The organism is Acinetobacter sp. SH024, assembly GCF_000163635.1.
GTDB lineage: Bacteria > Pseudomonadota > Gammaproteobacteria > Pseudomonadales > Moraxellaceae > Acinetobacter > Acinetobacter pittii.
On record NZ_GG753602.1, the window covers coordinates 199429 to 247212 of the forward strand.

The 47784-nt window shown below is 40.3% G+C and carries 43 protein-coding genes, 2 tRNA genes and 1 riboswitch; of the genes, 26 read left to right on the forward strand and 19 right to left on the reverse strand.

Translation table 11 applies throughout. The annotated features are described in order from the left end of the window. Window positions 1-52 precede the first annotated feature (52 nt). Complete coding sequence (locus HMPREF0013_RS17495; RefSeq protein ID WP_005804177.1) at window positions 53-1765, reverse strand: electron transfer flavoprotein-ubiquinone oxidoreductase; 1713 nt, start codon at window positions 1763-1765, stop codon at window positions 53-55. A 187-nt stretch (window positions 1766-1952) separates the two neighbouring features. Between HMPREF0013_RS17495 and HMPREF0013_RS17500 the strand changes: the two genes are divergently transcribed. The 5 genes from HMPREF0013_RS17500 (at window position 1953) to HMPREF0013_RS17520 (ending at window position 6356) form a co-directional block, all read left to right on the forward strand. Beyond that, window positions 1953-2564, forward strand: coding sequence for a DUF1285 domain-containing protein (locus HMPREF0013_RS17500; protein ID WP_002114653.1), 612 nt, complete (start codon window positions 1953-1955; stop codon window positions 2562-2564). A 46-nt stretch (window positions 2565-2610) separates the two neighbouring features. Further along, window positions 2611-3477 (forward strand): glutamate racemase, encoded by an 867-nt coding sequence (murI, locus tag HMPREF0013_RS17505; protein ID WP_005804179.1) that lies wholly within the window; start codon window positions 2611-2613, stop codon window positions 3475-3477. 116 nt (window positions 3478-3593) lie between these two features. Beyond that, entirely contained in the window at window positions 3594-4598 is a 1005-nt protein-coding gene (locus tag HMPREF0013_RS17510) for a DUF4062 domain-containing protein (protein ID WP_005804181.1), read from the forward strand. A 73-nt stretch (window positions 4599-4671) separates the two neighbouring features. Further along, a complete protein-coding gene (hemH, locus tag HMPREF0013_RS17515; protein WP_002114714.1) occupies window positions 4672-5688 on the forward strand; it encodes a ferrochelatase in 1017 nt (338 codons plus the stop codon). A 23-nt stretch (window positions 5689-5711) separates the two neighbouring features. Next, a complete protein-coding gene (locus tag HMPREF0013_RS17520; protein WP_005045031.1) occupies window positions 5712-6356 on the forward strand; it encodes an MBL fold metallo-hydrolase in 645 nt (214 codons plus the stop codon). Here HMPREF0013_RS17520 and HMPREF0013_RS17525 read toward each other — a convergent pair. Beyond that, a complete protein-coding gene (locus HMPREF0013_RS17525) occupies window positions 6353-6547 on the reverse strand; it encodes a DNA gyrase inhibitor YacG (protein ID WP_002114956.1) in 195 nt (64 codons plus the stop codon). The two genes, HMPREF0013_RS17520 and HMPREF0013_RS17525, sit on opposite strands and share 4 nt — an antisense overlap. A gap of 87 nt (window positions 6548-6634) precedes the next feature. Here HMPREF0013_RS17525 and HMPREF0013_RS17530 point away from each other — a divergent pair, with 87 nt between their 5' ends. The 4 genes from HMPREF0013_RS17530 (at window position 6635) to crcB (ending at window position 9573) form a co-directional block, all read left to right on the forward strand. Further along, window positions 6635-7273 carry an SAM-dependent methyltransferase gene (locus tag HMPREF0013_RS17530; protein WP_078224410.1) on the forward strand — a complete coding sequence of 213 codons (639 nt, stop codon included), beginning with the start codon at window positions 6635-6637 and terminating at the stop codon, window positions 7271-7273. Then, complete coding sequence (locus HMPREF0013_RS17535; RefSeq protein WP_002114725.1) at window positions 7263-8468, forward strand: TIGR03862 family flavoprotein; 1206 nt, start codon at window positions 7263-7265, stop codon at window positions 8466-8468. Before HMPREF0013_RS17530 ends, HMPREF0013_RS17535 begins: the two co-directional genes overlap by 11 nt. A 78-nt stretch (window positions 8469-8546) precedes the next feature. Further along, window positions 8547-8957, forward strand: coding sequence for a GFA family protein (locus tag HMPREF0013_RS17540; protein ID WP_002115014.1), 411 nt, complete (start codon window positions 8547-8549; stop codon window positions 8955-8957). Between the two features lie 44 nt (window positions 8958-9001). Beyond that, a riboswitch (Fluoride riboswitch) is annotated at window positions 9002-9068 on the forward strand. Window positions 9069-9192: 124 nt separating this feature from the next. Continuing rightward, window positions 9193-9573: a fluoride efflux transporter CrcB gene (crcB, locus tag HMPREF0013_RS17545; RefSeq protein WP_002115071.1), complete on the forward strand. Its 381-nt coding sequence runs from the start codon at window positions 9193-9195 to the stop codon at window positions 9571-9573. 502 nt (window positions 9574-10075) lie between these two features. Here crcB and HMPREF0013_RS17550 read toward each other — a convergent pair. The 3 genes from HMPREF0013_RS17550 to HMPREF0013_RS17560 all read right to left on the reverse strand — a co-directional run bounded on the left by HMPREF0013_RS17550 (window position 10076) and on the right by HMPREF0013_RS17560 (window position 12312). Next, a complete protein-coding gene (locus tag HMPREF0013_RS17550) occupies window positions 10076-10408 on the reverse strand; it encodes a HopJ type III effector protein (protein ID WP_002114866.1) in 333 nt (110 codons plus the stop codon). Window positions 10409-10657: 249 nt separating this feature from the next. Next, on the reverse strand, window positions 10658-10912 hold the full coding sequence (locus tag HMPREF0013_RS17555) for a type B 50S ribosomal protein L31 (RefSeq protein WP_002114896.1): 255 nt from the start codon (window positions 10910-10912) through the stop codon (window positions 10658-10660). Between the two features lie 101 nt (window positions 10913-11013). Next, complete coding sequence (locus tag HMPREF0013_RS17560; protein ID WP_002115159.1) at window positions 11014-12312, reverse strand: ABC1 kinase family protein; 1299 nt, start codon at window positions 12310-12312, stop codon at window positions 11014-11016. A 256-nt stretch (window positions 12313-12568) separates the two neighbouring features. On the opposite strand from HMPREF0013_RS17560, the gene HMPREF0013_RS17565 reads away from it, so the two are divergent. Both HMPREF0013_RS17565 and HMPREF0013_RS17570 read left to right on the forward strand, forming a co-directional pair. Continuing rightward, a complete protein-coding gene (locus tag HMPREF0013_RS17565) occupies window positions 12569-13816 on the forward strand; it encodes an SfnB family sulfur acquisition oxidoreductase (RefSeq protein ID WP_002114788.1) in 1248 nt (415 codons plus the stop codon). 32 nt (window positions 13817-13848) lie between these two features. After that, window positions 13849-15099, forward strand: a complete 1251-nt coding sequence (locus HMPREF0013_RS17570; protein WP_002115020.1) for an acyl-CoA dehydrogenase family protein — start codon at window positions 13849-13851, stop codon at window positions 15097-15099. Window positions 15100-15132: 33 nt separating this feature from the next. Here the strand turns inward: HMPREF0013_RS17570 and abeM are convergent, their stop codons facing one another. Together abeM and HMPREF0013_RS17580 are read right to left on the reverse strand one after the other, a co-directional pair. Beyond that, window positions 15133-16479 carry a multidrug efflux MATE transporter AbeM gene (abeM, locus tag HMPREF0013_RS17575; protein WP_005079254.1) on the reverse strand — a complete coding sequence of 449 codons (1347 nt, stop codon included), beginning with the start codon at window positions 16477-16479 and terminating at the stop codon, window positions 15133-15135. Between the two features lie 32 nt (window positions 16480-16511). Beyond that, entirely contained in the window at window positions 16512-16973 is a 462-nt protein-coding gene (locus HMPREF0013_RS17580; protein WP_005065993.1) for a DMT family transporter, read from the reverse strand. A gap of 116 nt (window positions 16974-17089) precedes the next feature. On the opposite strand from HMPREF0013_RS17580, the gene hemW reads away from it, so the two are divergent. After that, window positions 17090-18244, forward strand: a complete 1155-nt coding sequence (gene hemW, locus HMPREF0013_RS17585; protein WP_002114655.1) for a radical SAM family heme chaperone HemW — start codon at window positions 17090-17092, stop codon at window positions 18242-18244. Window positions 18245-18290: 46 nt separating this feature from the next. On the opposite strand, the gene HMPREF0013_RS17590 is transcribed toward hemW, so the two are convergent. Continuing rightward, a complete protein-coding gene (locus tag HMPREF0013_RS17590) occupies window positions 18291-19046 on the reverse strand; it encodes an SDR family oxidoreductase (RefSeq protein WP_002115153.1) in 756 nt (251 codons plus the stop codon). A 112-nt stretch (window positions 19047-19158) separates the two neighbouring features. Between HMPREF0013_RS17590 and HMPREF0013_RS17595 the strand changes: the two genes are divergently transcribed. Next, complete coding sequence (locus HMPREF0013_RS17595) at window positions 19159-20055, forward strand: LysR family transcriptional regulator (protein WP_005804188.1); 897 nt, start codon at window positions 19159-19161, stop codon at window positions 20053-20055. A gap of 63 nt (window positions 20056-20118) precedes the next feature. Here the strand turns inward: HMPREF0013_RS17595 and HMPREF0013_RS17600 are convergent. From HMPREF0013_RS17600 to HMPREF0013_RS17615, 4 genes are all read right to left on the reverse strand, one after another. Further along, a tRNA-Lys gene (locus HMPREF0013_RS17600) sits at window positions 20119-20194 on the reverse strand. A 22-nt stretch (window positions 20195-20216) separates the two neighbouring features. After that, window positions 20217-20292 (reverse strand) — tRNA-Lys (locus HMPREF0013_RS17605). A gap of 120 nt (window positions 20293-20412) precedes the next feature. Further along, complete coding sequence (locus tag HMPREF0013_RS17610; protein ID WP_002114967.1) at window positions 20413-22254, reverse strand: long-chain-acyl-CoA synthetase; 1842 nt, start codon at window positions 22252-22254, stop codon at window positions 20413-20415. A gap of 191 nt (window positions 22255-22445) precedes the next feature. Continuing rightward, complete coding sequence (locus HMPREF0013_RS17615) at window positions 22446-25769, reverse strand: Rne/Rng family ribonuclease (RefSeq protein ID WP_002114651.1); 3324 nt, start codon at window positions 25767-25769, stop codon at window positions 22446-22448. A gap of 721 nt (window positions 25770-26490) precedes the next feature. Here HMPREF0013_RS17615 and HMPREF0013_RS17620 point away from each other — a divergent pair. The 4 genes from HMPREF0013_RS17620 (at window position 26491) to HMPREF0013_RS17635 (ending at window position 29519) form a co-directional block, all read left to right on the forward strand. Beyond that, a complete protein-coding gene (locus HMPREF0013_RS17620; protein ID WP_002114926.1) occupies window positions 26491-27423 on the forward strand; it encodes an RluA family pseudouridine synthase in 933 nt (310 codons plus the stop codon). Next, window positions 27420-28094 carry an HAD-IA family hydrolase gene (locus HMPREF0013_RS17625; RefSeq protein ID WP_002115122.1) on the forward strand — a complete coding sequence of 225 codons (675 nt, stop codon included), beginning with the start codon at window positions 27420-27422 and terminating at the stop codon, window positions 28092-28094. Before HMPREF0013_RS17620 ends, HMPREF0013_RS17625 begins: the two co-directional genes overlap by 4 nt. Before the next feature lie 74 nt (window positions 28095-28168). Further along, window positions 28169-28864 carry a helix-turn-helix transcriptional regulator gene (locus HMPREF0013_RS17630; protein WP_002114898.1) on the forward strand — a complete coding sequence of 232 codons (696 nt, stop codon included), beginning with the start codon at window positions 28169-28171 and terminating at the stop codon, window positions 28862-28864. A gap of 49 nt (window positions 28865-28913) precedes the next feature. Beyond that, entirely contained in the window at window positions 28914-29519 is a 606-nt protein-coding gene (locus HMPREF0013_RS17635; protein WP_002114900.1) for a glutathione S-transferase family protein, read from the forward strand. A gap of 58 nt (window positions 29520-29577) precedes the next feature. On the opposite strand, the gene HMPREF0013_RS17640 is transcribed toward HMPREF0013_RS17635, so the two are convergent. Both HMPREF0013_RS17640 and hcaR read right to left on the reverse strand, forming a co-directional pair. Continuing rightward, window positions 29578-30255 (reverse strand): DUF1345 domain-containing protein, encoded by a 678-nt coding sequence (locus HMPREF0013_RS17640; RefSeq protein WP_002115060.1) that lies wholly within the window; start codon window positions 30253-30255, stop codon window positions 29578-29580. A gap of 266 nt (window positions 30256-30521) precedes the next feature. Next, window positions 30522-31427 carry a DNA-binding transcriptional regulator HcaR gene (gene hcaR / locus HMPREF0013_RS17645; protein WP_002115024.1) on the reverse strand — a complete coding sequence of 302 codons (906 nt, stop codon included), beginning with the start codon at window positions 31425-31427 and terminating at the stop codon, window positions 30522-30524. A gap of 653 nt (window positions 31428-32080) precedes the next feature. Here hcaR and HMPREF0013_RS17650 point away from each other — a divergent pair. Further along, the gene (locus HMPREF0013_RS17650; protein WP_002114734.1) at window positions 32081-33133 is read left to right on the forward strand and encodes an MBL fold metallo-hydrolase; all 1053 of its coding nucleotides are present in this window, start codon (window positions 32081-32083) and stop codon (window positions 33131-33133) included. Between the two features lie 66 nt (window positions 33134-33199). Here HMPREF0013_RS17650 and katG read toward each other — a convergent pair whose 3' ends face one another. From katG to HMPREF0013_RS17665, 3 genes are all read right to left on the reverse strand, one after another. Continuing rightward, window positions 33200-35356 (reverse strand): catalase/peroxidase HPI, encoded by a 2157-nt coding sequence (katG, locus tag HMPREF0013_RS17655; protein WP_002114790.1) that lies wholly within the window; start codon window positions 35354-35356, stop codon window positions 33200-33202. Window positions 35357-35880: 524 nt separating this feature from the next. Beyond that, window positions 35881-38175 (reverse strand): phosphoenolpyruvate--protein phosphotransferase, encoded by a 2295-nt coding sequence (gene ptsP / locus HMPREF0013_RS17660; protein ID WP_005066019.1) that lies wholly within the window; start codon window positions 38173-38175, stop codon window positions 35881-35883. Between the two features lie 85 nt (window positions 38176-38260). After that, window positions 38261-38746, reverse strand: coding sequence for an RNA pyrophosphohydrolase (locus HMPREF0013_RS17665; RefSeq protein WP_000567255.1), 486 nt, complete (start codon window positions 38744-38746; stop codon window positions 38261-38263). Window positions 38747-38928: 182 nt separating this feature from the next. On the opposite strand from HMPREF0013_RS17665, the gene HMPREF0013_RS17670 reads away from it, so the two are divergent. From HMPREF0013_RS17670 to HMPREF0013_RS17685, 4 genes are all read left to right on the forward strand, one after another. Beyond that, window positions 38929-39579, forward strand: a complete 651-nt coding sequence (locus tag HMPREF0013_RS17670; RefSeq protein ID WP_002115098.1) for an HAD family hydrolase — start codon at window positions 38929-38931, stop codon at window positions 39577-39579. A 189-nt stretch (window positions 39580-39768) separates the two neighbouring features. Next, window positions 39769-41208: a DUF2252 domain-containing protein gene (locus HMPREF0013_RS17675; RefSeq protein WP_002114793.1), complete on the forward strand. Its 1440-nt coding sequence runs from the start codon at window positions 39769-39771 to the stop codon at window positions 41206-41208. A gap of 54 nt (window positions 41209-41262) precedes the next feature. Continuing rightward, entirely contained in the window at window positions 41263-42009 is a 747-nt protein-coding gene (locus HMPREF0013_RS17680) for a sporulation protein (RefSeq protein WP_002115100.1), read from the forward strand. Window positions 42010-42129: 120 nt separating this feature from the next. Next, window positions 42130-42381: a hypothetical protein gene (locus HMPREF0013_RS17685; RefSeq protein ID WP_002115132.1), complete on the forward strand. Its 252-nt coding sequence runs from the start codon at window positions 42130-42132 to the stop codon at window positions 42379-42381. Between the two features lie 8 nt (window positions 42382-42389). On the opposite strand, the gene HMPREF0013_RS17690 is transcribed toward HMPREF0013_RS17685, so the two are convergent. Then, complete coding sequence (locus HMPREF0013_RS17690) at window positions 42390-43250, reverse strand: LysR family transcriptional regulator (RefSeq protein ID WP_016142306.1); 861 nt, start codon at window positions 43248-43250, stop codon at window positions 42390-42392. A gap of 115 nt (window positions 43251-43365) precedes the next feature. Next, entirely contained in the window at window positions 43366-43620 is a 255-nt protein-coding gene (locus tag HMPREF0013_RS17695; RefSeq protein ID WP_005804193.1) for a DUF2061 domain-containing protein, read from the reverse strand. Between the two features lie 237 nt (window positions 43621-43857). Here HMPREF0013_RS17695 and leuC point away from each other — a divergent pair, with 237 nt between their 5' ends. The 4 genes from leuC (at window position 43858) to leuB (ending at window position 47757) form a co-directional block, all read left to right on the forward strand. Continuing rightward, window positions 43858-45276, forward strand: a complete 1419-nt coding sequence (gene leuC, locus HMPREF0013_RS0105560; protein ID WP_002115007.1) for a 3-isopropylmalate dehydratase large subunit — start codon at window positions 43858-43860, stop codon at window positions 45274-45276. A gap of 18 nt (window positions 45277-45294) precedes the next feature. Next, window positions 45295-45942, forward strand: coding sequence for a 3-isopropylmalate dehydratase small subunit (gene leuD / locus HMPREF0013_RS0105565; RefSeq protein WP_002114814.1), 648 nt, complete (start codon window positions 45295-45297; stop codon window positions 45940-45942). A 112-nt stretch (window positions 45943-46054) separates the two neighbouring features. Then, entirely contained in the window at window positions 46055-46639 is a 585-nt protein-coding gene (locus HMPREF0013_RS17700; protein ID WP_005066026.1) for a hypothetical protein, read from the forward strand. 38 nt (window positions 46640-46677) lie between these two features. Beyond that, a complete protein-coding gene (leuB, locus tag HMPREF0013_RS17705) occupies window positions 46678-47757 on the forward strand; it encodes a 3-isopropylmalate dehydrogenase (protein ID WP_002114882.1) in 1080 nt (359 codons plus the stop codon). The last annotated feature ends 27 nt before the right edge of the window (window positions 47758-47784 follow it).

The window sequence follows — 47784 nt, forward strand, 5'->3', positions numbered from 1 at the left end:
GCTTTTTTATTACATATTAGGATATGAGCCGCGGCTAAAGCGGCGCAAGGAATTACATGTTAGGGTAATTCGGACCACCGCCGCCTTCAGGCGTTACCCATGTGATATTTTGAGATGGGTCTTTAATATCACAGGTCTTACAGTGAACACAGTTCGCTGCGTTAATCTGGAAGCGTTTAGAACCATCATCATTTTCCATGATTTCGTAAACACCAGCAGGGCAGTAGCGCTGAGCAGGCTCATCCCATTTTGGTAAGTTCACATTCACTGGAATTGAAGGATCAGTAAGCTTCAAGTGAGCTGGCTGGTTTTCTTCATGTACAGTGTTTGAAATAAATACTGAAGATAAACGGTCAAATGTAAGTTTGCCATCCGGTTTTGGATAGTTTGGCTTAAAGCTTGTTGCATCAACAGTTTTCAATGCAGCAAAGTCTTGCTTCAAGTCATGTAAAGTGAATGGCACTTTAAAGACATTCTGGTCGATAAAGTTAAATGCACCACCCATCCATTGACCAAATTTATGCATCGCTGGGCCAAAGTTACGAGAGTTATAAAGCTCTTCTTTTAACCAGCTGTTGTTAAATTTGTCAGTGTATGAAGTCAATTCTTTAACGAATAAATCTTCGCCTTCAGTAACACGTGCAATCGCAAGATCACCGCCTTTTTCTACACCCGCAGCAATTGCTTCAAATACAGCTTCACCACATAACATGCCTGATTTCATGGCAGTGTGTGAGCCTTTGATTTTTGCAAAGTTTAAGAAACCTGCATCATCACCAATCAAGCAACCGCCCGGGAAAGTTAATTTAGGAAGAGAGTTGAAACCGCCTTTCACTACCGCACGTGCGCCGTAAGAAATACGTTTACCACCTTCTAAATACTGTTTAATCAGTGGGTGAGTTTTCCAGCGCTGCATTTCCATAAATGGATACATGTGTGGATTTTCATAAGACAAGTCCACAATCATGCCCAAAGTAACTTGGTTGTTTTCAGCGTGGTATAACCACCAGCCACCTGAAGAAGCTGTTTCTGCTAAAGGCCAACCTGCACCGTGCATGACTAAGCCCGGTTTATGTTTTGCTGGGTCAATTTCCCAAAGCTCTTTAATCCCGATACCGTAGTGCTGAGGATCAGCATCTTTATCAAGGTTGTATTTCGCAATTAGGCGTTTTCCTAAGTGACCACGGCAACCTTCAGCGAAGAGGGTATATTTAGCGTGAAGCTCATAGCCTGGAGTAAAGTTATGCGTTGGTTCGCCATCTTTACCAATACCCATGTCGCCTGTTTGAATACCTTTTACAGTACCGTCTTCATGGTAAAGTACTTCAGATGCAGCAAAGCCAGGGAAGATAGAAACTTCTAGCTCTTCAGCTTTTTGCCCTAACCAGCGAACTACGTTACCTAAAGAGATCACATAGTTACCATCGTTATGCATGGTTTTAGGAACCATCCAGTGAGGTACTTCTTTAGAAGTGGTGTCTGAAAGTAAGAAGAAAGTTTTGTCTTCAGTTACAGGGACATTAAGAGGCGCGCCTTCATCTTTCCAGTTCGGGAAAAGTTCATTGATGGCACGTGGCTCAAGCACAGCACCAGACAAGATATGCGCACCTACTTCAGAGCCTTTTTCAACTACACAAACAGAAAGATCGGGTAAGTTTTTTTCAATCGCTAATTGACGGATCTTAATCGCAGCAGATAGACCTGCAGGTCCTGCACCTACGATGACAACGTCAAACTCCATCGATTCACGTTCGATGTGTTCCATGTAGGACTCCTCAATACTTAAAGGTGGCAACCGTCATATTCAGATAATTCGGTGCTGCCGTGAGTGTTTTAATCCATAGGCGCAAATATGCTATTGTGCCTTTTATCGTTTGGGCTAGTATAGTTTTAAACCATGATCTAGCCAATTGGCTGAGTCGTAACATTTTTTCGTCAGCAAGGCATAAACTATGGTAAATCAAAATAATTCACCATCGGATATGGGAAAAATACCGTTATCTGATGATAAAAACTTAATGAACATTGCACAATACTTAAAAGGTGTACAGCAAAGTCACAAAAGGTCAATTCCACCTTTAGAGCAGTGGCATCCAAAGCATTGCGGCAAAATGGATTTGACAGTGAAATCCAATGGAGAATGGTGGCACGAAGGTCAATTAATCAAGCGCCAAGCTCTATTAGATCTGTTTACCAAAGTCCTATGGAAAGAAGAAGGCAAATTCTACCTGAAAACCCCTGTAGAACAAATTGAAATCGAAGTTGAAGATGAACCTTTATTAGTCAATCAGGCAGATCAGGTCGAAATTTCAGGTGAGCAATTTTTACAACTGACCACCACTAACCAAGATGTAATTTTGGTTGATGCAGAACATCCTATTTTTATGCGTGAATATGCAGGAGAGTTGCGTCCTTATGTGCATGTCCGTTTTGGAATTAATGCGCTGATTCAACGTCAGGCTTTCTATCATTTGGTGAACTATGGAACACTAATTGAAAACGATAAAGGTGAAACCATTTTAGAGCTAAAAAGTGGTAATTTGCTCTTGCAATTAGGCACTTGAGGTTTAAGCTTTAGGGAGTGAAATTTTCTGACACTTCAGTACAGCTATGACCGCCATACAACCTTTATTTTCCGAGCTAGAACCTATGCCTAAAGCATCAGCAGATGCCCCAATTGGTATTTTTGATTCGGGAATTGGAGGAATGTCAGTTGCAGCAGAAATTGCCAAATATTTGCCCAATGAACGTATTGTGTATTATGCCGATACTGCCTACGTGCCTTATGGTCCACGTTCTGATGAAGAAATTAGAGAACTCACGGCTCGAGCAGTCGATTGGCTATATCGTCAAGGCTGTAAAATTGCAGTCGTAGCCTGCAATACGGCTTCCGCATTTAGCCTTGATCATTTGCGTGAGCATTATGGTGAACACTTTCCAATTGTTGGATTGGTTCCAGCATTAAAACCTGCTGTATTACAGACTCGTTCTAAAGTGGTTGCTGTATTGGCGACGCCTGCTACTTTTCGTGGCCAACTCATTAAAGATGTTGTCGAGAAGTTTGCTGTTCCGGCGGGTGTTAAAGTGATGACCTTAACCAGCCTTGAACTTGTTCCTTGTGTAGAGGCAGGTCAGCAAATGGGTGAGGCATGTTTAAAGGCATTAAAAGAAGTTTTACAGCCCGCCGCTGAGCAAGGTGCCGACTATTTAGTGCTCGGTTGCACGCATTATCCTTTCTTAAATCAAGCAATTCATCATCTTTTTGATAACCAATTCACACTGGTTGATTCTGGATTGGCAGTTGCCCGACAAACAGCCCGTATTTTAATAAAAAATGAGTTATTATGTGACCAAATAGGTCAGAATGTTGCACGTATTGAATGTTATGTCAGCGGTAATAATGCTGAGGCACTGCAACCTGTTTTACAACATATGATTCCACAAGAGTTAACTTGGACACTTCATAATCTAAACTGATCTTTTAGCATCATTTAGAAAGTAGTGTTTTTTAGATTTATTATTTTATTTGGGGCGGTTCATGATCTTGGCTGATATTAAGTCACGGACAGATCATGGGGCGAAAGGGTATTGTTATGCTCGATACACGCTATCAGATTTTTATTTCAACGTCTGGCCGCGATATGCAGCCAGAGCGAATGGTTTTGTCTCAAACCTTGGTAGGGATGGGTTTCTTTGCTTGGGGATTAGAACAACGAACACCCCTCACCACTACGCTTGCACGTCGACAAATTGATGAATGTGATTATGTAATCCTACTTTTAGGCAGCCAGTATGGAGAGCAGTCGATTTCTGGTGTGAGTTATTTATCTTTAGAGTATGAATATGCGTTAAGTCAGGCTAAACCCATTATTGTTTTCATGCATGAGCAGCCCGAAAGTCGTGAAATGCATTTACAAGAAACACATCCACAGCTTAAAGGTAAATTTCTCGTATTTAGAAAAAAACTATTACATGAAGCTTACCACGTATTTTACTTTAAAAGCCTCCGTGACTTAGAGCTAGCTGTCCGTTTAAATATGCCTTTAATCATGGAGCAGCATATCGGGCAAGGTTGGGTTCCTGCTCATCAGGCTCATCACTTAGAAGATGAAATTAAACTATTAAAAAGTAAAATTTTACAGTTAGAACAACAATTAGCAGAATCATCAGATCAAGTAAATGAAGTTGCTCCTCAAGATGTGTTTGCATTTGAATATCAAATTCAAGCATTTCAGGATGGCAATTTTAAAGAGCTGAAACGACAACGACAAATGACTTGGTCGCAGTTGTTAAGTATATTGGCAAAGCAGTTTGAAACAGCGACACCAGAAGAGAATTTTGGGACATGTTTAAATGAATATTTGAATCAGGCTGGCCTAGAAGATGCTCGTCAGGAGTTACCTCGTGCTCATGCTGTTGCCTGCGCTCAGATTAACCATAAGGCATTGTTTCGGATTAAAAAGCAAATGCAGTCACAGGGCTGGATTCTTCCAATTCAGACTGAACAATCCTATAGCTTATGGAAAGTCACAGCTAAAGCTCAAAAGTTATTACGTAGCTATAAATGGAATCATCGGGGCATTCGATTAAAAGCTTAGAGCGATTCAATTTATATATGACAATAAAAGCTGTTACATTAGTGACATAAGATGAATTGAAAGGCATTTACACATGTCGTTTGAACAAAAACCGAAAGTCACAGTCATTTTAGCGAATTTAGGTACACCGGATGAGGCCACTGTTCCTGCGGTTCGCCGTTTTCTAAAGCAGTTTTTATCTGATTCACGTGTAATTGAAATACCGAAATTCATTTGGTGGATTATTTTAAATCTGTTTGTTTTACCTTTTCGCCCAAAAAGGGTAGCACATGCCTATGCTTCGGTATGGTCAAAAGATTCGCCGATGCGTGAAATTGTGTTTGAGCAAACTCAACGTATTGAGGCTTATTTGCAGCGAGAAAATAATCAGTTTGATTTAACCGTGATACCGGCGATGACCTACGGTAATCCGGGTATTGACGTAGTTTTAGAAAAATTGGCGACTAACCCGCAAGAGCATGTCATTTTATTGCCTTTATTTCCTCAATATTCCGCAACGTCTACAGCGCCGTTATATGATGCATTTGCCAAGTGGATTCCAGCTCAGCGGAACTTGCCGGGTTTAACGATTATTAAAGATTATTATCAACATCCAATGTTTATTCAGGCATTGGCAGAAAGCGTTTTAGCCTACCAAGAGCAGTATGGTAAACCTGAAAAACTGTTGATGTCATTTCATGGTATTCCACAGCCTTATGCAGACAAAGGCGACCCTTATGCAGACCGCTGTCGCATTACTGCAAAGTTAGTCGCTGAAGCTTTGCATTTAAAAGAGGATGAATGGGCAATTAGCTTCCAATCACGTTTTGGAAAACAAGAATGGGTGAAACCTTATACTGACCAGCTTTTACAAGATTGGGCGAAGCAGGGCGTTAAGTCAGTTCAAGTTTTAAGTCCCGCTTTTTCTGCCGATTGTTTAGAAACACTTGAAGAGTTAGCCATCCAAAACGCTGAGTTGTTTCAAGAGTTGGGTGGCGGAAGCTATTCTTACATTCCTGCTTTAAATAGTGATCAGGCTCATATTGATTTGCTTGCAGGGTTAGTTCAGGCTAATCTTGATGCCCTTACTTATACCTTAGCCCACCGTTAATTGCGTTTTAGCCAGAGGTTCTTATGCTGCAAGTCAAAATTGTTCCAGTTACTGCATTTGCTCAAAACTGTTCCCTTGTTTGGGACAGTGAAACGAAAGAAGCAGTTTTGATTGATGCGGGTGGTGATGCTGCTGTTTTGAAAAAAGAAGTTGAAGCCTTAGGTCTAAAAGTGAAGGCTCTGTGGCTAACTCATGGGCATTTAGATCATGCAGGAGCAGTAGGCGAGCTTGCCAAAGAATGGAGCGTTCCTGTTATTGGTCCACACAAAGAAGATCAGTTCTGGCTAGACATGATTCAAGAAGTATCAGCACGTTATGGCTTTCCAATTCCACAACCTGTCAAAGTCGATCAATGGCTTGAAGGTGGTGAAGTACTAAAACTGGGCGAAGATGAATTTGAAGTACGCTTTGCACCGGGGCATACGCCAGGTCATGTGGTTTTCTATAATAAAAACCATGGCTTACTTTGGACAGGCGATGTTCTGTTTAAAGGTTCGATTGGGCGAACAGACTTCCCACGTGGAAACCATGATCAGTTGATTGAATCGATTAAACGAGAGTGTTTTAGTTTGCCAGATGATACTCAGTTTATTTCGGGACATGGTCCGATGAGTACCATTGGCTATGAAAAACAATTTAACCCGTTTGTCGCGGGTAAAGCAGGTTAATCCTCGTAATCATCTTCATTTTGACTACCCTTGTTATGCTGAGGCGCATCTTGGGTAGGCAGTCTATACTCATCATTTGCCCAAGCACCTAAATCAATTAATTTACAGCGTTCAGAGCAAAATGGACGAAATTCATTACCTTCCCAAACACTTGGTTCACCACAACGTGGGCAGGGGAATGTACGTGGCATAAAGCGATATCCTCAAAGTGAAGAGAAATAGATTAGGCAAAAGTCAGGTGACTTGTTAGACTTATGCCGATTTTTATTTAGTTTGATGTGATTATGCAGATTCGTCAATTTCAAGCACAACGTATGCAAGCGCCTCGCGATTTTACCCCAATTGAAAATACCCCGATTTGTGTAGAAATTGGAGCGGGCAAGGGTAAACATGCTTTGCTTTTTAGCGGGCAACAGCCGCAGCACACATTGTATGCAATTGAACGAACCCGAGAAAAATTCTTGGCAATGCAAAAACAGCATGGTCTGGAACCAAGAGATAATTTAATTCCTGTACATGCAGATGCTTTACCGTGGGTGGTACATGCACTACATCCTGCTCAAGTTGAACATTTCTTTATTCTCTATCCAAACCCAGAACCCCATAATCCAGCACAGCGCTGGTTGAATATGCCATTTTTTGAGTTCTTAATCTCTCGTCTGCAAACAGGTGGAACCATTACTTTGGCAAGTAATATTCCTGAATATATTGAAGAAGCTGAACAACAATTAATTAATGTCTGGAAGCTGCCTTACCAAAAAGAAAAAATTGCTCAAACATCTGCACGTACTCATTTTGAAATTAAGTATTTAGAACGTGGAGAACTTTGCCAACAGCTTGTGATCACTAAACCTGAAGGTTACAGCACACGTTTTGATGAGTTTGCCCCATTACAAGGTCAAGTGCATGGCGAATAAGCGGGTTGCCATTATTGGTGCAGGTCCGGCTGGTTTAATGGCAGCTGAGGTGTTGAGCCAATATGCTTATGATATTGATGTATACGAGCAGAAACCTTCAGCGGCGCGTAAGTTTCTCATGGCAGGTAAAACGGGGTTAAATATCTCGCATGCCGAACCTTTAGCGCAATTTATTGAGCGCTATGACCGTGTAGAATGGCTCAAACCGTGGGTGGAAAAATGGGATGCAATCTGGATTCAAAATTGGATAAAAAGTCTGGGAATTGAATCTTATGTGGGTACTTCAGGTCGTATTTTTCCTGTCGAAATGAAAGCGGCACCTTTACTGCGTGCTTGGCTAAAACGTTTGGCAGAACAGCAGGTTAAATTCTTTTATCGTCATCGTTGTATTAATTTGCAAGGCACAACGGTAACTTTAGAAAACCAAAATAATCAAAGCGCTGAAACCTTTACCCAGCAATACGATGCAGTAGTATTGGCTTGTGGTGCTGTGTCTTGGTCACAATTAGGTAGTGATGGTGCTTGGCAGCAATGGGTTGATCAATCCAATATTGAACCTTTTCAAGCGAGTAATGCAGGAGTATTGCACGCTTGGTCAGCTTTTATGGAAAGCTGTTTTGGTGAACCTTTAAAACGTATCAATGCGTGGGTTGAACCCAGCCAAGTTACTCATGGTGATATTGTGATTACTCACTATGGGTTAGAAAGTGGTGTTATTTATAAACTTGGACGTGCTTTACGAGAACAACAAAAACAAGGGCAAAGCTTAAATTTGTTTTTAGATTTATTGCCTGATGTAGAGTTGTCACAGTTAGTTAAAAAATTACAGGCTAGCAAAAAACAATCGCTCACCAATATCTGGCGTAAAGCAGGCTTGGACACGACCAAGATTAACTTAATTCGAGAAGTGGTTGATAAAGCACTATGGAACCAACCAGAGGCTATGGCCCAGCGAATCAAAGCGCTCCAAATTAAGTTAGAGGGCTTTAGACCCATTGAAGAAGCGATTAGCTGTGCTGGTGGTGTTAAGCAGAATGCACTAACTGAAAGCTTAGAGCTTAAACAAACTTCAGGGGTATTCTGTTGTGGTGAAATGCTGGATTGGGATGCTCCTACAGGTGGATATTTACTTACAGCATGCTTTGCTACAGGGCGAGCGGCTGGTGAAGGTGTGCATTCTTTTTTAGAAAAATAACAGGATAATTTGGTGCTATGTTTGATATGTGAAAAGTGTTATTTTTGAGCGATCAATAATAATAGGATTTACGAGAACATGTCTCAAGCATCACCAGTTTATCAAGGAAGTTGTTTATGTCAGGGTATTCGCTATGAAATTAAAGGCGATATCGGAGATATTATTCAATGTCACTGTCAACGCTGTCGAAAATCCAATGGAACAGCATTTGCCACCAATGCTCCTGTTAAAAGTACAGATTTTAAAATTACACAAGGTGAAAACCTTGTCAAAAAATTTGCTGTGAACGGTGTGTACCGCTGGTTTTGTGGCGAATGTGGTTCACCGCTTATTAGTTCGCGTGATGCTCAACCTGAACTATATCGTATAAGAATTGGGTCACTCGATACACCATTAGACCAAAAGCCGACAATGCATATTTTTGCTGCTTCTAAGGCAGAGTGGGAAAGCATTTGTGATGATTTACCGCAATACGATGAACGCCCATGATTTAAAAAGTATGTTTAAATCAAATTCAAGATGATCTAATATATTTAAAATAGGGAGATGGCATTCCTCCCTTGAAAAACCGCCGTATTGGCTAATGATGCCTACGTTACCCTCATGTATTTATATCGCTGGGTACGTAGGTTATTGCGTACTCTGCTTATTTTTGGAGTACGCTGTGTCATATTTCCCTTCATTATTTTTTGCTCTTTTAGCGTCTATCTAAAGGGGTGGTCCTATGTATTACTCTCTACTTTCAATTGCTTTAGGCTCAGTTCTAGGGGCATGGTTGCGTTGGTTTTTAGGTTTAAAACTTAACCCGATTTACCCGCAAATTCCACTGGGTACCGTCACTGTTAATTTGGTCGGTGGTTTTATTATTGGTTTTGCAGTTGCCTATTTTGCTCAAAGTGATTTAAGTCCGAACTATAAGCTTTTTGTGATTACTGGTTTTTGTGGTGCTTTAACTACCTTTTCAACGTTCTCGATTGAGATCGTCACTTTATTACAAAGTGGTAAGTTGGGTATGGCGATATTGGGGATTTCCATCCATTTAATTGGGTCATTAATTTTTACGTGTTTGGGGTTAGCGACTTATCATTGGGTAGCGGGGCATTGAGTTTTTATATTTAAGAATTGACCATGATTTCAAGTTGTGAGAGCTCATCGAAGTTGAGTGTTGGGTAGGATTTTCACGACGGAGTCTTATCGTTGAGTTATCTAATGGAAGCAGCTAATTAAGTTACTTTGGTTTTGCCCAAAGTAACCAAAGGCATCTGTCATTCGCAGAACCTGTTCACTGAATCCATTTATCTTATGCTTTGCAAAAACGATCTTTTATTGACACCACGCAGGCTGCGAATGACGTTATCGCGTATCGAATGTAAGGGGCTAATAAAATAATTAAGAAAAATAAGGCATTTACTATCGTGACAGACGGCATGGATGCCGTCGTTTCGCTGTGCTACATGGATGTAGCATCAGCGCAACAAAGGATTTTTGTTACTTTTCATCCTTGAAAAGTAAGCTTAGCCTATACAATCCATCATTTGGATATCACTTCCATTTAAGGCAATGCTCATAATAAAAATTAAGTCGTTTCTATTATTTATTTAAATCTATTACTTTTCAGTTAAAGCTTGACCTTCAAACTTCACACCATCCCAACCATTTTGCATAAACTGACGAATATTTTGGTGGTCAGTTCCCTCTGGGGTAGCTAATACAGATGCGTAGTGCTCTGCAAATAAACTTAAAGTTTGTGCTTGGTCTAACCCTTGTAACTTGGCAAAAGAGAAAACTTTTGCACTGCCTTGATTTTCAGTAGCAGCGTTATGCTGTGCACCATTTTGAAAAGCCGTTGGAGTATGTTGGTAACGTGCTTCAATATGAGCTAAAACGTCTGAAAATTTTGCTGTGCCTGCTTGTAATTGGGCAAGTAACTCTTGTGCCATAATCTTAAACTTCCTATCAAATGGGGCTTAAGCATAGCATTGAATACATGCTTTGAAAGCTTGGCAATTATAAAAATTGAGGAGTTATTGAAAAAAATCAGAAGTGTTTTTAGACAACTTGTGGATAAGTTTTCTTTTATACACAGTTTATAAATGATGAAAAATACACATAAAAAAAGAAGCCTAAGTGGAGGAGATAGTCTTAGGCTTCCAATGATTTAAGTGTATTGGTCAAATCTTAACGCAAGATTAACTCTTACGATTAAAGCGAGCGAAACGTTTATTGAAGCTTGCTACACGGCCTTCGTTACTTGCTTGACGTACTTCACCTGTGTAGAAAGGGTGTGATGCACTTGAAATATCAAGAGTGACATAAGGGTAGACTTTCCCTTGATACTCTTTGGTTTGTTTAGACTGAAGAGTACTACCAATTAAGAAGTACACGTCTGCATTGGTGTCATGAAATAACACTTGTTGATAAGCAGGATGAATATCTTTACGCATGAGAGATTGTCCTAAATTATTTTTGATTAAAGAAATGTTATAACATAACAATTAAAAAGTCAATGTAACCCATAAAAGGCTACACTGATCAGTAAATCAAGTTAGTTAGAAGGTGGAACAAGCTCTTCAAATAGATCGTTTAGATTGTCATGAACTTTTAAGTGAATCAGGTTCCAGTAATGTCCTGAAATGGTTCTGTTGACCATTAAAGTATCTGGTGATGGTTTAAAGACATCCCAATACTTCAAAGATTTTTTCACAAGTAACATGCCATCATGATGTGATGAGTTCTCTGCAAAATTATAAGTGGTGGTAAGCGGACGTAACAATACTTCAATCCAGAGTTTATATAGATCACTCGGGAATTTGCCTTTTTCAGCAAGTGAATGTAGTTCAAATAATTCTGTTTCGATCAAATCGATATTTTCATGGCGAGCTGCATTTACTAAGCGTTTAAAGTGCTGCACGATTTCATTTGAAAGCGTTTTAACACTGCCATAGTCATAAATAATGACACTGCCATCTTGGCGGAAAGCAAAGTTACCCGGATGAGGGTCACAGTGAAAACGTTTTAAAAAGAACATTTCCTGACCTAAAGCACGAATCAAGCGGCGTCCAATGGTATTTCGAATTTCGATAGGCCAAGCGCTGGCAGTTTCAATGCTGTCACCTTGTTCGAGACTCAAGGTTAAAATACGTCTTGAAGAGTAATCTTTATAAACAGTCGGGATGATAATTTTGTCATCTAATTGGCTATGAAATGTTTTGAAAACTTCAAGGTTTTGAGCCTCGATTTCATAGTTAAGCTCTGCTGACAGACTATCTTGAATCTCTGCAAAAAGCTGATCTTGTAGCTTTTTATCAATTTTAAGCACACCCATTAAACGAAGTGCCAAACGTACTTGTTTTAAGTCACTTTCACAGGCTTCATCAACACCCGGATATTGCACTTTAACAACAACTTGCTCGCCACTTGGCAAGACAGCTTTGTGAACTTGTCCAATTGAAGCAGCTGCAAAAGGTTCTTGATCAAAAGATTTAAAGGCAACATTCAGCGGCTTTCCAAGCTCACGTTCAACTTGTTGTTGAATAGCAGCAAAGGGCATAGGTGGAGCTTGGCGCTGTAACTTAGAAATTGCTTTAGCGACCTCGGGTGGGAAAATATCTTTATATTGTGATGCAATTTGGCCGACCTTCATGACGGCACCTTTCATTTCGCCTAAGGTGTCGGCAATTTGCAAACCAATATCCTGAAATAACTTGGTTTTTGAAGCCAGCTTTTGTTCTTCATCTGCGGTCAAGTTTCGAATCGAGTTAGAAACGGTTTTCGTTGCAATGCTCGCGGTCATTCCTGCAAGTTTCATAAATCGTTTGCCGGGTGAACTTGCATTCTTTGCCATATCTTCGATACCTCATTGACTACAACATAATATTGCCTAGTTTTGATCATAGGTGACAAAGCTTAAAAAGCCTATATGAAATTGTTTATCTCATGTAAGAAATTTTTCGAAAAACAAAATGTTATTTTTATAGTAAAAAATATGAAAAGCTTGTGAAAATCCATTTCATAAACAAAGCTTTAATATCTATAAAGTGCCTGTTTTTTTGGTGGTAATGTGAATGACAGGTTAAATAAAAATAGAGATAACAAAAGTTATGACAAGTTTAAGTTCGGCCCATGGGCGGTCTCAGGCGGTTCCTTTATCTGTGTTTGAGCAGTCAAAAGATGCGCATATTATTCGTTCTGATGAAGAGGCAATTGAGCTTGCCAAACAACTTGCTCAAGAGTTTGCACAAGAAGCATCTGAGCGAGACAAAGAGCGCCGTTTACCTCTAAACGAAATTCAACAGTTCTCACAAAGTGGCTTATGGGCTATTACGGTTCCCAAGCAATTTGGTGGTGCCCAAGTTAAATATCGAACCTTGGCTGAGGTCATCAAAACAATTGCGAGTGTTGACCCATCTCTTGCACAGCTTCCTCAAAATCACTTGGCTTTTATTGAACATTTACGCCTTGATGCAGGCCCAGAACAACAACAATTTTTCTTTAACTTAGTGTTGAGAGGGATTCGTTTTGGCAATGCCTTTTCAGAAAAACATAGCAAAACGGTGGCTGACCTCACTACCACATTACGAAAGACCGAGCACGGTTATGAAATTAATGGCAAGAAGTTTTTTGCAACAGGTGCATTGCTTGCGCATTGGGTTCCTATTGTCGCTGTAAATGAAGAGGGGCAACCTTATGCGGCGCTAGTTCCTCGGGAAACTTCAGGGGTGAATATTATTAATGACTGGTCTGGTTTCGGGCAAAGAACCACGGCCAGTGGAACCGTTGAACTTAATCAAGTTCCAGTACGTGAAGAATATCTAATTCCGATTTATCAGGCTTTTGAGCGTCCTACCCCAGCAGGTGCAATTTCACAATTTATTCAAGCTGCTGTTGATGCTGGTATTGCACGTGGCGCAATTGAAGAAACAATTCACTATGTCAAAAATCATAGTCGTGCATGGGTCGATTCAGGTTTGGAAAAAGCGAGTGATGATCCCTATACGATTGCAAACATTGGTGATTTAAAAATAAAACTTCGTGCGGCAGAAGCGGTATTAGATTTAGCAGGAGATGCGATTGATCAAGCGATTGCCGACACGACAGAAGAGCATGTAAACCAAGCCACATTACTGGTTGCTGAAGCAAAAGTACTCACTACAGAAGTTGCGATTTTAGCAGCGAATAAGCTTTTTGAGTTGTCTGGAACACGGTCAACCTTGTCTGAGCTTAATCTGGACCGCCATTGGCGTAATGCGCGTACTCATACCTTGCATGATCCAGTGCGTTGGAAATATCACATTGTCGGTAATTACTACCTCAATGGCATCCATCCACCTCGTCATGCATGGAGCTAAAGTGAAGAAAAAATAAGATTAGGAGAATAAAGATGACGATTACCCAAATTGAATTAGAAGAACTATCTGTAGGCGCCGATTATGAAAAGGTCGCAAGTAGATTTCGCCCAGTTTTTGAAAAAATTGCCCAAGGTGCAATTCAGCGAGAAAAAGAACGAATCTTGCCTTTTGAACCGATTCAGTGGTTAAAAGAACTCAAGTTAGGTGCGGTACGTGTTCCGGTTAAATATGGTGGAGATGGGGTGTCATTACCGCAACTTTTCCAGCTTTTAGCAGAGTTAGCACAAGCAGACTCGAATATTGTGCAAGCTTTGCGTGGACACTTCGCTTTTGTTGAAGACCGCTTAGTTGCCCATAAAGAGCACTCACAAGAGGTTTGGTTTCAGCGTTTTGTACAAGGTGATTTAGTTGGGAATGCATGGACCGAAGTTGGAAATGTGCAAATCGGTGATGTCGTTACACGAGTAACCAAAGATGCTTCGGGCAACTTGGTAGTGAATGGTGAAAAGTACTATTCAACGGGAAGTATCTTTGCTGACTGGATCGATTTATTTGCTTACGATGAAGTAAATGACCGCCATGTGATTGCTGCTATTTATCGCCATGAAACAGGCGTGAGTGTGATTGATGATTGGGATGGCTTTGGTCAAAAGACGACGGGTAGCGGTACTTTAAAAGTACATCAGGTTCACTTGCCGGCTTCGCACCTTATTCCATTTGACCAGCGTTTTAAATATCAAACTGCTTTTTATCAAGTCGTCCATCTTGCAACTTTAACGGGTATTGCACATGCGGCAGTAGAAACTTTTAGTCAGGAGATTCGTGAGAGAAAACGTATTTTTAGTCATGGTAATGGAGACATTGTTCGTCATGACCCACAAGTTTTACAGGTGGTGGGTAAAGCCTCTGCTCAAGCTTACGGAAGTCTAGCAATTACGATTAAAACAGCTGAAGCATTGCAGAAGGCTTATGAAAGTCACTTTAGTGAGTTAGAGGTGAAAGAACATCAGTTTAATGTAGATGCAGAGCTTGAGTCGGCGCAAGGACAGGTGGTGATTTCTAATTTGGTACTCGACTTAACCAGCCAATTATTTAATGCTTTGGGCGCGTCAGCAAGTAGTCAGGTCAAACAACTCGACCGTTTCTGGCGTAATGCTCGAACGGTGTCTTCACATAATCCGCTCATCTATAAAGAAAAGGTGATTGGAGATTGGGAAGTAAACCGTACCGATTTGCCCTTTGTCTGGCAAATTGGAGCAAGCCCGCGAGCCAAGTCTGCATAAAATAAAAAAGCCGATGAATAATCGGCTTTTTTATTAGGTTTTGCTTAAACGTTTGGTATTTAAATAAAGCCTTGAAAGTAATAAAACACAAGCAATGCTTAAACCAATAATTAAGCCTAACCATACGCCAGCTACACCCCAATGGGTATAACGTGCTAAATAAAGTCCGATAGGAAAAGCAATCACCCAATATGCCATGAGTGTAATCCACATCGGTGCTTGCGTATCTTGCATCCCTCTTAAACAGCCTGCGGCACTCACTTGCAATGCATCCATCAGCTGATAACCCATTGCAAACCAGAGTAAATACATGGCAACAGGAACTACATCTATATCTTGAGTATAAACCGAGACAATTTGTTCACGACCTAGAGCAATAAAAGACATGGTCAATAAGGCAAAAAATATTGCCGTGCTTAGACCAATCTTTTGGACTTGGTACATCGAAGCCCAGTTCTTTTCACCATAATAGGTTCCCACACGAATGGTCAGGGCAATCGCAAGTGAAAGCGGGATCATAAACAGCACAGAGGTAACTGAAATTGCAACTTGATGCGCTGCAATAAAGACTTCACCTAGTGGGCTAAGTACCAATGCACCTGTACTAAAAATACTGACTTCAAAGAACACGGCTAAACCGATGGGTAGGCCAAGCTGTAAGATTCTTTTTACCCAAGTCAGGTTAATTTTATCGAATCTGCTAAAAATAGACGTGTTACGGTAAGCCGAAGCTTTATAAATATAGCCAGCTAAAGTAATTAGCATGAGCCACTGTAAAATGGAGGTTGCAAAACCACAGCCTGCGCTACCTAATGCAGGTATTGGCCCTAATCCATGCATAAAAATCATGTTTAAAGGGATTAAAACCACTAAGGCCAGTAAGCTAATGACCGTTACAGGACGTGGATGGCCTAAAGCCTCAGAATAACCGCGTAGGGCTGCGTACATGGTCACAGCTGGCATGCCTAAACCAATCGCATGTAAAAATAAACTTGCTTTAGGCTGTAAGCTTTTTGGTACGCCAAACACATGTAAGAAAAACGGCATAAGCTGCAAAATGAGCATAGCCATTACGCCTAAAATGATGGCGACCCATAAGGATTGACGAACAATGACAGGAATTTGTTCTGTATTTCTTGCGCCCTTTGCTTCAGCGACCAAAGGTGTAGTTGCAATCATAATGCCACTGAACAGGAGCATGACTGGGATCCATAAGCCCACACCTACCGCAATTGCTGCTAAATCGGTTGCAGATAAATGCCCAGCCATAATAGTGTCAATTAACCCAAATCCCGCTTGAGCAAACTGGGTAATTAAAATCGGTAGCATTAAGTGGAAGAGTTGTTTTAATTCAGACCGAAAAGATGTGACATTCGACACAAAAGGTACTCTTTTTAAATATAAAAATGAAGCTAACGTTGCAAAGTGAGTAACACACCGACAAAGATGATCACGCCACCCAGAAACCGTTGCCATGTAACAGGTGTCTTTTCTGTACCTAACCAACCAAAATGGTCAAGCAACATTGAAATGAGCAATTGCCCAAAAACGACTAGCCCTGTAAAGGTTAAAAAACCAAGTTTAGGTGCAGTATAAATGCTCATGCTAATTGCATAAACCCCAAGGAATCCTCCTGTCCAAAGAAGCCATGGAATATTTGATATTTCACTTAAAGAGGGCTTTTCGGCACTTTGGAAAAAAACCATAACGGCTAAAACAATAGTACCTATGAAAAATGATAATAAAGCTGCTTGCAACGGTGAGTGTAGTTGCTCGCGCAGTTGAGCATTGATTGCAGTCTGAAAAGCCATGGCAACACCGATTCCCATAGCTAGAGGTAAGATCAGGAAAAGTTGACTAGAGAATTTCATCATTTTTATCAATATTTAAGTATGTTTAAAAACAGTCTAAAGCAATTAAGGTATGTTTTCATAAGCCCATTGATGCAGTCATGTTAAAATAGAAATATTGTGTAAATTGGACCTGCTCCTTGGCCGTATTAAATCCTGCTTCTGTTCCTTTATCTTTATATATCCATATGCCTTGGTGCGTGCGTAAATGTCCATATTGTGACTTTAACTCGCATGCCGTACCAGATGGAGCGCTTTCGGCAGAACTCGAGCAAACCTATTTAAAGGCGTTGGTGGCCGACTTTGAAACTCAAGTTGAGATGGCTCAGGGACGTTCAATTCATAGTGTATTTATTGGTGGTGGAACGCCTTCACTTATTTCTGCTAAAGGCTATGCGTGGCTGTTTGAACAGCTTAAGTCATTGCTCAAATTTGAAGATGGCTGTGAAATCACCCTAGAGGCAAATCCCGGAACACTAGAACATGATCCGTTTGCAGGCTATTTAGAAGCAGGTATTAACCGTTTATCGATTGGTGTGCAGACTTTTAATACAGAGCACTTGCAAAAGCTTGGGCGTATTCATTCAGTCAACAATGCTATGGATGCAATTGAGCAGGCACGACAAGCAGGCTTTAAGCGAGTTAATGTCGATTTAATGCATGGCCTACCTGAGCAAACGCTAGAGCAAGCACTTTATGATTTAAAGATGGCTGTAGAGCATGGCGCGACACATATCAGTTGGTATCAACTGACTATTGAGCCAAACACCGTATTCTTCCGTACGCAGCCCGTTTTACCTCAAGATGAGGTGTTAGAAGATATTCAAGAGCAGGGTGAAGCTTATCTAAAAGCCAATGGTTTTATAAATTATGAAGTGTCGGCTTGGCGTAAAGAGCAGCCTTCAGCTCATAATTTAAATTATTGGGAATTTGGTGATTACCTTGCGATTGGTGCAGGGGCACATGGCAAAGTAACCCGACCAGATGGTGTATATCGTTTCCAAAAGACTCGTTTGCCAAAAGACTATTTGGCTAAGGTTCCAGCCGAACATTTGCAAATGAAAAAGATTGAGGCAGAAGAGCTACCTTTTGAGTTCATGATGAATGCTTTACGTCTAAATGATGGCGTAAAAGCTGAGTTATATGAGCAGCGCACAGGTTTAAGCCTAGATCACTTAAATGAAGTACTCACTTCACTACGAGCTAGAAAGTTATTGGTAGAGGATCATTCTCGTTTGGCTTGTACTGAGCAGGGGCATATTTTCTTAAATTCGGTACTAGAAGAGTTCTTGTAAAGAAACAAATTAAAAAGCCGCACATTGAGATGCGGCTTTTTTGATTTTAGCGAGTGGTATAGCCGCCATTTGCAAAAATTGTTTGACCTGTAATCCACCAACCTTCGGTTACCAGAAAGCGAACTAAAGGTTCGATATCTTCAATTTTGGTGAGTCCACCTAAAGCTGAAGCTGATTTATGGTAAGCGACTGCTTCGGCAGATTCCTGACCATAAAAGAACGGTGTGTCCATTGGGCCAGGTGCAACCGCAGTCACGGAAATCTGGCGATCACCAAATTCTTTTGATGCGGCACGTGTGTAATGCTCAACAGGCGCCTTTAAACCTTCATAGGTTGAGTAGAGTCCAGTGTAGGCTGCAAGAAGAGAAGTCACGATTGAACAAATCTTGCCGCCATCATTTAAATGACGACCCGCCGATTGAATAAAGAAATAGGCAATTTTTGAGTTGATATCGCTCATGCTATCAAACTCTTGTTCTGTGGTGTCTAAAAAAGATTTCTTTAAAACCTTTCCAACTGTATTGATCGCAATATCTATTCCGCCAAAATGCTGCTTAGTGTCTAAGAAGAGCTTTTCGATATTATCAATATCCGTTAGGTCTGCTTGAATTAAAACAGCGTCTGCACCCAATGCTTTAACTGCTGCGAGCGTTTGCTCTGCGTCTGTCTGAGTTTCAGCGCTGTTGTAGTGAATCGCAAGCTTTGCACCTTGTTCTGCAAATTTACAGCTAATGAGTCCACCTAAGTTTTTTGCACCGCCTGTAATCAGTACAACTTTATCTTTTAGGGTATGAGTTGCCATGATGGTTGTTCCTGTGATGACTTGTTTTAATGTGTTTTTAGTCTAGATTGGCTGTAATTTTTGATCAATTATGCTAGTTTGGTTTAACTATTCAAAAAATACGAACAATTAAATGGATCGGTTGCAGCAATTTTTTATTTTTACAGAAGTCGCTAAGCGACAAAGCTTTATTGAAGTGGCAAATCAGCTTGATTTACCTCGCTCGACAGTAACGAGCGCAATTCAACAGCTAGAAACTCACTATGGGGTACGCTTATTTCATCGAACTACGCGTAAAGTTAGCCTCACTCAAGATGGACAACGAATATTACCTGAGTGTCAAAATCTGTTATTTGATTATGAACAGCTCGAACAGCTTATACAGGCACAAAAGCAGCATTATCGTGGCACGCTAAAAATTTCAATGCCCAGCCGAATCGTGCATCAAGTGATTATTCCTGAACTTCCCGATTTTTATAGTCGCTATCCAGATATCCATTTACAACTTCATAGCTCTGATGACATTACTGATTTAATCGAGAAAGGAATTGATTGTGTTGTTCGGGTGGGGCAGCTAGATAATAGTAGTTTGATCGCGAAGTTCGTTGGTAACTTGATTATGGTGAACTGTGCAAGTGCTGACTATTTAGAACAGTACGGTATTCCTGAACAATTAGAAGATCTATCTCAACACAAACTTATTAACTATGCAGGAGCGGTAGGAGAGAAACAGGGCGTATTTTCATATCAAGATGGAGCTGTGATGATGGATAGTGCTTTAAGCGTGAATAATACGGAAGCCTATATTGCAGCAGCTAGTGCAGGTTTAGGAATTATTCAACTTCCATACTACGATGTTCAGGATAAAATCGAGCAGGGAACTTTAGTTGAAGTACTAAGCGCCTATACTGCTCAATCGCTTCCACTTAATATTTTATATCCGAACCGGAGTTATATTCCTAAACGTTTGGAAATCTTTATGGAATGGGCTAGGGATGTTCTATATAAGAAGTGCATCGTCATCTTTTAGTCATAAAACTAAAATACATTAACAATAAAAAAAGCCTCTCGAACTGAGAGGCTTTTTAGAATTTGGTGGGTCGTCCGCGACTCGAACGCGGGACCAACGGATTAAAAGTCCGCTGCTCTACCAACTGAGCTAACGACCCAAATAGGTTCAAAACAGATAAGTGGTGGGTCGTCCGCGACTCGAACGCGGGACCAACGGATTAAAAGTCCGCTGCTCTACCAACTGAGCTAACGACCCGTATCGTTTTGATGTCGCGTATTTTAGCAAGTTATTCAACTAACACAAGAGGAAATTTAAAAACATTTGCATGATTGCCTATAAAAAGCACGATTTCCTCTTGTTTAGCTAAAAAATGAACTAAAAACGGTATTTATATGCCTGAATGTTGTCAAAAATTTCAGTTGTGATGTCACAGTAACTGCTTTCACCAGGCAATAAAGCGAGTAAACGTTCAGAAGTTTTGCTTGGATTAAACGCATCTTCCTTCAATTTATTCTTTTGGTACTTAAAAGTACCTGTGGTTTCAACTTTAGCCTGTATACGTAAAAACACTGGTACCGCATAAGCAGGTAAGCATTTTTTAAATACAGTCACCATTTCTGTTAAGTCAGTGTCATTTAATTCAGCACCATCAGCAAGTGTGATTGCTGCCATACCTGCACGACCATTGGTATTTGGAATTTCTACGCCATAAACCACAGCTTCAGCGATCTTGTCATATTCACACACCATGTTTTCAACTTCTGTGGTAGATACATTTTCGCCTTTCCAGCGGAAGGTATCACCTAAGCGGTCAACAAACTGAGCGTGACGGAAACCAATATTACGAACAAGATCACCTGTGTTGAAATATGAGTCACCTTTTTTAAAGACATCTTGCAGAATCACAGATTTGTTCTTTTCTGGGTCAGTATAGCCATCAAATGGAGAGCGACTGGTAATTTTACCTACCAATAAACCGACTTCACCTGCTTTAACTTTTTTGCACCAGCCATTTTTATCGCGTACAGGCTCATTCTTTTCTTTATCAAATTGAATGACTGCATACGGCATAGGGGAGAAGCCTACCGTATTATCAAAGTTGAAAATATTACTAAAGCCGACATTGCCTTCACTTGAAGCATAAAGTTCAAGAACTTCTTCAACACCAAAACGCTGTTTGAATTTATCCCAGATGTTCGGACGCATGCCGTTACCAATCATTTTGGTTACACGGTGAGCACGGTCAAGCTCTGTAGTTGGAGCATCCATTAAGTAACGGCAAAGTTCACCTACATAACCGATTGCAGACGCATTAAACTTCTGAACATCTTTCCAGAAAGCACTGGTTGAATATTTACGTCGAATGGCAAGCGTAGAGCTTCCTGCAATCACTCCACACCAGCACACCACCACACCTGTTGCATGGTACAGCGGTAAAGTGACATACATCACATCATTTGGGCCAAGGTTTAAAATGTGGCCGTAAGTGCCGTAGGCAAGTGTCCAGCGGCTATGTTTAAAAATAACTGCTTTTGGTAAGCCCGTTGTACCCGAAGTATAAATATAAAACAGGCCATCATTTCCATGAACGGAATGTGTGGTTGATGGATTGAATTTCGGGAATTGATCAATTTCTATTGCAAGATTGGCATAACCTTGAGGTGCTGTTCCTGCATCTTGACGAGTAGCCTGATCTGCAAACCAGTGGAAACGGTCTTTAGGAACGTTTAAGTCTTGACGAATTTCATCAATTGCAGCACGAACTTCTTCACCCGCAATGACTGCAATTGGTTTTACAAGATTGATACTATGAGCGAGAACTTTACCGACTTGAGATGTATTTACAAGCGCAATCGTTACCCCAATTTTAGCTAAGCCCACAATAGTGGCAATAAGCTCAGAACGGTTCTCAACCATTACGGCAATCACATCACCTTTACGTGCGCCGAGAGATAAATAATAGTGAGAAATCTGGTTAGCCCATTCATTTAAAGCTTCATATGAGTAACTTTGATCTTCAAATAATAAAGCAATACCTTTCGGATTTCGCTTAACAGCTTTCTCAAAAGCTACACCTAATCCAGTTGGTGTATTTGCTGTTCTTAAATAAGCCTGTTTAAGACCATTCAGGATATGGGGTACTTTGGGAATGAAGCTAGGAAGTCTAGTGGCAACATCCCCAAGCGTAATGATATCGGTCTGTGTTGTCTGGCTCATATCAATCCTATTTATTTTTCGATCAATCCAAAAAAGGTTGCGTTGGCAAAAGTACAGTATTTTTCATGGTTCACCATGCTTTTAAAACTTTTCTTCTAGTGCAATCAACCTAATTGGTTAAAAATAACAAAAAAAACCTAGTCATCGAAATGACTAGGTTTGTTTAAATTAGCTGCAATTGAGCAAATGATTTACTCAGCTACAGGATTTGCTTTCTTTGGTGGACGGCCGCGAGGGCGACGAGGACGACTTGGTTTGTCCTTATCAGCTTTAGAATCTTCTGATTCACTCTCGGCAGGAGCTTCAGTTGGCTCTACAGCTTGTTCTGTAGCTGCTTTGGCTTTTGCAGCTGCTTTTGGCTGTTTTGCAACCGGAGCCTCTACTACAGGTTCAGCTGGTGTCTCTTCTACATTAGCTACTACTTCAACTTGCTGATCAAGCTCAAGCGGTTGTTGTTTTGATTCAACAGGTGCTTGTGTTTCAGCAGTAGGAGCAACAACGGCTTCTTGCACAGTCTCAGCTACAGGGGCAGCTTCTTCTGGTGCAGAATGTTGTTGTTTAACTTGCTCAAAAGCTTGTTCAGCTGCAAGTTTCGCTAAACGACGGCGTTCACGCGGATCATTAGCAACTCGTGGTGTCGCTTCTTTTGGTGGCGTCAATGGAAGTACTGGCGCAGGTTCTGCTTCTTGTGAAGGCTTATTGCTTGGAAGCTCGGCATCACGAGTAACAGGCTTTTTGTCTTCAGCTTCAGATGCGACTTCAGTCACTAGAGTACTTGCATATTGCTCTGCAAATTTCTGCAATGCACGATTGAATGTTGGAACTAAACCAAACTGTTCAATCAGTACTGTGCAGTCTTCACCGTAAACATGACGGATCAAGCTACCAATTGTATATTGCGCCAACGTTGGAATTTGCGATGGGGCAATTGATGGTGCAGCAGCTTTAGCACGTTTTGCATTGCGTTGTTCACGGCGACGCATACGAGGATCATTACTTGCACGTTGAACTTGCGGTTGAGTTTTCTCAGCCTTTGGTTGAGGAGCTTCTGCTTCAGCAGTTACCGCCTCTTCCACTGCCACAACTGGTGCTGGAGCTGATTCTTGAGTAGCTTCAACAACAGGTGCTTTTTCAGTGCGTTCAACAGGTTGCTCAGGCGTTAAAGCAATAATTTCGCTTTGTGCTTGATCAACATTGATGACTAAGGCTGTATTCATGACTTCATGCTGTGGAGCATCAATCAAATCAACCTTAATTTGTTTTTCATCAACAACTGCTGCTGCTGGCGTATTTTGATTTTCATTTAATACGCTTGGATCGCGGTGGCGATTCGGGCGGTTTGGACGTTGTTGATTATTACGGTCACGACGTGGTACAGCATGTTCAGCTTGTTGCCCATCATTTTGATGTTGCGCATGCGGCTGATCTTGTTGTTGACGCTTTTGTTGACGTTTTAATTCACGTTGCTCTTGGCGTGATAACTGTACAACCTCTTCATGAACCTGTTGTTGCTGTGGTTCTTGATTGTGGTGGTGCTGATGTTGTTCACGTTGCTCTTTGTGCTTACGTTTTTTGTTGTTTGGACGCTGCTGTTGTACTTTATCGTCTTTTTCAACATTCTCACGTGCTTCCTGCTTAACAGGAGATTGAGAAATATAAGCATTGTTAGATGGAGCCGAAGTAACTTCTGCAACTGCTGGTGCTACAACTTGTCCAAACTGCCCACGGCTAACAGCGCCAGTATTCACCATTTGTTCAATTGCGGCAGCAGCATTTTGTGCTGAGCGAGATTGATCAACTGTTTGAGCTTGTTTTTGAACAAAAAGGTTTTCTAACCATGCACAAGGACTCGCTGTTTTTTGAGCGCTTGCCTGAGCAGTAGGTTGAGCCGCTTGATTTGCTTTCTTTTGATTAGCTGCATTATTGGCAGCAGGGGCAGCATGAGTATGGCCATGATCGGCTTCTTCTAAATGCCATTCAGAAGATTCATAACCTAACTCTTTTTCACTTGAACGAGTTGCTTCAGTACGTTCATAGCTAGATGGTGCAAATCCATCTGGATTGTACTGAATTTCGTAGTGAGGTGTTTCTAAGTGCGGGTGAGGTAAAACAGTCACACGAACACTAGAAGTTTGTTCTAAATAAACAAGACTATGACGTTTTTCATTGAGCAAGAATGCCGCAATTTCAACAGGTACTTCTACTTGTACTTCACCATGACGTTCACGAAGCGCGATCTCTTCTACTTTACGCATAATAGAAAGCGAAAGTGAGCGTAAATCACGAACCATGCCTGTACCATGACAGCGAGGGCACACATAACCTGTTGCTTCTTCAAGAGATGGACGTAAGCGTTGACGGCTCATTTCCATTAAGCCAAAACGAGAAAGTTGGCCAAACTGAATACGTGCGCGATCGCTTTGAGTTGCTTCACGAAGTTTTGCTTCAACCATGCGTTGGTTGCGCTCTTTAGTCATATCGATGAAGTCGATTACAACTAAACCACCAATGTCACGAAGACGAAGTTGGCGAGCAATTTCTTCTGCTGCTTCTAAGTTAGTATTCAGCGCAGTTTCTTCAACGTCATGTCCACGAGTTGATTTCGCAGAGTTAATGTCGATTGAAACTAAAGCTTCAGTCTGGTCAATTACGATTGAACCACCAGAAGGAAGTTTTACTTCACGCTCATAAGCAGTTTGAATTTGGCTTTCAATACCAAAATGAGCAAATAATGGCTCGTTTAAAGTATAAGTTTTGAGTTTGTCTAATTGACGTGGCATCACTGCTTTAACAAAGTTATAAGCTTCGTTATAAGCCTGTTCGCTATCAATTAAAATTTCTGCAACATCATCACGTAAATAATCGCGGATAGCGCGAGTAACAACACCTGCTTCTTGATGAACCAGCATTGGAGAAGGACCAGAGCTTGCTGTGCCTTGGATTTGAGCCCAAAGATCAAGCAAATGCTGTAAGTCTAACTGTAATTCTTCTTGGGTACGGCCAATACCAGCGGTACGTACAATAACGCTCATACCACGTGGTAAATTTAAAGAAGCTAGAATTTCTTTTAATTCTTCACGTACAGAACCTGAAATTTGACGACTAATACCGCCGCCTTTCGGGTTGTTTGGCATAAGAACCAAATAACGTCCTGCAAGTGAAATAAAGGTAGAAAGGGCTGCACCTTTATTGCCACGTTCTTCTTTTTCGACTTGAACAAGTAATTCAGTACCTTCAGTGATAAGTTCACGAATGTTTGAAGTTTGTCGTGGGTCTGCTTGGAAATAACTGTTAGCAATTTCGCGCATAGACAAGAAGCCTTGACGGCCTGCGCCGTATTCAACAAAAACAGCTTCTAAAGATGGTTCTACGCGGGTTACATGGCCTTTATAGATATTGGATTTTTTCTGTTCTCGGGTACGATTCTCTAAATCAAAATCGTAAAGACGATTACCAGTGATAAGTGCAACGCGGACTTCTTCTGCGTGAGTTGCATTAATCAACATACGTTTCATGGGTGTGACACCTAATAGTGACCCACACAAACATATCGCACAAACTTAAAGGTTCTGAACGAACATCGAACATGACGGATCATTTCCCAGATCTCAAAATATTTGTGGTCTGAGTCATCTGTTACCGGCTACATTTAGCCTTAGCTTCGATTCTCGTCTGTGATGTAGGCAATACTGCTTCAACCTTTAAATCGGACTTCCTTAGTGCTTCACTGGCGGGTGAGCGGTGCATTGGTTAATGACTTTCACTGTCATTGGGCGCGAAGTGACTTCTTTTTGGAAGTTTGATACGGAATGCTCATCGTATCGGTGCTTTCGGCAGTTCCAATGCATCAACGCTTTAGCCTGAAGGCAACATTAAGGAGCGATTTGTCTGATGTGTATCAGTTTACGTTCCATAACCAACTAGAGTTGGTAACATATTTTTTTGAACAAACTGAATTAAACGCAACAGTTTGTCATTTTGCCGATATAATAAGCCTTCGGCGTCGGCATAATTCTTTAGGACCAATCCGAGCTGGTGATGAAAGCATCATTTTGATTGAGGTTTCAATCAGGGAAATTCCCTATTAGATGTTCACTTACGGCGGTATCCGTGCGCTGACTATATCAAACCTTGCAGCATCTGCCTATGGGCTAAGCTTAGATTTCTTGTGAAAAAACTAAGCTAATCGGTCATTTATTAATCAAATTTAGCAAAATTTCAGGTTTAAATATTAGTATGAATTCTACACAGCAATGGCAAAGTGTCACTTGGTTTGAGGTGGATGAACATCAAGCAGGACAGCGAATTGATAATTTCCTGTTTTCGCGTTTAAAGGGTGTACCTAAGAGTCGTATTTATCGTTTGATTCGTGAAGGTCAGGTTCGAGTAAACAAAAAACGTATTAAAGCTGAGACCAAATTAGAGATTGGAGATCAGATTCGTGTTGCACCTATTCGCTATGAACAAAAGGATGAAACCGCTGCTCCTGTGAGTGATAGTGTAGCACAGAGTCTACTCAGCCGTGTGGTTTATGAAGATGAAGGTCTGTTAGTCATCAATAAACCGTCGGGTATTGCTGTACATGGTGGTAGTGGTGTGGCATATGGTTTGATTGAGGCTTTACGCGCAGCGACAGGTAAAAAATATTTAGAACTAATTCACCGCATCGACCGTGACACCTCTGGGCTGGTCATGATTAGCAAGAAACGTAGTACTTTAAAGCTGCTACAAGATATGTTGCGTGAGCACAAAATTCGTAAGACTTATGCGGCAATTGTAAAAGGTCAGGTGAGTCTCGATAAACAACTCATTGATGCTCCTCTATTTCGTTACGAGTTAGCCAATGGCGAGCGTCGTGTACGTGTGTCCAAAGAAGGTAAGCCAAGTAAAACCGAATGGGTTGTTGCAGAGCGTTTTAAAAATGCCACTTTGGTTCATGCATCGCCGTTATCAGGTCGTACCCATCAAATTCGTGTCCATGGCTTAAGTATTGGACATCCGTTGTTGGGTGATGATAAATATGGACACACCACTGAGTACTCAGGTCCGCAGGCACGACGTTTATGTTTACACGCGATGCGTTTAGATATTCCGGGTTATCCACCGATTGAAGCGCCGTTACCAGAAGACATGACCCAGTTATTAAAGGCTTTGAGAGTAGCAAAATGAGTCTGAAAACCGAATTAGTTATTTTTGACTGGGATGGAACTTTATATAACTCTGTTGGCCAGATTGTTGCCAGCTTACAACATGCAGCAGAGCAACATGAACTGCCTCTAAGCGATGAAGCCGCAAAAAGTATTATCGGTTTAGGCTTGCCTGAGGTGATGCAGACCTTATTTCCAGAAGCGCCAGAATTGCATGACTCGATCTTAAAGGTATATGGTGATCACTATATCGCGAACTCGACTAGTGATGCATGGTTTGAGGGTATTTCTGAACTACTCCATGATTTAAAAGCCCAAGGTTTAAAACTTGCTGTAGCGACAGGTAAGAACCGCCGTGGGTTAGACCGTGTAATCGCAAAAACACAAAGTACTCATCTTTTTGATGTGACTCGGGCAGCCAACGAAACACGTTCAAAACCAGATCCGCTCATGCTGCAAGAAATTTTAACAGTCACTGGAGTGAGTGTTGAGCAAGCAGTCATGATTGGTGACAGCAGCTATGATCTTGAGATGGCACAGCGTTTAGGGATGCCGCGTATCGGAGTAGGCTATGGCGTACATTCGGTTGAAGTTCTGCAAAAGTTTCAACCTTTAACGATTGCTAAAGATGTACAAGAGCTTCACAGCTTTTTGAGAGGGTATACTCAGTTACCTACTGTAGATGTCGCTTAAATTGAAATAGTATTAAAGAGGGAATACGTTCCCTCTTTTTTTAAGCTGAATAACAAAACAATAAGAAGAGAAAAATGAGCCGTTCAATTCGTCTATTAAATCTTTTACAACAGCTCCGTGAAGCCCGTTACCCAATCACAGCACAAGTCTTGGCTGAAAGCTTAAACATTAGTGTTCGAAGTGTCTATCGAGATATTGATAGCTTACGTGAGCAAGGTGTAAGAATTGATGCCTCAGCAGGCTTGGGTTTTCAGCTTAAAGAAGACATCTTATTACCACCAGTTACTTTTAATGAGAATGAAGCCGAAGCTCTATTTTTAGCTTTAGAGTGGTTGAAAGACGTTCCAGATCAGGCAATGAAATCGGCAGCCGTTTCAATCTATTCTAAACTTTATGCAGTTCTACCTGAGCACCGGAAATATTTGATCGATGACATGACGCTAGGCGTTACACATTACTGGCATCCGGTTGATGAAGCTTTAGTAGAACAAGTACGTTTAGCGATTCGTAAACAAGTAAAAATAAAAGTCGATTATTGCGATGAGCAAAAACGGTTAAGTGAACGTTCACTTTGGCCTTTTGCTTTAGGGTATTTACATGACAAAGTTGTACTTGCTGCTTGGTGTGAATTACGGCAGGCATTTCGCCATTTTCGGATAGATCGTATCCATGACTTGCAAATGAGTGAGGAAATATATCCTGAATTTAAAAAACATCTGTTTCAAAGATGGTGGAAACAAGAAATGCAAAGGACTACTGACAAAAACTGACAAAAGTTATTTGTAAACTAGGAACTACGATAAACAAGGAGCAATAAGAATGAGCCTTAAACTTTATACTAACAAAGAGTCACGTGGTGTAGTTATTGACTGGCTTTTGGTCGAGTTAGGTGTTGAATGTGAACGAATTGAAGTCGCATATAAGACCGAGATGAAATCGCCTGAATATCTAAAACTTAATCCTTTTGGAAAAGTACCGGTATTGGTAGATGGCGATGTCGTGATTTATGAGTTGGGTGCAATCTGTGCTTATTTGGCTGATAAGTTTAGTGATAAAGGTTTGGCTCCTGCTTTAGATGATCCGAAACGTGGTTTGTACTATCGTTGGTTATTTGTGATGGCGGGCCCTTGGGAAGCTGCGGGTGTTGATAAAGCTTTAGGAATAGAAATATCACCTGAGCAAAAAATGTTTGTTGGCTATGGCGATTACAACGATGCTTATCAAGCTTTAGTTCAAGGATTGAGTGAAGCGAATCCGTATGTATGTGGTGAGCAATTTACCGCAGCAGATATAAGTGTGGGAGCAATGCTTTTATGGCAGTTAAAAATGAATGCGATTGAATCACATCCTGCTATTACCCGTTATGTTGAAACAATCAAACAGCGTGAAGGCTTAAAACAAAGTACTATGGGGCAACTGCTGTAAACCTAATATTCTTAAAAGTCACCCAAAGGGGTGGCTTTTTTGTTTTCAAATAAAGGTTTTAATTGGTAAGAAAGCCAGCAGCAACGTTAATACAAATCGCTAAAATGGTGGTATTAAATCCAAAAGACAACACAGCGTGAAATAAGTTTAAAAGACGCATGTGCTTGGTGGTAATTGACACATCCGCAGTTTGAGCAGAAGTACCAATAATATAACTAAAATATAGAAAATCAGGATAAGTTGGCTGTTTTGTACCAGGGAAATCTAACCCTCCATTTTCCTCATTTCTAGATAAAGCCATATAAAAATCATGGGCATAATGTAGAGCAAAAACGGTATGCATAAAAAGCCATGCAGACACAATGGTGAGTAAAGCTAAAGCCACATGACCTAACTTTGCAGAACTGTCGGAAGGGAGTTGTGACAGTTGAATTAGAATAGCAACCAAACACATGATTAATGCTAATAAAACAATCAGCATAATGACCCATTTGCTTTCATCTTGTTTTTTAGCTTGCTGTTGCATTTGTGAATGGTCGGCACTTTTCATGAGTTGCCAAACATGTAGTAAATATATGCTAACGGAAGCATTCCAGCTGACTAATAAAATAGTTGACCACTTCCATGATGTTAACCATGTCAAAATACCGGCTGTGACAATACCTATGAATAAAGCAATAAAGAAATGTGGGCGGTTTTGTACACTACGTCCTAGATGTTGAAATACGCCAACCATTTTCCTAGTCTCCTTTATTACACGGTAAATATATTATTTTTTATTAAATGGTGAAAATAATATATGGTTTTATATAGATTTTATTTCAATTCTTTTCATTTATATTCATGAGATATTTAATTTTACCTATTAGGTAAAATAAGACATTACTGTGGATTAAACTGTTTATAAAAAGTATAAAATAAATAGAAGGAATATTTATTTATACTTTTTTATAAAGATGATCTTATTAATCATGTGCTTAATAATAAAGTTATTCGTAATAATTAAGCATGGTTTAAGTTTTTATCTAAATGGAATACTTTAGTGAGCTGGTCAATGAATTTTTGAACGCCTAAAGACTGTGAGTTTTTACGGTAATTTACGAATAAATCAAGTGTTGGTAAGTCGACATCCAGTGGACGAACTATCGTGTTTTTGATGCCTAAAGGCGCAACGTAGGCAGGTAAAATTGTACAGCCTAATCCAGAACCAAGAGAGTTAATATTGAATAATATACTGTCTGCTCTTTGAACAATATTCAGTTCAATGTTATGAGTTTTAGCGAAATCTAAAATAGTGTTATGTAAGGTTTGTGATTGCTCGGCTGCCGGGATAATAAAGTCAATACCTTGTAAGGCATGGACTGGGATTCGATCATATTGAGCAAGTGGATGATTTTTAGGAAGTAAGAAAATCAGGGGTTCAGTTAAAACAAATTGGCTTTGTATTTCATCACTATCTGTATTTTCACGAGTAAACGTAATGTCCAGCTCTCCTTTTTTTAAGGCTTTAAGCTGTTCAGTATTGTTTAAATTAGATAATTCAATGGTGAGGTCTGGGTGTTGTAGTCGCAGATTAGGAAGTACATAAGGGAAAATTTTCATTTCTGCGATGGGAACGAAACCGATACGTAACAATTGCTGTTTAGCCTTAGAAACTTGTCGTGCCATAGCGACCGCTTTTTCAGCCTGAGCGAGGGTGAGTCGAGCATGTTCTAAAAATACTTCGCCTTCTTCTGTTAACTCAACTTTGCGTTTTGTGCGGTTTAAAAGTCGTACACCAACGTCTTCTTCTAAATCTTTAATTTGTTGGCTAAGAGAGGGCTGTGCGGTAAAAAGTTTAAGAGCGGCTTTACTAAAATTTAATTCTTCAGCAACGGTAATGAAATATCGGAGATGGCGTAGTTCCATAAGACTAATCCAAAAAATGTCTTACTATGATTTAAGTGAAGTATAAAGCATAAATAGATATAGCGTGAAGGTGATTTAGGTATTTATAAAATAAATGGAATTTTAATTTTCATTAAAGATTTAATATGGGAATATAAGCTCAAATAATTCATAAAATATATTAATAATTAAATAATAAATACATTATTTTTAATTAATCAAAGAATTTTCTAAAGGATTTAAATATTCATTTAAGAAATTCTCATATTATGCAAAAACTAGAATAATAAAATAAATTTATAACCTATAGGTCACTAAGATCTACCCAAATGTAATTGTTACTAAATATATTGTTTTTATTGCACAGAAGAATCTTAAGTTAAAAATTACGGGCGCCAAAGATGAAATAGGGAGGTTCTATAGCGGCTTTCGGCATCTTCTAATTGTTATGTTATACAAGAAGTCTTAGTAAGAATGGTAATTACTGACGCATAAACTCAACACATCTAAGTGTTTTTTATGGCACTCTAATTTAACTTAGGTTGGCTATGACCACGATAAAATGGATATTTATATGATAAATAAGTGTAAGTGCCATAGCTTAATTTGTTTTAATCGTTAAGATAGAAACCTGATCACATCCATTCTGCTGATGCTAAAACATAGAAAAGCCCATGAAAGACAAGCCGACATTAACATATCAATTGCCGACTCAGTCCTGTTGGACGCATACATGGATAAAACCTCCTTTTTGTCATCCCGAGTCTGGGCATGAAACGGATACACGTTTTTATAATCAACAGCCTAAGTTACCTGCTCGTGGCTCAAAAGAGTTATTGCGTTGGTTAGTTACGCGTGAGTCTTTTACATGGAAAGTGGATATTCAAAATGAATATGAAACTCGTGTAAATACGGCTGTAGCTTTGCCGCAAAATCGACCTCAGGCAGATCTGGATGATTGGCAAGTCTGGTTCGTTGGGCATGCAACGGTATTGGTTCAGATTGGTCCTTATAACTTTATTACCGACCCAGTGTGGTGTGATTATGCAAGTCCTTCACAAGGGCGCGGCCCACGCCGTGTATGCCCGGCAGGTTTTGCACTAGAACAATTACCGACGATTCATGGAGTTTTGCTCAGCCATAATCATTATGACCATATGGACTTGGCGACACTTGAATGGCTACATAAAAAATTCGCAATGCCAATTTACACTGGACTCGGGAATGGTTTTTATCTACCTAAAGAGTTTCATGTCATTGAGATGGATTGGTGGCAAGAAATTCCTTATCACGAATTAAGAATAATCTATACACCTGCACAGCATGGTTCAGGTCGTGGTTTGCGCGACCAGAATAAGGCACTTTGGGGCGGCTTTTCGGTCGTGGCTAAAACAGGTCATTGTTTCTTTGCGGGTGATACCGGTTATGCGGGTCATTTTAAGCAAATACATGCTCGTTATGGCGCACCACGAGTTGCCTTACTTCCAATAGGTGCGTATGAGCCACGTGAATTGATGAGCTATGTTCATATGAACCCGCAAGATGCGCTACATGCGCACTTCGATTTACAGGCTCATCGTTCTATTGCGATTCATTATCGGACTTTCCAATTGACTGATGAAGACCGAGAAGACCCAGAGCATGCTCTAGCACTGGCAATTAAAGCTTCTTCAAAGCTTGCAAATCCTTTTTATTGCATTCGGGAAGGACACAAACTGACTGTTTAAAAAACGATGCTTGATATTAAAAAAGCCAGTTCAAATTGAACTGGCTTTTTACTATTTTGACTTAAATTAAGCTAAGTCAAAACGGTCAAGATTCATGACTTTAGTCCATGCAGCAACAAAGTCTTGAACAAATTTTTCTTTACCATCTGCCTGAGCATAAACTTCGGCTAATGCACGTAAGATTGAGTTTGAACCGAAGACTAAATCATTACGTGTTGCGGTAAATTTTACTGCGCCTGTTTTACGATCTTTGCCTTCAAATACTTCGCTTGTTGAGTCAACAGGTGCCCATACAGTTGACATGTCGAGTAAGTTCGTAAAGAAGTCTGTGCTGAGTACACCAACTTGCTGAGTGAATACGCCGTGTTGTGAGCCATCCCAGTTGGTGTCCAGTACACGTAAGCCACCAATCAATGCAGTTAACTCTGGTGCAGTCAAAGTCAGTTGTTGTGCTTTATCAATTAATAATGCCTCAGTTGTTGCGCTGACACCCTCTTTTTTCCAGTTTCTAAAACCATCGGCAAGGCCAAGGAGTAATTGGAAAGATTCGACATCAGTTTGACTTTGTAATGCATCAACACGACCAGGGGCAAATGGAACGCTAATGTTGAAACCTGCCGCTTGAGCAGCTTGTTCTACACCAACATTACCTGCAAGCACGATTAAATCAGCTAATGATAATTGAGTAGAAGCTTTGAGTTCTTCAATTTTAGTTAAAGTCTCAACGGCTTTTTTATTTACGTCCCATTCACGTTGTGGCGATAAAGCAATACGTGCACCATTTGCACCGCCACGCTTGTCTCCACCACGGAACGTGGATGCTGAAGCCCAACCAAGGGAAACTAGCTCACCAGCAGATAATCCCAATGCAACAATTTTTGCTTTTGCATCATCTATGCTAGCAGCAGATGGTATAGCGCTGGCAGCAGGTAATGGGTCTTGCCAGATTAAATCTTCAGCCGGAACTTCAGGACCTAAATAACGTGCTTTTGGCCCCATATCACGGTGAGTTAATTTGAACCAAGCGCGAGCAAAAGCATTGGCAAATGCTTGTGGATCGTTAAGGAAACGACGAGAGATCTTTTCAAACTCAGGATCAAAACGTAAGGTCAAATCTGTAGTAAGCATTGTTGGCTTACGTTTAACTGATGGGTCGAATGGATCTGGAATGATTGCCTCAGCATCTGCTGCTACCCATTGAATTGCACCAGCAGGTGAACGCTCTTGTACCCACTCGTATTTGAATAGGTTTTCAAAGAAGTAGTTGCTCCATTGTGTTGGTGTTTGTGACCAAATCACTTCTAAACCTGAGGTGATTGCATCTTTACCCACACCAGTACCAAAACTGTTTAACCAGCCAAAGCCCATTTGTTCAATTGAAGCTCCCTCAGGATCAGCCTGAACATGGTCAGCAGAGGCAGCGCCGTGAGTTTTACCTAAAGTATGACCGCCTGCGATTAAGGCAACAATTTCTTCATCATCCATTGCCATATTGCCGAAAGTCGCGCGAATAAATGGTGCAGCTGATTTAGGGTCACCGCTGGCTTGTGGGCCTTCAGGGTTTACATAAATTAGACCCATTTCGGTTGCAGCTAGATTGCTGCCTTCCAATGCTTCAGAGTTGCGATGAGCTAACCATTCTTTTTCATCGCCCCAGTTTACATCGTTGTCTGGTTCCCAAACATCTTCACGACCTGCACCAAAACCGAAGGTGCGGAAACCCGAAGATTCAAGTGCGATGTTTCCAGCAAGAATAAATAAATCTGCCCACGATATTTTTTGACCGTATTTTTGTTTAACTGGCCATAATAAGCGGCGCGCTTTATCTAAGCTTGCATTGTCAGGCCAACTATTTAATGGCGCAAAACGTTGCTGACCACGACCAGCACCGCCACGGCCATCACCCATACGATACGTACCGGCAGCATGCCATGCTAATCGAATAAATAAGCCTGTATAATTTCCCCAATCGGCTGGCCACCAATCTTGAGAATCGGTTAATACATTTTTGATATCAGCTTTGAGGGTGTAGTAGTCGAGTTTTTTAAATTCTTGACGGTAATTAAATTCTTTACCAAGTGGGTTAGAGCGTTCTGAATGTTGGTTGAGTAGGTCGACGCGTAGTTGTTTTGGCCACCAGTGTAAACTAGGCGTGCCACCACCGACCGTTACCTCTGATTTTGATTTATGGCCTGAAAAAGGGCATTTTGATTCGTCTGACATGGTTATATTCTCTCTGGGTAATAATTATTGAGCTCTTCGTAAAATGTTAGGGCTCATTTTCCTGGACTTCTGGTTTAAAAACTCATGTTTACTAAATAAAGAAATGGGAGAACAAATGGTGAGAGAAACCGTTTAAAAGTCTTTTCACTGAGATGTCGGCCATTATTTTTTATTTAATAATGCATCAGATTCCTTTACTTGTTATTCCTCCAATTTACTGCATGAAGGTTAAAAAACAAGAGGAAAAATAAGATGAAACTTGTAAATAACGATGCATAGAATTACCTCTTCAATTGTTGGAACAACGTAAGATCTTTTAATAACGCTCTGTAAATATACTAGGAGTAGAAGTCTTATTTTTCAAATGGATTAAACTGTCAATATTAATTTAAAAAACCGATTATATGTTTATTTAAAAGATTAAGATGGCGGCAATAGTGAGATGAAATTTTTTATATTTAGTTGTAGTAGACGTGATCTCAAATGAATAAAGGAGAGCATTGCTCTCCTTTATTGTTTATATATTAAACATTTACGATTCGATTCGATTTCACCATATCAGCTAAACCGTGAGTTTTAAAATAGTACTCAAGCCAACTTTTCACGATGAGTGGATTATTCATTTTCATGACATCATCCAGCAATTTTTGTGCATCTGTCATAGGGACATGACAAATTGCTTTTCTTACTCGCAAAATGTTACTCGAACTCATCGAAAGGGTATTAAAGCCCATCGCCATGAGCAGAATTGCTGATAATGGATCACCTGCCATTTCACCACAAATACTGATGGGTTTTTTGTATTCATGACATTCTTTAACTAAGCGGGTTAGCGCACGTAGAATGGATGGGTGAAAGTGTGAGTAAACGTTTGCCACATGTGGATTATTACGGTCAACTGCAAGTAAATACTGGGTTAAGTCATTTGAACCGACCGAGAAGAAATCGACGAGTTCGGCAAACTCATCAATTTGTAGCAGTACGCTCGGCACCTCAACCATAATCCCAATTTTTGGTTTGGTAATTTTAACTTGCTCTTCTTCTTGCACAGCAATCCAGTCACGTTCAAGTAAATAAAGTACTTCTTCGACTTCACTGACTGTAGTGACCATTGGCAATAAAATATGCAAATTATTTAAACCAATACTGGCTTTGAGCATGGCGCGAATTTGCGAAGAAAAAATCTCGGGATGATCAAGCGTGAAACGAATACCACGCCAGCCTAATGCCGAGTTTTCTTCTTCAATACTGAAATACGGTAAGTCTTTATCGGCACCAATATCGAGAGTTCGCATCACCACAGGTTTGTTAGCGAAGTGGCTTAATTGTTGACGATAAATTGCACGTTGTTCTTCTTCACCCGGGAAACGTTCCCGTAACATGAATGGAATTTCACTTCGGTATAGACCTACGCCTTGAGCACCACGTTGTACTCCGCGTACTACGTCAATCATGAGGCCCGTGTTCACATAGAGCTGAACAGACACACCATCTGGAGTAATCGCTTCTTTGGTCTCGTATTGTTTGAGATCTTTTGCGATTTGTTCATCTTCTTTCTGAATTTCTTTATAGCGTTGACGTAAACGACGTGGAGGGTTTACAAAAACACGGCCTTGATAGGCATCCACAATCATTTCTGCATCATCAAGTGTGTTCACTGGCAGTTCAGTTACACCAACTACAGTTGGAATACCTAATGCACGAGCAACAATCACCATATGTGAGTTGGCTGCACCTTCGGATGTCACAATCGCTGCAATATTGTCTACTGGCAACTCTACAAGTGCCGCAGTACTAATCTCTTCACCAATTAAAATACTGTCTGGACTCAGGTCACGATGGCTAGAGTCTTCTTCTTGCAAAGAGGCTAAAATACGTCGCCCTAAATCTTTAAGGTCGGAAACTCGTTCACGAAGATAGTCATCTTCCATCTGTGCAAATAGGGCAGTGTGTTTTTCAATGACACGACGTACTGCACCTTGTGCCCAATGTCCATCACGAATGAGTTCTTTAATTTCTGCTGGCAATGCATTTTCATCTAGCATTCTTAAGAAAACACTAAATAAAGCGCGCTCTTCGGCCATGAGAGAATCATGCATTTTTTCATCTAAAGAACGAATCTCTGAACGAACTGATGAAATGGCTTGATCTAAAATTCGAAGTTCATCGCTAATATCTTCTGCTTCACGATCAGGCACAGAACCCAAATCGGCAGGCGGATATAAAATAATAGCGCGACCTAAAGCAACACCGCCTGCACCTGAAGCACCTTGAAAGGTTTTGTAGGCAGGTCCATTACTCGGCTTACGAAATACGTCAATATTACCCACTGCATGAGCATGAGCAATAACGCCAGAAAGCTGAGCACACAGCGTAACTAAAAAGGACTCGGCAGCTTCACTAAAATCTTGAGGAAGTTTGTTTTGGACAACCAAAACACCCATAACCTTACGACGATACATAACTGGTACGCCAAGGAATGAGTTATAAATTTCTTCGCCTGTTTCTGGTAGATACAAGAAACGCTCATGTTTTGGCGCATTGTCAAGGTTAACAATTTCTTCACGCTGCCCAACCAGACCAACCAAGCCTTCACCGAGTTGCAAAGAAACATGGCCTACAGATTCTGGATTTAAGCCTTTAGAGGCCATTAATACATAGCGCTGATTGCGTTCATCTAGTAAATAAATAGAGCAAACATCCACTTTCATGGCCTCAGCAACCTGATTAACCATGATGTCTAATGATTCATGCAAACTGACGGACGCATTAACCTCTTGGACAATGCGCCGTAGAGTGTCGAGTTGCATGTTTGACATGGATGTATACTCCAGTATTTTTTTAGACTATGAATGTATTTATAACAGCACTTTTAATAAAAATCATTTGCTAGATAAATGATTTTTAGGGTAATTGTTGCATCGGCAACTGTGTACACAACTCCACCATGGCTTTACGATAAACATCACGCTTGAAGTTCACCACTTGTCCAAGAGGATACCAATAGCTAACCCACTGCCATTCATCGAATTCGGGCGGGTCGGAAAGGTTTAACTGAATATTTTTTGCAGGCGCAGTTAACTTCAGTAAAAACCATTTTTGTTTCTGTCCGATACATACGGGGTCAGAGTCTGACCGAATGTACCGATGTGGCAAACGATAACGCAGCCATCCTTTGGTTTGCGCAATAATCTGGACATGTTCGGGCAATAAGCCGATTTCTTCTCTCAGTTCTCGAAAAAGTGCCTGTTCAGGGGTTTCTCCAAACTGGATGCCTCCTTGTGGAAATTGCCAAGCATTGTGACCAATGCGCTTTGCCCATAAAACCTGTCCATCATCGTTTGCCAAAATGATCCCGACATTCGGTCGGAAACCTTCTGAGTCGATCATTTGGCTACCTAAATATTGTCTATATCGTTGACTTTAATCGCGGGGACAAACACTTTTTTATGTCCAGCTCGAAAAGATCAAAGTAAAATGTTTAAATTGCTACGATCTTAACGAATTTCTATCGACTAGCGGAGATAGATTTACATTTTTTTTCTTAAATTTCAGTTTAAACGAGAATTTTCATGAAACTGGCGTTGTTTGATTTAGACCATACCTTGTTAAATACCGATTCAGACCATTCTTGGGGTGAATTTTTAGTCAATGAAGGTTTGGTTGATCCGGTTCATCATCGTCAGATGAATGATAAATTTTATGAAGATTACAAAGCAGGGCAACTTGACCCGTATGCTTATAATGAATTTGTTTTCGGATTTTTAACGCAGCATGACAACGACTACTTAACTGAGCTCCACCAATTGTTCATGCAAAAAGTCATTCGTCCGCAAATGCGTCCAAAAGGTTTTGACGCAATCAAAAAACATCAAGATTTAGGCCATACTATTGTGGGTATTACGGCAACGAGTGATTTTATTACTGCGCCGATTTTCCGCGAATTTGGGATTACCGAAATTTTAGCAACCAATGCTGAAGTGGCTGACGGAAAATATACGGGTAAAGTTGCTGGTTTAGCGTGTTATCAAAAAGGCAAACTTGCACGTCTAGATGCATGGTTGGAAGGCCGTAACGTGTCTGAGTCTTGGGCGTATTCCGATTCAATTAATGACCGTTTTTTACTTGAATATGCAACGCATGCAATTGCAGTAAATCCTGATGATCGCCTTGAAAAACTGGCTCAAGAACACAATTGGGACATTCAGGACTGGTCGATTTAAAATTGTGGAGTTGGAAGAACAATTTGAAAAGTTTTGAGGTCTTCCAACTCTTAACTATATTTAAAATCATTTTTTAATATTTCTTATAAATCTTAGCTAAAAAAAGATATTGCTATGATTAATAAAATAAATTTTATCTTGGTAAAGATTTTAGAATATAAAAAATTTTAATTTAAAAATGAGGGAATAATGTCAAAAACAACACCAATTAAATTACCAAAACAACTTTGGAATGATGAAAGTATTGATTTAACACGTCATAGCTATCAGGGGAAACTACTAAATAAAAGCGAAGGCTTCAAATTAGGTAAGGCTCAACGTAAAAAAGTTCCACGTGAACACCTATCAAAGCTTTCTGAACGACCAAAAGGTACAACTGCCTTAACGGTCTATGATTGGAGTAACCAAGGACGTTTAGAAAAGCTCAAGCCGATTCGTGCAAAACGGATGAGTGTTTCTCCATTTACATTTTATCGTGGCATGCCTTCTTTGATGCTATTTGACCAAGCGTGGGAGCAGGCAAATTCAGGCTTATTTCAACAGATTTGTGGGGATTGTCATTTAAGTAATTTTGGCGGTTTTGCAAGTCCCGAACGTAACCTGTTATTTGGAATTAATGATTTTGATGAGACTTTAGTTGCCCCATTTGAATGGGATGTAAAGCGCTTAGCAACCAGTTTTGTAATCGCGGCACGTGATATTCATCTTGCAGAGAAAGTCGGGTTAAAAGCAATTAAAATAATGCTGAATAGTTATCGTCAGCACTTATTAGAAATTACAGAACTTTCACCACTCCAAGTTTGGTATGAAAAAGTTGATGCCAGTATATTATTAGAAAATACTGAGTGTCGAAAACTAAGAAAGAAACGCGAGAAGCACCTCGATTCAGCACAGAAAAGAACTGCGTACTCTGTTTTGCCGAAGCTTACCCAGCAAGATCAAGATACAGGGTTTCGTCATTTTATGGATGATGCGCCGTTATTATGGCATCCAGATCTAGATGAGCCATTTGGTAAAGATGTTGATGTATTTTTTCAAAAATACCGTGATTCTTTGAAATATGATCGCCAAGTGCTTTTTGATCGTTATCAACGTACAGATGTAGCTTTGAAAGTAGTGGGTGTTGGAAGTGTTGGTACACGATCAGCGATTGCATTATTTCAAGATGCAGATCGGGAACCGTTAATTTTACAAATGAAAGAAGCGAATCCATCAATTCTCAGCCCGCTATTTGTAGACAAGGTAAATCACGAAGGTGAGCGTGTAGTGCATGGTCAGCAGCTCATGCAGGCCGCAAGTGATATATTTCTTGGGTTCTCTTCAATATCAAATCAGCATTTTCATGTACGCCAGTTACGTGATATGAAAATTTCGGTTGATCTTAGTGACATGGATGATGAGTATTTCTATGAGTATGCTGAAAGTTGCGGTTTAGCCCTGGCTCATGCCCACGCTAAATCTGGAAATGCAGATGTACTTATGGGATATCTGGGCGAAGGTAATACGATAGTAGAAGTATTACAAACGTATGCAGAAGAATATGCAGAACGTAATCTAAATGACTATAACCAATTTATGAATGAAGTTGCAGATGGTAAGATTCAGCTCGCTGGAGATGATGCACTTTAATAATAAGTATGCTGCTACAGATGACATGAAATAATTCGAAAGGTTAGAGAAAAAATGTTTAGTAAAATTATGTCTGGTTTGGGTCTTCAAGGTGTGACGGTAGAAACTGTTTTACAGAACCCAAGCTTACAAGCAGGCAGCACATTGCATGGAGAAATTAGCTTTAAAGGTGGATCATCTGATAAAGAGATTAATGGTCTTTATTTGCAATTGGTGACGATGGCAGAAGTCGAATCTGGTGATCATGAGTTTAACCAACCTTTAGTTTTACAAGAGTGGTTAGTGAACTCTCGATTCCTCTTGCCGGCACATCAAGCACATTCTTTCCCTTTTAGTATTCAACTACCATTTGAGACACCAATTACTGAGGTTGCTTGTCGAAGAAATGGTGCACGTGTTTGGATTCAAACCCATATGGATGTTGATTGGGGATTAGATGCAACTGATCGTGATTATCTAAAGGTTCTGCCAACTCCAGCCATGCAAATGTTTCTACAGGCTATGCAGCGATGTGGCTTTGTTTTATCGACAGTAGATGTAGAAAAAGGGCAGCTGACTGCGCGAAATTTTAGATCAACGATTGGTTGTTACCAAGAGCTTGAATTTGTCTCTTCACATATGTTTAGCGGATTTAATGAAGTTGAGGTATCTTTTGTTGCTGAACCTAATCAAACTCACGTTATGCTTGAAGTAGACCGCCATTTTCGATCAGATCAGTTATTAACGATGACGATTCCACACCATATGCTTGATGAAAACCAAATGGTGCAACAAATTCGAAGCCTCTTAAAGCTTGGTTGAATTATGCGCATCAAATCAGAGTTTTTTATAAACTTGAAAAGATTCTTATATTTAAATCGCTTTTTCTGCATTGAGAGTAAGGGCGATTTAAATCGGCCGTAATGATGTGTGGAGGATATGATGGATGATCAGAATGAGACCGAAGAAAAGAAGACCCGTAAAGCTAATCTTCTTGAAGAATTTGGTGGGCAACTGATTGACGGCTTCATCACACTTATTGGTGAACTCTTCATTTACATTATTTTTTTATTATTTTTAGGTGCTTTACTCGGTATTATCTTTGCCGCTATTTTCTTTGGTTGGGGCATACTATTTTTACTATTACCTTTTGCTTTTCTGGTTTATATCCTTTTTAAAAAATATAGTCGTTAATAATTCAACTACTCTTGCATCATTTTAATCAACTCCTGCATGGCTCTAGATTGAGTACGTGCAGGATGCCAAACCATACCTAATTGACGATTCATCTCAACATTTAAATCAAGCTGCTGCATATCCTGATTCAACAGAGTTTTTGGTAAAACTGACCAACCTAAACCAATCGAGACTAACATGCGAATAGACTCAAGAGGGTTATTGCTCATGGTAATTTTTGGTTTAAGTCCTTGTTTTTCAAACTCAGCTAAAGTGATTTGAGCAGTATAAGTTTGTGCAGCGGGTAATAAGCTTGGATATTCAATTAAATCTTGTAAGGTAAGATTCTTCTTTTGTGCCAGCGGATGAAAAGGGGCGGCAACAAAAACTAAAGGATCATTCCAAATTGTAATGTAGTTAAGACGCTCATCTCCTGAAGGAGGAAGCGTTAAAAATGCGAGTTCTAGATCACCAGCCAGTACTTGTTCATGAGCTTGCTCTGAATCAACAAAATGCACGTCTAAGGTAACTTGAGGAAATTGCTGAACAAAATGTTTAAGCGGTGCAGGTAAATGATGTAAACCAATATGGTGACTCGTACCGACTTTTAAGCGGCCTTGTACCTGAGTTTGTTCATGGCTCAGCGTATGGTGAATATCACCCAGCTCATTTAACCAGTTTTTAACTTTAGGAAGTAATGAATGTGCAGCATGAGTTGCCTGAACACCACGCCCTGCAGATTCAAATAGTTTTACGCCAAAATATTCTTCTAAACTGTGAATTCGTTTGGTAACGGCAGGTTGAGTAATAAATAACTGATCTGCTGCCACAGAGATAGACCCTGTTTCCATAACTTTTACAAAAGCTTCAAAGGCTGCAAGATTCATAATACAACTCAACTTGGAATAGAAAAATCGAGGGGCTAAAGTTGCCGAGCCAAAATCGTATCATGCTTGCAGCAAAACGAGTGAGAAAGTTATGAATTACCGCACTAATCTTAGCCTAAGCTGTTGTTTCTTTTTCAGCTAAGGCTGATATGCGGCGATCTTTAGCAGCCCAAACTTTTTCATGGAAGAAAAAAGCAAAAGCTTGTACGGTTGGTTCAAGCATACTTAATGTTAAAGCCATCCAGATATTACCTGTTACAAAGTATGCGACTAGCATTGCGACAGTAATATGCATAATGTAATAGCTTAAGGTTTTCTTTAAGGTACGTTGATTATTTATAACGAATTTTTGGATATTAGCCATGATCATTCTCTTTAGCCACTTTAGATATTTTTAGTATAGGCATTAGAGTATAAGATTAAAAATTGATTATGCAAATGATAATCATTAACAAAAACGATTTATTAAATTTGATGCACCTTATGGAAATTATAATTTATTCCAAAAAGTTTTCTAATTTATAAAAATGATAAATTAGATTTATGTGAAACTCTGGCTATAATCGAATAAAGATCAGAATTACCCAGTCCAATGGAGCAAGACGACATGGCAGGCAAAACTTTATATGACAAATTGTGGGATGACCACGTTGTTTCACAGCGCGATGATGGCTCATGTTTACTATACATTGACCGTCATTTATTGCATGAAGTGACAAGTCCACAAGCATTTGAAGGTTTGCAACTTGCGGATCGTCAACCATGGCGTTTAAGTGCAAACGTTGCTACACCGGACCACAATGTTCCAACATCTAAAAAGGAACGTGACCAAGGCATCGCTGGTATTGAAGATGATACATCTCGTATTCAAGTTCAAACCTTAGATGACAACTGTAAAGCCTTTAATATTGTTGAATTTAGTATTAATGATATTCGTCAGGGGATTGTGCATGTAGTTGGACCTGAACAGGGCTTAACCTTACCAGGTATGACGGTGGTATGTGGTGACTCACATACAGCGACTCACGGTGCTTTTGGTTGCTTGGCGCACGGTATTGGAACATCTGAAGTTGAACATGTGTTAGCAACACAATGCTTGATTCAGAAAAAATCTAAAAACATGTTGGTTCGTGTAGATGGCGTATTGGGTAAAGGCGTAACACCAAAAGATGTGGTGTTAGCCATTATCGGTAAAATTGGTACTGCTGGTGGTACAGGTTATGCAATCGAGTTCGGTGGTCAAGTTTTCCGTGATATGTCGATTGAAGGCCGTATGACGGTATGTAACATGGCGATTGAAGCAGGTGCGCGTGTCGGTATGGTGGCTGTTGATGACAAAACCATTGAATACGTGAAAGGCCGTAGCTACGCACCAAAAGGCGAGCAATGGGAACAAGCAGTTGCTTACTGGAACACCTTGCATTCAGATGAAGATGCTGTGTTTGATGCTGTAGTTGAGTTAAATGGCGCAGAAATCGAACCACAAGTATCTTGGGGAACTTCACCTGAGATGGTTATTCCAGTTACTGAAGCTGTGCCAACTTTAGAACAAGCGAAAGATGACGTTCAACGTAATGACTGGACACGTGCTTATCAATATATGGGTTTAAATGCAGGTCAGGCATTAGCTGATATTCAGCTTGATCGTGTCTTTATTGGTTCTTGTACGAACTCTCGTATTGAAGACATCCGTGCTGCGGCTGAGGTGGTTAAGGGACGTAAAGTGGCATCTACCATTAAACAAGCCATGATTGTTCCGGGTTCTGGTTTAGTTAAGCAACAGGCTGAAAAAGAAGGCTTGGATAAAATCTTCTTGGAAGCTGGCTTTGAATGGCGTGAGCCGGGTTGTTCAATGTGTTTAGCAATGAATGCAGACAAGTTACAACCAGGTGAACATTGTGCATCGACGTCTAACCGTAACTTTGAAGGCCGTCAAGGCAATGGTGGTCGTACTCACTTGGTGAGCCCAGCAATGGCGGCAGCGGCTGCAATCGCTGGTCACTTCGTTGATGTTCGTTCATTTTAATTCGGTCTGGAGCAAACCATGAAAGCTTATACAGTTGAACAAGGTATCGTTGCACCATTAGATCGTGCCAATGTTGATACAGATTTAATTATTCCAAAACAGTTTTTAAAGTCGATTAAGCGCACTGGTTTTGGCGACAACTTATTTGATGAACTTCGTTATTTAGATGAAGGTTATCCGGGGCAAGACAATTCAGTACGTCCAAAAAATCCGGACTTTGTTTTAAACCAGCCTCGTTATCAAGGAGCAACTGTTTTAATTGCTCGTACTAACTTTGGTTGTGGTTCAAGTCGTGAGCATGCGCCTTGGGCATTAAATGAATATGGATTCCGTACCGTTATTGCACCAAGCTTTGCTGATATTTTCTTTAATAACTGTTTTAAAAATGGCATGTTACCTGTCATTTTGCCAGAAGAAACAGTTGAACAGTTATTTAAAGAATGTGCTGCTAATGAGGGATATCAATTAACAATTGATTTAGCAGCTCAAGAAGTACGTACGCCAACAGGTGAAGCGTTTAAATTTGAAGTTGATCCGTTTCGTAAGCACTGCTTGTTAAATGGATTGGATGATATTGGTTTAACTCTTCAAAATGCGGACGCAATTCGCGCTTATGAAGAAAAAACTAAACAAGTTCGTCCTTGGGTATTCCAAGAGTTGAATTAACCTTTCGGTACATTTTAAACATAGCCATGGCGTAGCGTTCAAACTCTTGCTAACATGCTAAAGCATAAAAACACCTTAGAATTATGCACTAGATGAGGATTGGGCTTGAACAATGAAGAGGAACGTTACTCATAGCTTTTTGTTGAGCCTGTGCGCAATAACACTCAGTGCTTGTCAAAGCACTTACAATGTAGTGGATACTGTCCGCATTAAGCAGGCTGAACAAGAAAATTTGGGGCAGAATGCAGCAATATATTGTTCGGGCGCGAAGAGTTGTGAATTTGAACGACTAAATGATATTACTGTAGTGGATGCGCAAACACGAAGAATTAGTAATCAGGCAATTCATCAAGGGATTGTGAGATTACAAGGTTCAGTGCTTAGCCAAACTAACAGCTTATATTTATCAGTGCCTGCTAAACAATATGAAGTGGTGATTCGTTTCTATCCGATCTCTCCGGATCGTGCAGAAACATTTCATGTGATTCACCAGTTTAATGCTAACCATCGCTATACATTTAAAATGTACCGAGACAAATCTAACCGTTCGGGTAGTTTGCTGAATGTTTCTGTACCAGATCCATTATGTGTCGATTTAGAACAAGATGGGCATGTCATTCGCCGTTTTTGTCGACCATTTGATGTTACAACAGGACTAGGTGAATTCCTTGAGCAGAAAAAACTAACACCGCGGTAGTTGTAGCACTGCTTGTCTTTGGAAAATGGAAAAAGTTCATGTCTAAACAGATTTTAATTTTAGCTGGTGATGGTATTGGTCCTGAAATTGTTGGGGCGGCAGAAAAAGTATTAAATACAGTAAATGAAAAATTTAATTTATCGTTAACTTGGGAACATGGCTTATTAGGCGGCGCGGCAATTGATGCGCATGGTGAACCGTACCCAGCAGTAACAAGTGAACAAGCAAAAAAAGCTGATGCAATTTTATTAGGTGCGGTAGGCGGACCAAAATGGGACACCATTGAGCGTTCTATTCGCCCTGAACGTGGTCTTTTAAAAATTCGTAGTGAACTTAACTTGTTTGCTAACTTGCGCCCAGCGATTTTATATCCGCAATTAGCAGATGCTTCGAGCTTAAAGCCTGAAATTGTTGCTGGCTTAGATATTTTAATTGTTCGTGAATTGACTGGCGGTATCTATTTCGGTCAGCCACGTGGTATCCGTGAACTCGAAAACGGTGAAAAGCAAGGTTATAACACCGACGTTTATTCTGAAAGCGAAATTAAGCGTATTGCAAAAGTAGCTTTTGAACTTGCAGGCTTACGTGGTGGAAAGGTTTGTTCTGTAGATAAAGCTAACGTTTTGGAAGTTACAGAGCTTTGGAAGCAAACAGTTACTGATTTACAGCAAGCAAATTATTCAAATATTCAGCTTTCACATATGTATGTTGATAACGCTGCAATGCAACTTGTACGTGCACCGAAACAGTTTGACGTGATCGTAACGGGTAACTTGTTTGGCGACATCTTATCTGATGAAGCAGCAATGCTTACAGGTTCAATCGGCATGTTGCCATCGGCTTCGTTAGATGAAAATGGCAAAGGTATGTATGAGCCTTGCCATGGTTCTGCACCTGATATCGCGGGTCAAAATGTGGCAAACCCATTAGCAACTATTCTTTCAGTTGCAATGATGCTTCGCTACACATTCCGTGAAGAAGCTGCTGCAAAAGCAATTGAAGATGCAGTAGGTCAAGTGCTTGATCAAGGTTTGCGTACAGCAGATATTATGTCTGAAGGTATGACAAAAGTAGGTACGGCTGAAATGGGTGAGGCTGTTGTAGCTGCTCTTGCTTAAAAGCTTATTATAAAAAAACGCAGCGTG

Coding starts and splice junctions, on each gene's coding strand:
- HMPREF0013_RS17495 (WP_005804177.1), bottom strand. CDS start 1,765: ATGGAACACATCGAACGTGAATCGATGGAGTTTGACGTTGTCATCGTA.
- HMPREF0013_RS17500 (WP_002114653.1), top strand. CDS start 1,953: ATGGTAAATCAAAATAATTCACCATCGGATATGGGAAAAATACCGTTA.
- murI (WP_005804179.1), top strand. CDS start 2,611: ATGACCGCCATACAACCTTTATTTTCCGAGCTAGAACCTATGCCTAAA.
- HMPREF0013_RS17510 (WP_005804181.1), top strand. CDS start 3,594: ATGCTCGATACACGCTATCAGATTTTTATTTCAACGTCTGGCCGCGAT.
- hemH (WP_002114714.1), top strand. CDS start 4,672: ATGTCGTTTGAACAAAAACCGAAAGTCACAGTCATTTTAGCGAATTTA.
- HMPREF0013_RS17520 (WP_005045031.1), top strand. CDS start 5,712: ATGCTGCAAGTCAAAATTGTTCCAGTTACTGCATTTGCTCAAAACTGT.
- HMPREF0013_RS17525 (WP_002114956.1), bottom strand. CDS start 6,547: ATGCCACGTACATTCCCCTGCCCACGTTGTGGTGAACCAAGTGTTTGG.
- HMPREF0013_RS17535 (WP_002114725.1), top strand. CDS start 7,263: ATGGCGAATAAGCGGGTTGCCATTATTGGTGCAGGTCCGGCTGGTTTA.
- HMPREF0013_RS17540 (WP_002115014.1), top strand. CDS start 8,547: ATGTCTCAAGCATCACCAGTTTATCAAGGAAGTTGTTTATGTCAGGGT.
- crcB (WP_002115071.1), top strand. CDS start 9,193: ATGTATTACTCTCTACTTTCAATTGCTTTAGGCTCAGTTCTAGGGGCA.
- HMPREF0013_RS17550 (WP_002114866.1), bottom strand. CDS start 10,408: ATGGCACAAGAGTTACTTGCCCAATTACAAGCAGGCACAGCAAAATTT.
- HMPREF0013_RS17555 (WP_002114896.1), bottom strand. CDS start 10,912: ATGCGTAAAGATATTCATCCTGCTTATCAACAAGTGTTATTTCATGAC.
- HMPREF0013_RS17560 (WP_002115159.1), bottom strand. CDS start 12,312: ATGGCAAAGAATGCAAGTTCACCCGGCAAACGATTTATGAAACTTGCA.
- HMPREF0013_RS17565 (WP_002114788.1), top strand. CDS start 12,569: ATGACAAGTTTAAGTTCGGCCCATGGGCGGTCTCAGGCGGTTCCTTTA.
- HMPREF0013_RS17570 (WP_002115020.1), top strand. CDS start 13,849: ATGACGATTACCCAAATTGAATTAGAAGAACTATCTGTAGGCGCCGAT.
- HMPREF0013_RS17580 (WP_005065993.1), bottom strand. CDS start 16,973: ATGATGAAATTCTCTAGTCAACTTTTCCTGATCTTACCTCTAGCTATG.
- HMPREF0013_RS17590 (WP_002115153.1), bottom strand. CDS start 19,046: ATGGCAACTCATACCCTAAAAGATAAAGTTGTACTGATTACAGGCGGT.
- HMPREF0013_RS17595 (WP_005804188.1), top strand. CDS start 19,159: ATGGATCGGTTGCAGCAATTTTTTATTTTTACAGAAGTCGCTAAGCGA.
- HMPREF0013_RS17610 (WP_002114967.1), bottom strand. CDS start 22,254: ATGAGCCAGACAACACAGACCGATATCATTACGCTTGGGGATGTTGCC.
- HMPREF0013_RS17615 (WP_002114651.1), bottom strand. CDS start 25,769: ATGAAACGTATGTTGATTAATGCAACTCACGCAGAAGAAGTCCGCGTT.
- HMPREF0013_RS17620 (WP_002114926.1), top strand. CDS start 26,491: ATGAATTCTACACAGCAATGGCAAAGTGTCACTTGGTTTGAGGTGGAT.
- HMPREF0013_RS17625 (WP_002115122.1), top strand. CDS start 27,420: ATGAGTCTGAAAACCGAATTAGTTATTTTTGACTGGGATGGAACTTTA.
- HMPREF0013_RS17630 (WP_002114898.1), top strand. CDS start 28,169: ATGAGCCGTTCAATTCGTCTATTAAATCTTTTACAACAGCTCCGTGAA.
- HMPREF0013_RS17635 (WP_002114900.1), top strand. CDS start 28,914: ATGAGCCTTAAACTTTATACTAACAAAGAGTCACGTGGTGTAGTTATT.
- HMPREF0013_RS17640 (WP_002115060.1), bottom strand. CDS start 30,255: ATGGTTGGCGTATTTCAACATCTAGGACGTAGTGTACAAAACCGCCCA.
- hcaR (WP_002115024.1), bottom strand. CDS start 31,427: ATGGAACTACGCCATCTCCGATATTTCATTACCGTTGCTGAAGAATTA.
- HMPREF0013_RS17650 (WP_002114734.1), top strand. CDS start 32,081: ATGAAAGACAAGCCGACATTAACATATCAATTGCCGACTCAGTCCTGT.
- katG (WP_002114790.1), bottom strand. CDS start 35,356: ATGTCAGACGAATCAAAATGCCCTTTTTCAGGCCATAAATCAAAATCA.
- ptsP (WP_005066019.1), bottom strand. CDS start 38,175: ATGTCAAACATGCAACTCGACACTCTACGGCGCATTGTCCAAGAGGTT.
- HMPREF0013_RS17665 (WP_000567255.1), bottom strand. CDS start 38,746: ATGATCGACTCAGAAGGTTTCCGACCGAATGTCGGGATCATTTTGGCA.
- HMPREF0013_RS17670 (WP_002115098.1), top strand. CDS start 38,929: ATGAAACTGGCGTTGTTTGATTTAGACCATACCTTGTTAAATACCGAT.
- HMPREF0013_RS17675 (WP_002114793.1), top strand. CDS start 39,769: ATGTCAAAAACAACACCAATTAAATTACCAAAACAACTTTGGAATGAT.
- HMPREF0013_RS17680 (WP_002115100.1), top strand. CDS start 41,263: ATGTTTAGTAAAATTATGTCTGGTTTGGGTCTTCAAGGTGTGACGGTA.
- HMPREF0013_RS17685 (WP_002115132.1), top strand. CDS start 42,130: ATGGATGATCAGAATGAGACCGAAGAAAAGAAGACCCGTAAAGCTAAT.
- HMPREF0013_RS17690 (WP_016142306.1), bottom strand. CDS start 43,250: ATGAATCTTGCAGCCTTTGAAGCTTTTGTAAAAGTTATGGAAACAGGG.
- HMPREF0013_RS17695 (WP_005804193.1), bottom strand. CDS start 43,620: ATGATCATGGCTAATATCCAAAAATTCGTTATAAATAATCAACGTACC.
- leuC (WP_002115007.1), top strand. CDS start 43,858: ATGGCAGGCAAAACTTTATATGACAAATTGTGGGATGACCACGTTGTT.
- leuD (WP_002114814.1), top strand. CDS start 45,295: ATGAAAGCTTATACAGTTGAACAAGGTATCGTTGCACCATTAGATCGT.
- HMPREF0013_RS17700 (WP_005066026.1), top strand. CDS start 46,055: ATGAAGAGGAACGTTACTCATAGCTTTTTGTTGAGCCTGTGCGCAATA.
- leuB (WP_002114882.1), top strand. CDS start 46,678: ATGTCTAAACAGATTTTAATTTTAGCTGGTGATGGTATTGGTCCTGAA.